The organism is Microbacterium sp. UBA1612, from assembly GCF_002321605.1.
Lineage (GTDB): Bacteria > Actinomycetota > Actinomycetes > Actinomycetales > Microbacteriaceae > Microbacterium > Microbacterium luteum.
This window is the reverse complement of the sequence record NZ_DCMW01000004.1, coordinates 1-57671: the sequence shown is the minus strand read 5'-3', so window position 1 is coordinate 57671 and position 57671 is coordinate 1. Positions and strand designations below refer to the sequence as shown.

48 protein-coding genes and 1 tRNA gene (1 of these 49 running past the window's edge) are annotated in these 57671 nt (G+C 71.2%); 24 read left to right on the top strand and 25 right to left on the bottom strand.

Translation table 11 applies throughout. The annotated features are described in order from the left end of the window. The 3 genes in view from B3S45_RS02235 to B3S45_RS02225 are tightly spaced (each overlapping or abutting the next) and all read right to left on the bottom strand, a layout consistent with a single transcriptional unit that may run on beyond the window. Positions 1–45, bottom strand: partial view of an Mrp/NBP35 family ATP-binding protein gene (locus tag B3S45_RS02235; RefSeq protein ID WP_071042930.1) — the 5' end (the start) only. 1107 nt of this gene lie to the left of the window's left edge; 45 of the gene's 1152 nt are visible here — the first part of the coding sequence; it begins with the start codon at positions 43–45; its stop codon lies off the left edge, out of view. Next, positions 42–578, bottom strand: a complete 537-nt coding sequence (locus B3S45_RS02230; RefSeq protein ID WP_071042931.1) for a DUF1003 domain-containing protein — start codon at positions 576–578, stop codon at positions 42–44. The genes B3S45_RS02235 and B3S45_RS02230 overlap by 4 nt, the downstream gene beginning before the upstream one ends. Then, complete coding sequence (locus B3S45_RS02225; RefSeq protein ID WP_194384978.1) at positions 578–1873, bottom strand: magnesium transporter MgtE N-terminal domain-containing protein; 1296 nt, start codon at positions 1871–1873, stop codon at positions 578–580. Before B3S45_RS02225 ends, B3S45_RS02230 begins: the two co-directional genes overlap by 1 nt. Before the next feature lie 38 nt (positions 1874–1911). Here B3S45_RS02225 and B3S45_RS02220 point away from each other — a divergent pair, with 38 nt between their 5' ends. After that, positions 1912–2574, top strand: a complete 663-nt coding sequence (locus B3S45_RS02220; RefSeq protein ID WP_286717149.1) for a general stress protein — start codon at positions 1912–1914, stop codon at positions 2572–2574. Next, positions 2571–3239: an alpha/beta family hydrolase gene (locus tag B3S45_RS02215; RefSeq protein ID WP_286717147.1), complete on the top strand. Its 669-nt coding sequence runs from the start codon at positions 2571–2573 to the stop codon at positions 3237–3239. Before B3S45_RS02220 ends, B3S45_RS02215 begins: the two co-directional genes overlap by 4 nt. An 8-nt stretch (positions 3240–3247) precedes the next feature. On the opposite strand, the gene B3S45_RS02210 is transcribed toward B3S45_RS02215, so the two are convergent. From B3S45_RS02210 to B3S45_RS02200, 3 genes are all read right to left on the bottom strand, one after another. After that, positions 3248–4981 carry a gamma-glutamyltransferase family protein gene (locus B3S45_RS02210; protein WP_414683061.1) on the bottom strand — a complete coding sequence of 578 codons (1734 nt, stop codon included), beginning with the start codon at positions 4979–4981 and terminating at the stop codon, positions 3248–3250. Positions 4982–5045: 64 nt separating this feature from the next. Further along, positions 5046–6467 (bottom strand): aminopeptidase P family protein, encoded by a 1422-nt coding sequence (locus B3S45_RS02205; RefSeq protein WP_071042936.1) that lies wholly within the window; start codon positions 6465–6467, stop codon positions 5046–5048. Between the two features lie 43 nt (positions 6468–6510). Beyond that, on the bottom strand, positions 6511–7536 hold the full coding sequence (locus B3S45_RS02200) for an endonuclease/exonuclease/phosphatase family protein (protein ID WP_071042937.1): 1026 nt from the start codon (positions 7534–7536) through the stop codon (positions 6511–6513). Positions 7537–7655: 119 nt separating this feature from the next. Between B3S45_RS02200 and B3S45_RS02195 the strand changes: the two genes are divergently transcribed. Next, a complete protein-coding gene (locus B3S45_RS02195; protein WP_194384981.1) occupies positions 7656–8519 on the top strand; it encodes a PHP domain-containing protein in 864 nt (287 codons plus the stop codon). 13 nt (positions 8520–8532) lie between these two features. Here the strand turns inward: B3S45_RS02195 and B3S45_RS02190 are convergent, their stop codons facing one another. Then, positions 8533–10002, bottom strand: coding sequence for a DEAD/DEAH box helicase (locus B3S45_RS02190; protein ID WP_071042939.1), 1470 nt, complete (start codon positions 10000–10002; stop codon positions 8533–8535). A 215-nt stretch (positions 10003–10217) separates the two neighbouring features. Between B3S45_RS02190 and B3S45_RS02185 the strand changes: the two genes are divergently transcribed. Beyond that, entirely contained in the window at positions 10218–10931 is a 714-nt protein-coding gene (locus B3S45_RS02185; RefSeq protein WP_071042940.1) for a ferritin-like fold-containing protein, read from the top strand. 30 nt (positions 10932–10961) lie between these two features. Here the strand turns inward: B3S45_RS02185 and B3S45_RS02180 are convergent, their stop codons facing one another. Both B3S45_RS02180 and B3S45_RS02175 read right to left on the bottom strand, forming a co-directional pair. Next, on the bottom strand, positions 10962–11252 hold the full coding sequence (locus B3S45_RS02180) for a hypothetical protein (RefSeq protein ID WP_071042941.1): 291 nt from the start codon (positions 11250–11252) through the stop codon (positions 10962–10964). 3 nt (positions 11253–11255) lie between these two features. Next, the gene (locus tag B3S45_RS02175; RefSeq protein WP_071042942.1) at positions 11256–11480 is read right to left on the bottom strand and encodes a DUF3107 domain-containing protein; all 225 of its coding nucleotides are present in this window, start codon (positions 11478–11480) and stop codon (positions 11256–11258) included. 174 nt (positions 11481–11654) lie between these two features. On the opposite strand from B3S45_RS02175, the gene B3S45_RS02170 reads away from it, so the two are divergent. Both B3S45_RS02170 and B3S45_RS02165 read left to right on the top strand, forming a co-directional pair. Further along, positions 11655–14828: an ATP-dependent DNA helicase gene (locus B3S45_RS02170; protein ID WP_194385472.1), complete on the top strand. Its 3174-nt coding sequence runs from the start codon at positions 11655–11657 to the stop codon at positions 14826–14828. After that, a complete protein-coding gene (locus tag B3S45_RS02165) occupies positions 14825–18130 on the top strand; it encodes an ATP-dependent DNA helicase (RefSeq protein ID WP_194384982.1) in 3306 nt (1101 codons plus the stop codon). The genes B3S45_RS02170 and B3S45_RS02165 overlap by 4 nt, the downstream gene beginning before the upstream one ends. An 18-nt stretch (positions 18131–18148) precedes the next feature. Here B3S45_RS02165 and B3S45_RS02160 read toward each other — a convergent pair whose 3' ends face one another. Next, a complete protein-coding gene (locus B3S45_RS02160) occupies positions 18149–19573 on the bottom strand; it encodes a phosphotransferase (RefSeq protein WP_286717141.1) in 1425 nt (474 codons plus the stop codon). A 77-nt stretch (positions 19574–19650) separates the two neighbouring features. On the opposite strand from B3S45_RS02160, the gene nudC reads away from it, so the two are divergent. Together nudC and B3S45_RS02150 are read left to right on the top strand one after the other, a co-directional pair. Next, entirely contained in the window at positions 19651–20556 is a 906-nt protein-coding gene (gene nudC / locus B3S45_RS02155; protein WP_071042945.1) for an NAD(+) diphosphatase, read from the top strand. After that, positions 20553–22313, top strand: a complete 1761-nt coding sequence (locus B3S45_RS02150) for an ATP-dependent helicase (RefSeq protein ID WP_194384984.1) — start codon at positions 20553–20555, stop codon at positions 22311–22313. The genes nudC and B3S45_RS02150 overlap by 4 nt, the downstream gene beginning before the upstream one ends. 725 nt (positions 22314–23038) lie before the next feature. Here B3S45_RS02150 and B3S45_RS02145 read toward each other — a convergent pair. After that, positions 23039–24496: a zinc-dependent metalloprotease gene (locus B3S45_RS02145; RefSeq protein WP_071042947.1), complete on the bottom strand. Its 1458-nt coding sequence runs from the start codon at positions 24494–24496 to the stop codon at positions 23039–23041. A 126-nt stretch (positions 24497–24622) separates the two neighbouring features. On the opposite strand from B3S45_RS02145, the gene B3S45_RS02140 reads away from it, so the two are divergent. Together B3S45_RS02140 and B3S45_RS02135 are read left to right on the top strand one after the other, a co-directional pair. Continuing rightward, on the top strand, positions 24623–25741 hold the full coding sequence (locus B3S45_RS02140; protein WP_071042948.1) for a YlbL family protein: 1119 nt from the start codon (positions 24623–24625) through the stop codon (positions 25739–25741). 110 nt (positions 25742–25851) lie between these two features. Continuing rightward, the gene (locus tag B3S45_RS02135; RefSeq protein WP_071042949.1) at positions 25852–28764 is read left to right on the top strand and encodes a UPF0182 family protein; all 2913 of its coding nucleotides are present in this window, start codon (positions 25852–25854) and stop codon (positions 28762–28764) included. Between the two features lie 10 nt (positions 28765–28774). Here B3S45_RS02135 and B3S45_RS02130 read toward each other — a convergent pair whose 3' ends face one another. The 7 genes from B3S45_RS02130 to B3S45_RS02100 all read right to left on the bottom strand — a co-directional run bounded on the left by B3S45_RS02130 (position 28775) and on the right by B3S45_RS02100 (position 34042). After that, complete coding sequence (locus tag B3S45_RS02130; RefSeq protein ID WP_194384988.1) at positions 28775–29668, bottom strand: prenyltransferase; 894 nt, start codon at positions 29666–29668, stop codon at positions 28775–28777. Next, positions 29665–29991 carry a lycopene cyclase domain-containing protein gene (locus B3S45_RS02125; RefSeq protein WP_071042951.1) on the bottom strand — a complete coding sequence of 109 codons (327 nt, stop codon included), beginning with the start codon at positions 29989–29991 and terminating at the stop codon, positions 29665–29667. Before B3S45_RS02125 ends, B3S45_RS02130 begins: the two co-directional genes overlap by 4 nt. Then, on the bottom strand, positions 29988–30341 hold the full coding sequence (locus tag B3S45_RS02120) for a lycopene cyclase domain-containing protein (protein ID WP_194384989.1): 354 nt from the start codon (positions 30339–30341) through the stop codon (positions 29988–29990). Before B3S45_RS02120 ends, B3S45_RS02125 begins: the two co-directional genes overlap by 4 nt. 2 nt (positions 30342–30343) lie before the next feature. Beyond that, positions 30344–31894, bottom strand: coding sequence for a phytoene desaturase family protein (gene crtI / locus B3S45_RS02115; RefSeq protein ID WP_194384990.1), 1551 nt, complete (start codon positions 31892–31894; stop codon positions 30344–30346). After that, positions 31891–32766 carry a phytoene/squalene synthase family protein gene (locus tag B3S45_RS02110; protein ID WP_194384991.1) on the bottom strand — a complete coding sequence of 292 codons (876 nt, stop codon included), beginning with the start codon at positions 32764–32766 and terminating at the stop codon, positions 31891–31893. Before B3S45_RS02110 ends, crtI begins: the two co-directional genes overlap by 4 nt. Then, positions 32763–33818, bottom strand: coding sequence for a polyprenyl synthetase family protein (locus B3S45_RS02105; RefSeq protein WP_194384992.1), 1056 nt, complete (start codon positions 33816–33818; stop codon positions 32763–32765). Before B3S45_RS02105 ends, B3S45_RS02110 begins: the two co-directional genes overlap by 4 nt. Positions 33819–33968: 150 nt before the next feature. Then, positions 33969–34042, bottom strand: a tRNA-Met gene (locus B3S45_RS02100). Positions 34043–34144: 102 nt separating this feature from the next. Here B3S45_RS02100 and B3S45_RS02095 point away from each other — a divergent pair. Both B3S45_RS02095 and B3S45_RS02090 read left to right on the top strand, forming a co-directional pair. Further along, the gene (locus tag B3S45_RS02095) at positions 34145–34663 is read left to right on the top strand and encodes a DUF6328 family protein (RefSeq protein ID WP_071042956.1); all 519 of its coding nucleotides are present in this window, start codon (positions 34145–34147) and stop codon (positions 34661–34663) included. Beyond that, positions 34660–35457 carry a carbon-nitrogen hydrolase family protein gene (locus tag B3S45_RS02090; RefSeq protein WP_194384993.1) on the top strand — a complete coding sequence of 266 codons (798 nt, stop codon included), beginning with the start codon at positions 34660–34662 and terminating at the stop codon, positions 35455–35457. Before B3S45_RS02095 ends, B3S45_RS02090 begins: the two co-directional genes overlap by 4 nt. Before the next feature lie 35 nt (positions 35458–35492). Here the strand turns inward: B3S45_RS02090 and B3S45_RS02085 are convergent, their stop codons facing one another. Next, complete coding sequence (locus B3S45_RS02085) at positions 35493–36692, bottom strand: aminotransferase class I/II-fold pyridoxal phosphate-dependent enzyme (RefSeq protein ID WP_286717134.1); 1200 nt, start codon at positions 36690–36692, stop codon at positions 35493–35495. Positions 36693–36790: 98 nt separating this feature from the next. On the opposite strand from B3S45_RS02085, the gene B3S45_RS02080 reads away from it, so the two are divergent. The 3 genes from B3S45_RS02080 to B3S45_RS02070 are packed head-to-tail and all read left to right on the top strand — an operon-like array spanning position 36791 to position 41047. After that, a complete protein-coding gene (locus B3S45_RS02080; protein WP_286717132.1) occupies positions 36791–38272 on the top strand; it encodes a S1C family serine protease in 1482 nt (493 codons plus the stop codon). 40 nt (positions 38273–38312) lie between these two features. Beyond that, positions 38313–39590 carry a CDP-glycerol glycerophosphotransferase family protein gene (locus B3S45_RS02075; protein WP_286717130.1) on the top strand — a complete coding sequence of 426 codons (1278 nt, stop codon included), beginning with the start codon at positions 38313–38315 and terminating at the stop codon, positions 39588–39590. Then, positions 39587–41047 carry a CDP-glycerol glycerophosphotransferase family protein gene (locus B3S45_RS02070; RefSeq protein ID WP_286717128.1) on the top strand — a complete coding sequence of 487 codons (1461 nt, stop codon included), beginning with the start codon at positions 39587–39589 and terminating at the stop codon, positions 41045–41047. Before B3S45_RS02075 ends, B3S45_RS02070 begins: the two co-directional genes overlap by 4 nt. A 30-nt stretch (positions 41048–41077) precedes the next feature. Here B3S45_RS02070 and B3S45_RS02065 read toward each other — a convergent pair whose 3' ends face one another. Continuing rightward, complete coding sequence (locus tag B3S45_RS02065; protein WP_286717208.1) at positions 41078–42103, bottom strand: glycosyltransferase family 2 protein; 1026 nt, start codon at positions 42101–42103, stop codon at positions 41078–41080. A gap of 109 nt (positions 42104–42212) precedes the next feature. On the opposite strand from B3S45_RS02065, the gene B3S45_RS02060 reads away from it, so the two are divergent. Further along, entirely contained in the window at positions 42213–43478 is a 1266-nt protein-coding gene (locus B3S45_RS02060) for a CDP-glycerol glycerophosphotransferase family protein (protein ID WP_286717126.1), read from the top strand. Positions 43479–43484: 6 nt separating this feature from the next. On the opposite strand, the gene B3S45_RS02055 is transcribed toward B3S45_RS02060, so the two are convergent. Beyond that, positions 43485–44414, bottom strand: a complete 930-nt coding sequence (locus tag B3S45_RS02055; protein WP_071042968.1) for a hypothetical protein — start codon at positions 44412–44414, stop codon at positions 43485–43487. A gap of 84 nt (positions 44415–44498) precedes the next feature. Beyond that, positions 44499–45191 (bottom strand): NTP transferase domain-containing protein, encoded by a 693-nt coding sequence (locus B3S45_RS02050; protein ID WP_286717124.1) that lies wholly within the window; start codon positions 45189–45191, stop codon positions 44499–44501. A 398-nt stretch (positions 45192–45589) separates the two neighbouring features. Between B3S45_RS02050 and B3S45_RS02045 the strand changes: the two genes are divergently transcribed. From B3S45_RS02045 to B3S45_RS02035, 3 genes are read left to right on the top strand one after another with little or no spacing between them, the layout of a single operon-like run. Next, a complete protein-coding gene (locus B3S45_RS02045) occupies positions 45590–46873 on the top strand; it encodes an ABC transporter ATP-binding protein (protein ID WP_286717123.1) in 1284 nt (427 codons plus the stop codon). A gap of 8 nt (positions 46874–46881) precedes the next feature. Further along, a complete protein-coding gene (locus B3S45_RS02040) occupies positions 46882–48414 on the top strand; it encodes a hypothetical protein (RefSeq protein ID WP_286717121.1) in 1533 nt (510 codons plus the stop codon). 51 nt (positions 48415–48465) lie between these two features. After that, entirely contained in the window at positions 48466–48732 is a 267-nt protein-coding gene (locus B3S45_RS02035) for a DUF3039 domain-containing protein (protein WP_071042973.1), read from the top strand. Between the two features lie 28 nt (positions 48733–48760). Here B3S45_RS02035 and B3S45_RS02030 read toward each other — a convergent pair whose 3' ends face one another. Next, positions 48761–50092, bottom strand: coding sequence for a nicotinate phosphoribosyltransferase (locus tag B3S45_RS02030; protein WP_286717119.1), 1332 nt, complete (start codon positions 50090–50092; stop codon positions 48761–48763). A 58-nt stretch (positions 50093–50150) separates the two neighbouring features. Between B3S45_RS02030 and murI the strand changes: the two genes are divergently transcribed. From murI to B3S45_RS02010, 4 genes are all read left to right on the top strand, one after another. Then, positions 50151–50969: a glutamate racemase gene (murI, locus tag B3S45_RS02025; RefSeq protein ID WP_071042977.1), complete on the top strand. Its 819-nt coding sequence runs from the start codon at positions 50151–50153 to the stop codon at positions 50967–50969. Positions 50970–50994: 25 nt separating this feature from the next. After that, entirely contained in the window at positions 50995–51744 is a 750-nt protein-coding gene (gene rph / locus B3S45_RS02020) for a ribonuclease PH (RefSeq protein WP_286717116.1), read from the top strand. A 13-nt stretch (positions 51745–51757) separates the two neighbouring features. Beyond that, positions 51758–52369 carry an RdgB/HAM1 family non-canonical purine NTP pyrophosphatase gene (gene rdgB, locus B3S45_RS02015; protein ID WP_286717113.1) on the top strand — a complete coding sequence of 204 codons (612 nt, stop codon included), beginning with the start codon at positions 51758–51760 and terminating at the stop codon, positions 52367–52369. Positions 52370–52459: 90 nt separating this feature from the next. Then, on the top strand, positions 52460–53368 hold the full coding sequence (locus B3S45_RS02010) for a cation diffusion facilitator family transporter (protein ID WP_286717111.1): 909 nt from the start codon (positions 52460–52462) through the stop codon (positions 53366–53368). A 7-nt stretch (positions 53369–53375) separates the two neighbouring features. Here B3S45_RS02010 and B3S45_RS02005 read toward each other — a convergent pair whose 3' ends face one another. After that, positions 53376–55919: an ATP-dependent DNA ligase gene (locus tag B3S45_RS02005; protein WP_286717109.1), complete on the bottom strand. Its 2544-nt coding sequence runs from the start codon at positions 55917–55919 to the stop codon at positions 53376–53378. Positions 55920–56011: 92 nt separating this feature from the next. Here B3S45_RS02005 and B3S45_RS02000 point away from each other — a divergent pair, with 92 nt between their 5' ends. After that, a complete protein-coding gene (locus B3S45_RS02000; protein ID WP_286717107.1) occupies positions 56012–56908 on the top strand; it encodes a Ku protein in 897 nt (298 codons plus the stop codon). A 30-nt stretch (positions 56909–56938) separates the two neighbouring features. Here B3S45_RS02000 and B3S45_RS01995 read toward each other — a convergent pair whose 3' ends face one another. Beyond that, positions 56939–57670, bottom strand: a complete 732-nt coding sequence (locus B3S45_RS01995) for a DedA family protein (protein WP_286717105.1) — start codon at positions 57668–57670, stop codon at positions 56939–56941. Between the last annotated feature and the right edge of the window lies 1 nt (position 57671).

Genomic DNA, 57671 nt, shown 5'->3' with positions numbered 1-57671 from the left:
GACCGAGCCGACGGCCGTGCGGACGCGGGATGCGAGGTCGCTCACGTGGTGGAGGACTCCTTCCGCGGGGCGTCATCGAGGTGCGTGAGCATCTTCTTCAACTCTCCGCGGAGCACGTCTTTGGTGAGCACATCGCCCTTCATGTCGTTGACCGCCATGCGGAGAGCGACGATCTCCCTCGCGAGGTACTCCGTGTCTGCCAGGTTCCGCTCGGCACGCTGTCGGTCCTGCTCGATCTGCACGCGGTCGCGGTCGTCCTGGCGGTTCTGGGCGAGCAGGATGAGCGGAGCAGCGTACGACGCCTGGAGCGAGAGCATGAGCGTCAGGGCGGTGAAGCCATTCGCCGCCGAGTCAAACCGGAGGTCGACCGGCATGAGGGTGTTCCACGCCAGCCACGCCGCGCAGAAACCGCTCAGGATCACCAGGAACGCCGGCGTGCCCATCGCACGTGCGATCCACTCGGTGAACCGCCCGAAGCGATCACGGGAGGGCTGCGGGGTGCGCCCGAGAACACCGGAGCGCCCGCGGGGCGCATCGAGGCCTCTGATGCGGGTGTTCTGCTTGCGCTCGCGAGCCATCATCGCCTCCTCGTGGGGATCGCGGCGGTCGTGGTCGGAACGGCGGGCACCTCGGGGCCCTCCGTCTCGACCGAACGCCAGTCGTCCGGCAGCAGGTGGTCGAGAACGTCGTCGATGGAGACGGCCCCCACCAGGCGTCGCGCGGGATCGACCACCGGTACCGATACCAGGTTGTAGCTGGCGAGCATGCGCGCGACCTCGGACGCCGCCGCCGTCGCGGGGATGGGGTCGACGGAGTCGTCGATGATGGCGCCGAGCCGCTCGTGCGGCGGGTAGCGCAGCATCCGCTGGAAGTGCACGGTGCCCAGGAGCCGGCCCGTGGGGGTCTCGTAGGGCGGGAGGGTGATGAACACCGAGGCCGCCAGCGCCGGATGCAGCTCGTGGCGCCGGATGAGGGCGAGAGCCTCGGCGACGGTCGACTCCGCCGACAGGACGATCGGCTCGTTCGTCATGAGGCCGCCGGCGGTGTCGGGGCCGTACTTCAGCAGGTCGCGCACATCTTGCGCCTCCTCGGGCTCCATGAGGCCGAGGAGCTGCTCCGATCGCACCTTGGGCAGCTGGCCGAGGAGATCGGCGGCGTCGTCGGGTTCCATCGCGTCGAGGATGTCGGCGGCGCGCTCATCGTCGAGCTGCTCGAGGATGTGCACCTGCTCGTCTTCGGGCATCTCTTCCAGCGCGTCGGCCAGGCGGTCGTCGGGAAGCTCCTCGGCCACTTCGATCAGGCGATCCTCGGGGAGATCGAGGAGGGTGTTGGCGAGGTCGGCGGGCTTGAGCTCGGAGAAGCTCGCCACCAGCTGCTCGGCCGATTGCGCTTCGCCCGGCTCCTGGTCTTCGCGCACCTGCGACCAGGTGGCGAAGGTCGTCGCGCCCTTCGAGAAGGGGGATCCTCCCGTCTTGGGTCGCCGCAGGAAGAGCTGGCCGATGTCCCAGTCCCCGAGGCGGCTGCGCTCGATGGCGACGTCCTCGATGACGGCGGTGCCGGATCCGTCGCGCAGGAAGACGCGACGACCGACGAGCTCGGCCATGACCCGCACCTCGCCGCCGCGCTGCTGGAAGCGGCGCACGTTGATCAGGCCGGTGGTGATGACCTGGCCCGGACGGATCGAGGTGACACGGCCGATCGAGAGGAACACGTGACGCCGACCGGGGATCTCCACGATCAGCCCGACGACCCGGGGCGGGTCATCGGCACGGAAGATGACGACCACGTCGCGCACCTTGCCCAGCCGGTCGCCCGCGGGGTCGAAGACGGCGCAGCCGGTCAGGCGGGCGATGAATACCCTCTGCGTGCTCACGATTCCAGCGTAGACCGGCGTCGTGGGAGGATGGAGGAATGAGCATGATCGGCGGACGCGGCTCCCAGGCCACCGGAGAGGTGGGTCCCACGGTCGCGTCGTTCCCGACGTACGAGGCCGCGCAGAAGGCGGTGTCGGAGCTGATCTCCGGGGAGATCCCGGCTCGTGAGATCGCGATCGTCGGCACGGGACTGCGCTCGGTCGAGCGGGTGACCGGCCGTCTCGGGTACGCGTCGGCCGCTCGGTCGGGAGCGATCAACGGGCTGCTCCTGGGGCTGTTGTTCAGCGCCGTGGTCGTACTCGGATCTCCGACGGTTCCCATCCAGGTCTTCGTCGGCGTGCTGTTCGTCGGCATCGCGATCGGGATGCTCTTCAGCATCGTGACCTACTCCCTCGTGCGCCGTCGGCGCGACTACGCCTCGGTGATGGCCGTCGTCGCGGACACCTACGAGGTGACCGTCACGGCCAACAGCCTTCATCGTGCCCGACAGGTGCTGGGCCCCCGGGCGAACGGGCCCGCCGGGACCGACCCCGCCGTGCCCGGCCCCGCCGTGCCCGGCCCTCCCGCACATCCTTCCGACCCGCCGGCTCGCCCGTCGTCCACCGACGCGCCCGACCGGCCGGTCGCGCCGCCGCAGTACGGCGAGCGCGTCGACCCGGATGCGCCGCGCCGCGCCGAGGACGACGTCCCCGGCTCGTGAGCGCCGACACCGTCGAGGTGGAGCTTCCCGCGGGCACGGTGCCGGTGAGTGCCGCCACCGCGGTCCCGGCCGAGCCGTGGGCGGTCCTGGCGGTGGCGCACGGTGCCGGCTCGCGGTTCGATCATCCCGGCGTGACCGGCTTCACCGACGCGCTGAACGCGTGCGGCGTCGCGACGGTGCGCTTCAACTTCCCGTACGCCGAGGCTGGTCGGCGCATGCCGGGCCCACCCGCGCACGCGATGACGGCATGGGAGGCGGTCGCCACGAAGGTGACGTCGGAGTTCCCGCATCTGCCGTTCTTCGCCGCGGGGCGCTCCTATGGCGGCCGGATGGCGTCGATGGCCGCCGCAGAAGGCCTCCTGCGCCCCCGGGGATTGATCTATCTCGGCTACCCGCTGCATCCGCCGGGCAAGCCGGAGAAGCCGCGTACGGAGCATCTTCCCGCGATCGTCGTGCCGCAGCTGTTCCTCTCGGGAACGCGCGACGCCTTCGTGCAGCCGCTCGAGCAGCTCGACGAGGCGGTCGCGGCGTGCCGGGACGCCACCCTCGTGACGATCGACGGGGCCGGGCACAGCTTCGAGGTCGCGGGGCGACGTCGATCAGCCGACGAGGCGGCCGCGCACCTCGCGCCGATCGTCGTGGACTGGATGCGCGCCCGGGTTTGAGCGTCTGGTCACCGCCCGGCGGCGTACCCCTGCATGCCGCGGGCGTTCGCGGCTGCCCACAGCACGCCGTCGTCATTCCGTCCCACCGCGGAGACCCTGCCGAGCGCCCACGCGCCCGCGCGCGTGATCCGATGCCCGCGCGCGGCGAGGGCGTCGATCACGTCGTCGCCCAGCCGGTCTTCCACGACCGCGCCCGCCGGGGTCCAGGTGCGCGGCCAGAACGAGTCGGCGAGGGCCGTGGTGTGCAGTGCGGGCGCGTCGATCGCAGCCTGCGGGGAGAAGCCGCCGACGAGGATGCGCAGCAGAGTGAGCAGCTGCCACTGGTCCTGCTGGTCGCCGCCGGGCGATCCGAGCGCCATCCGAGGGCGGCCGTCGCGCAGCACGAGCGTCGGGGTGAGCGTGGTGCGGGGGCGCCGTCCCGGCCGCAGAGCGGACGGTCGCCCCGGCTCGAGCCACGTCATCTGCAGTCGGGTCCCGAGGCAGAAGCCGAGCTCGGGTATCGTCGGCGATGACTGCAGCCAGCCGCCCGACGGCGTCGCGGCGACGACGTTGCCCCACCGGTCGATGACATCGATGTGGCAGGTGTCGCCCCGCGTGTGCCCGGTCCGGTCGACGGTCGGCTCCCCGGTGCCCGCAGCCGCGGCGGGCGAGCCGGTGCGCAGCGGCGGAACGAACGGCGTCGCGCCGCCGGGGGATCCGGGTCGGAAGTCCGCGGCGGCGGTGGGTCCGATGAGGTCGCGACGCGCCGCGAGATAGTCGGCCGACAGGAGCGCCTCGAGGTCGACCTCGTCGTCGCCGAACCAGGCGTCGCGGTCGGCGTAGGCCAGCTTCTGCGCCTCGAGGATGTGGTGGGCGCCCGCCTCCTGCGACGGATCGAGCAGATCGTCGGCGAGCGGCTCGAGCATCCCGAGCACCGCCAGCAGCGCGGGCCCCTGCGTCCACGCGCCGGCCTTGACGATCTCGTGGCCGCGGAAGGTCGCGCTGACCGGCTCCTCGTACCGGGCATCGAATCCCGCGATGTCCTCGGCGGTGAGGACGCCGGCATGGTCCCGGCCGTCGGAGTGACGGTGCGGCGTCGCCGCGAAAGCCGACGCCGCGCGGGCGACCTCGCCCGTCTTCCACTCCCGTCGAGCGGCGTCGACCCGCGCGGCGCGGCCCACGGGGCCGTCGTCGCGCACCGGGCACGTTGCCTGCACGAGGCTCTCCAGGACCTCCGCGTAAGCGGCGTTGCGGATCAGCTCGCCCGCCCGCGGAGCCGCTCCGCCGGGCAGCCACTGCGCCGCCGAGGTCGGCCACGACTCCCGGAACAGGCCCTCGACGCGGGCGATCGTGGCCGCCGCGCCCGCCACCAGCGGATGGCCATCGCGCGCGTAGCCGATGGCGTACGCGAGAACGTCGCGCAGCTCCCACGTGCCGTGGTCGCGCAGCAGGAGCAGCCACGCGTCCACGGCGCCGGGCACCGCGGCGGCGAGGGCGCCTGCCCCGGGCACGAGATCGAGACCCTCGGCCCGCAGATGCGCGATCGAGGCGCCGGCCGGCGCCGGGCCCTGGCCCATGAGCACGCGCGGCTGCTCGCCGGCGGGTTGGATGAGGCCGACGAGGTCACCACCCGGACCGTTCAGATGCGGTTCCACGACGTGCAGCACGAAAGCGCCCGCGACGGCCGCGTCGAAGGCGTTGCCACCGCGCTCGAGCACCGCCTGAGCGGTCGCGGTCGCCGTCCAGTGGGTCGAAGCCGACATGCCGAAGGTGCCGGTCAGCGTCGGCCGCGTCGTGAAGGCGGGCTCTTCGGTGTAGCTCACGGCGTCAGGATGTCGCCCGCGCGATCCAGGCCTCGACCTCGTCGGCGGTGCGGGGGATCGCCGCAGAGAGGTTCTCCACGCCGTCCTCGGTCACCAGCACGTCGTCCTCGATGCGCACACCGATGCCGCGGTATTCCTCCGGCACCGTCAGGTCGTCGATCTGGAAGTACAGTCCGGGCTCGATCGTGAACACCATGCCCGGCTCGAGCAGTCCGTCGTAGTACATCTCGCGGCGGGCCTGTGCGCAGTCGTGCACGTCGATGCCGAGGTGGTGACTCGTGCCGTGCACCATGTAGCGGCGGTGCTGCCCGCCGCGGTCGGCGTCGAGGGCCTCCTCCGCCGTCACCGGCAGGAGCCCCCACTCGGCGACCCGGGCGGCGATCACCTCCATGGCGGCCGCGTGGACGTCGCGGAACCTCACCCCGGGCCGGGCGACGGCGAACGCGGCGTCCGCCGCCTCGCGCACCGTCTCGTAGACACGCCGCTGGGTGTCGGTGAAGGAGCCGGAGACCGGGAGCGTGCGGGTGATGTCGGCGGTGTAGAGACTGTCGACCTCGACGCCGGCGTCGACGAGGATGAGATCCCCCGGCGCGACCGCCCCGTCGTTTCGCGTCCAGTGCAGGTAGCACGCGTGCGGCCCCGAGGCGGCGATGGTGTCGTAGCCCTCACCGTTGCCGTCGCTGCGGGCGCGCAGGTGGAAGACGCCCTCCACGACGCGCTCGCCGCGAGGGTGGGCGACGGCACGGTCGAGATGGCGCACGATGTCGTCGAAGCCGCGAGCGGTCGCATCCACCGCGAGGCGCATCTGGGCGATCTCGTAGTCGTCCTTGATCAATCGAAGCTCGGAGACGGCACGCGTGAGGTCCTCATCCTCGCCGAGGACGAGGTCGTCCTCGGCGCCGGCGAAGTCGTCGATGTGCGCGGTCGCGATGCCGAGGTCGACGGCGACGCCCTCCCGCGCGGGACGGGGGCCGATCCAGAACTCCCCGATCGACGCGTCGGCGTAGAACTCAGCGGTGGTGCGGTCGGCGCGCTCGCGGAAGTACAGCGTCGCCGTGTGACCGTCCGCGACCGGGTCGAGCACGAGAACGGAGTCCGGCTCGGAGTCGGAGGCCCAGCCGGTCAGGTGGGCGAAGGCCGAGTGGGCGCGGAAGAGGTAGTCGGTGTCGTTGCTCCGCTGCTTCAGCGAGCCCGCGGGGATCACCAGCCTTCTTCCGGGGAACGACGAAGACAGCTTCTTGCGCCGGGCTGCCGCGAAGGGGGCCTGGTCACGCTGCGGCGGTGCGGAATCCGGCCGCGGGGCCCACCCGGTGGAGATGGTGTCGAGGAAGCCCTGCGGAAAGGGCTGCCGACGATTGGTGCCGCTGTCGTGCGTGGTCTCCGCCGTCTCGGTCGCCGCGATCGTGTCGCTGTCGCCAGTGCTCATCTGTTCAGTCTCGCACTTGTGAGCCCGGGCGTCACCGGGCCGATCATCGGGGCTCGTACTGCACCACGAGAGGTCGGTGGTCGCTGCCCGAGCCGTCGGTCGACTGCAGCACGAGCGACCCGGTCGCCACCCATGACGGCGATGCGAGGATGTGGTCGATGGGTGCGCCCACGTGGGAGGGCAGCTGCGAAGGCCACGTGCCGACGGCGCCGTTGCCGGTCTCCGAGGCCGCGTCCAGGCATCGACCCAGCGTGCCGCCGTCGATTCCGTAGGCGGCAAGATGGTCGACCGTGGCGTTGAAGTCACCCGCCATGATGACGTTGTCCTCGGCGCACTGGTCGGCGAGCCACTGCAGGTCGCTGCGCCACTGCGCCATGTCGTCGACGCGCGGGGCGACCGCGTGGGCCGCGACGACGGTCGGACCGTCGCCGGAGGTCGGCATCACGACCGCGCTCGGGACGGTCGAGGTGTTGCTCGAGCCGTCCTGCGAGGATTCGATGACGGCGTAGTCCCCGAGGTCGGGGGAGATGAGGATCGTCGTCGAGAGGGCATCCCATCCGGCGTCCTGGCTGCCGAACGTGGCGTGGTGCACCCACATGGGGCGCCCATAGTCCCGCATCGCGATCGCGACCTGCTCACCTGTCTCCGCGCTCGTCTCGGGCAGGGTGACGATGTCGGCCTGCATCGCCACGGCGATCTCGGCTATCGACGCCGCCGACGTGTTCCCGCTCCCGGCGGTGTTCCAGGTCATCACCCGGATGCTCTCCTCGGTCGACGCGGGGAGGGCCTCGGTGCCCCACCCGCGCCCGTACAGGATCGCGCCGTTGCCGGCCGCGGCCAGCAGGCACACGATCGCGAGGGTCGTGGCGAACGCCCGGAGCGGTCGGATCAGCGCGACCAGCAGCGCCAGCAGGGCGAGCACCACGAAGGCGGCTGCGACGAGGCCTCGGAAGGAGACGATCTGCGCGATGGGGAATCGGTCCTGGACGCGGAACACGTCGGGTACCGTCACGATCGCCGCCGCGAGCGCGAACGCCGCAGCGGCGACGAACCCGAACACGCGCAACACGACACGAACCCTATTCGCGCAGACTGAAAGAAGCGTCAAGGTCGGCACGGTGCGCCCTGGATCGCCCTTCCGGCCGGGCATCGGACGCCAGGGCGCTGGCGGACGCTACCCTCGGAAGAATGCAGCGGTCGGGTCGATGTGAGGGGCCGGGCGATCTGCATCTGCACTCGACGCACTCCGACGGGACCGAGCCGCCCGCGCAGGTCATGGCCGCAGCCCACGCGCACGGCATGCGCACCGTGGCGCTCACCGATCACGACACGACCTCCGGGTGGGCGGAGGCGGCAGACGCCGCGACGTCGCTGGGCATGACGTTCGTGCCCGGCATGGAGATGTCCTCGCAGCACGAGTGGCGCAGCATCCACGTGCTCGCCTACCTGTTCGACCCGGACGAGCCGCGCCTGCGCGCGATGACCGACCGCGTGCGTCGCTCGCGGCTGCAGCGAGCTCGGATCATGGCCGACCGCATCGCGCGCGACTACGACATCACGTGGGAGGACATCGTCGCCCAGACGAGCACCGGCGCGACCGTCGGACGCCCGCACATCGCCGACGCCCTCATCGCCCGCGGCGTCGTCGCCGACCGCGGCGAGGCGTTCTCGACGATCCTCGCAACGGGCGGCGACTACTACGTGTCGCTGTTCTCGCCCGACCCGGTCGAGGCGGTCGAGCTCATCGTGGGCGCCGGGGGAGTGGCGATCATCGCGCATCCGGCCGGCCGGGCCGGGATCCCGCCCAAGCGCCTGCTGACACGCATGCTGGATGCGGGACTTGCCGGCTTCGAGCTCGGTCACCGCGAGAACCTCCCGGCCGCGGTGGCGACACTGCGCGCGCTCGCCGACGAGCGGGATCTGATCGTCACCGGATCCAGCGACTACCACGGGCTCGGAAAACCCAATCAGCCGGGAGAGCACACCACGAGCGAGGCGATGCTCGAGCGACTGATCGACCGCGGGACGGGCTGCGCGCCGGTCTTACCGTGAGCGGTGATGCCGCTCAGGCGGTGCCGGCCGCGCCCTCGCGCGGGCCGCGCGGTCCTCGCCGGCGACGGCGGCGCGGCGCGGGGCGTCCGTCGTGGTGCTCCTTGCCCTGACCGTCGTGCGTGCCGGCCCCGTCGCTCTCGCGGTCGGATGCGTCCGCGCCGCGCGCGGCTTCGCCCTCAGCCGGGCGGGGTCCGCCGTCGGATCCGGTGCTGCGGCGGCGGCGACGGCGTCGCGGCGACCCGTCGCCGCCGTCACCGGCTTCGCGTCGGGGTCCGTCGGCCTTCTGGGCCTTCGGAGCGGTCGCCATGCGCCCCTTCGTGCCCGCCGGGATGTCGAGGTCCGTGTACAGGTGCGGGCTCGACGAGTAGGTCTCGGTCGGCTCGGGCTGGCCGAACTCCAGCGCTCGGTTGATGAGCGCCCACTTGTGCAGGTCGTCCCAGTCGACGAAGGTCACCGCGATGCCCGTGCGCCCGGCCCGGCCGGTGCGGCCCGCGCGGTGCAGGTAGGTCTTCTCGTCGTCGGGGATGGTGTGGTTGATCACGTGTGTGACGTCGTTGACGTCGATGCCGCGCGCAGCGACGTCGGTGGCGATCAGGACATCCTTCTTGCCCGCCTTGAACGAGGCCATCGAGCGTTCCCGCGCCTCCTGGCTCATGTCGCCGTGCACAGCGGCGGCGTTGAAGCCCCGGTCGCCCAGTTCGTCGACGAGCTTCTGCGCGGCCCGCTTGGTGCGCGTGAAGATCACCGTCTTGCCGCGGCCTTCGGCCTGCAGGATGCGCGCGATGACCTCGTCCTTGTCGAGCGAGTGGGCGCGGTAGACGAGATGGCGGATGTTCGCCTGGGTGAGACCCTCGTCGGGGTCGTTCGCCCGCATGTGGATCGGGTTGGACATGAAACGCCGGGCGAGGGTGACGATCGGCCCCGGCATGGTCGCGGAGAACAGCTGCGTGTGGCGCACGGCCGGCACCTTCTGGAAGATCTTCTCGATGTCGGCGAGGAAGCCGAGGTCGAGCATCTTGTCGGCCTCGTCCAGCACGACCTCGGTGGCGTTGGAGAGATCGAGCAGACGCTGATTGTTGAGGTCGATCAGGCGTCCGGGCGTGCCGACGACGATCTGTGCTCCGGCCTTCAGCTGGTCGATCTGACCCTCGTAGGCCTTGCCGCCGTAGATCGCCACCACCGAGGTGGAGCGGTTCGAGGTCAGCATGTCCATGTCTTCGTAGACCTGCACCGCGAGCTCACGCGTGGGCACGACGATGAGCGCCTTCACCCCCGGCTCGGGGTTGTGGCCAAGACGCTGGACGACGGGGATGCCGAACCCGAACGTCTTGCCGGTGCCGGTCTTGGCCTGCCCGATGATGTCCTGCCCCGGCAGGCCCAGCGGGATCGTCTGCTCCTGGATGGGGAACGCGTCGACGATTCCTCGTGCGGCGAGGGCGTCGACGATGTCCTGGTCGACGCCGAGTTCGGCGAAGGTGGTCACGGTGTGGGAACCCGTCCGGCAGTGAGACGCTGCCTGTGGTCGGCCCCGGGCGCATCCGTGGCGCACGCTGGGGCGAAAGTGTGTCCACGCCCTTCTCTCAACCACGGGCGCGGTGCCCCGATCCGACGCCGGGGACCGAACCAGGATAGCCGAGGGCGCCGCGCACGCCGCGCGGCGGGCCGCGCGGACCCGCGTGGCGGCCTAAGGTGGAGGCCGTGGTGACCTGGTTCTGGCAGCGGCGTCCGCAGGGGCGCCTGCTTCAGCTTCGCTCCCGCGGCGAGCTCGGCGACGCGATGCGGGTGGACTTCGAGGAACTCGCCCCGGAGATCGCCACCTACCTCGGCCAGGCCGCCTATCTTCAGCTGGGGTTCTTCGAGACGCTAAGCGAGCTCATCCAGACCACGCCGGAGCTCGCGCAGAAGGAGGCCGTGTCGCGCGCCGCGGGTGCCGCGCTGACCAAGCACGAGGAGCTGGTGGCGCTCATCCGCGATCGCGGTGAGGACCCCACCAATCTGATGCTGCCGTTCCGCGAGCCGCTCGATGCCTTCCGGCGGGCGACGCACGGTCGACGGCCGCAGGAGACGATGCTCTCCGTGCACATCACCGCGGGGCTGCTCGATGACTTCTACCTCGCCCTCTCGGCCAGCTACGGCGAGGCCGGCCGCCGCGTGGCTCGTGTGCTTCGCGCCGACAACGACCGCCAGGCGATCGTCGACATCGTCGCCGAGACGATCGCCAGCGACCCCGAGTGGAAGGCGCTCCTTGCCATGTGGGGGAGACGCCTGGTGGGCGACACCCTTCTGATCGCCCGATCGGCTCTTCGCCCGACCGCGCTCGACGCCGACGACGAGGAGAAGGTCGAGCCGGTCTTCACCGAGCTCATGGCAGCTCATTCACGACGCATGGACGCGATGGGCCTGGCTGCCTGAGGGCCCGGCCGGGTGTTCCGGCTACGACCGTCAGTCGATTCCGAGCGCTGCCCTCTCGCGGGCATCGTGCGTCAGGCGAACCCTCGCCAGCAGAAGCGCCGCCGGCCAGCACACCACCGCCGGCACGACGAACGCCGACAGCCACGGCCACAGCGAGTCGATGCCGATGCCGGCCCAGGTCAGGGCGAGCCACGCCACCCCGGCGGCGATGGTGCCGAGAACCGGGATGACCGCCGCCCCGCGCGTCTGGCGATGGGGCACCTGGAGGTGAGCGGCGATCCCGATCGCCGCGCCGATGATGAGGGCGATGAGGATCTGCATCGATCAGGCGACGAAGCCGACGCGGCGGGATTCCTCGCTGCCGAGCTCGACGTAGGCGAGCGCCGCGGTGGGCACCAGGTAGGAGTTGCCCTTCGCGTCGGCGAACTCGATGTGCGCGGCGCCGGAGTCCAGAGCCGTCGCGACGGAGCTCTTCACGTCGGCGGCCGACTCGTTCGTGTCGAAGTTCAGCTCACGTCCGGTGTTCGCGATGCCGATGCGGATCTCCACGTCACATACCTCCTGGCGACTCGGGCCGGTACGGCCCGCACCCGCGGGGTTCTGCGGGTGCACGGCCAGCCTACGGCACCCGCACGCCCGGCTCCCGGGCCTCGCGCACGCTCTGGGCGAACGCGCGCGGGCCGGGACCGGGATGTCGGCGGCGGCGGCTAGCGTCGTGGCGTGATGACTTCCGTCGCGAGCGCCTTCCCCGCGTCCGCCGCCGACGCCGCGTCCGGCCCAGGGGTGCGCGCGGAGAACCTCGACGATGCGCAGCGCGCGGTCGTGGCGTCGGCGATCGGGGCATCCGGAGTCGTCGTCGGCGCACCGGGCACGGGCAAGACCACCGCCGTCGTCGCCCGCGTCGTGGCGCTCGTCGAACGCGGGGTCGACCCGGACGAGATCGTCGTGCTCACGCCCTCCCGGCAGACCGCGACGGCGTTGCGGGACCGCCTGGCCGTCGCGGTCGGCACGGCGACGTCGGGGCCGCTCGCGCGGTCGGTGGCCTCCTTCGCGTTCGCGATCGTGCGATCGTGCGCCGTCGCGGCGGGCGCCGAGCCGCCCCAGCTCCTCACCGGCGGCGACGAGGACCAGATCATCCACGACATGCTCGACGGCGACGCAGAGGACGAAGCGCTGCCGGGGGCGGTGAGCCGATGGCCGTCCGGGCTCGGGGCCGGCATCCGTGACACCACGGGTTTCCGATCCGAGGTGCGCGCCTTCCTCGCCGAATGCGCGACGCTCGGGCTGGACCCTGTGCGGCTGGACGCTCTCGCAGCCGACCACGACGTCGCGGAGTGGCGCGCGATGGCGTCGTTCCAGCGCGAGTACGTGCGCGTGCGCGCCGGGATGCGCGGCGCCCATCGCGATGCCGCGGGCCTGGTCCGCGAGGCGGTCAGCCTGGTCGCAGCGGGAGCGGTGGGGGTGGAATCGATCGCGCGCATCCGTCATCTGCTCGTGGACGACGCCCAGGAGATGACGGCCGGGGCCGTCGATCTCCTCGACGCCTGCCGTGCGCGCGGCATGAGCGTGCTCGCGTTCGGTGACCCCGATGTCGGTTCCGGAGCGTTCCGCGGCGCGACGCCGCAGAACTTCGCCCGCCTGGCGCGCGTCCTCGGGTCGGTCGCTGTGCTCGGCGCCGCGCACCGGGGCACAGCGCACTCGACCGACGTCGTTCGCCGGGTCACCCAGCGGATCGGAGCCGCGGGGGTCGTCGCGCACCGATCCGCGCCGGGGGATACCGTGCCCGACGGATCTGTGCGCGCCGTGACGGTCCGCTCCGCCGCCGAGGAGTACGACGTCATCGCCCGGATGCTGCGGGAGCGACACGTGCACGACGGCGTTCCGTGGCGCGAGCTCGCCGTGATCGCCCACGACACCCGTCAGGTGACCGGTCTGCAGGCCGAACTGTCTGCGCGTGACGTGCCCGCCCTCTCGCCCGGTTCCGCCCAGGCCCTCGGACAGATCGCACCCGTGCGCGATCTGCTGCGCCTGATCGAGATGGCCGCCGCCGACCGGTGGAGCGCGGATGAAGTCACGGACGCGCTCCTCGGCGTGACCGGGCGACTCGACCCGATCGAGCTGCGCCGGCTGCGGTCCGCCCTCCGGCACGCCGAGGTGGCCGCCGGCGGCGAGCGTGCGGGTCGGGAGCTCCTGCTGGCCGCGATGCGCAGCCCCGTCGAGTTCGACATCATCGATGCGCGCGAGGCGCGACGCGCCGCCGCGCTCGCGCGGACCCTGGCTCATCTCCGCGACGAGCTGGAGCGGGGTGCGAGCGCCCACGAGCTGCTGTGGGCGGCGTGGGAGCGGTCCGGCCTGCAGAAGCCGTGGGCGCGGACCGCAGCGGGTCACGGTCCGATCGCGGATCAGGCCGGGCGGGACCTCGACGCCGTCGTCGCGCTCTTCCAGGCGGCGAAGCGGTTCGGTGAGCGCTCCGTCGACGCCGACCCGCGTGTCTTCGTGCGCAGCGTGCTCGATGCGCGTGTCGCCGAGGACCGACTCGATCCGCCTCCGCACGACGACGTCGTGCGCGTGCTCACTCCGGCGGCGTCGCTCGGGCTCGAGTTCGACACCGTCGTCGTCGCCGGCGTTCAGGAGGGGGTGTGGCCGAACACCCGCCTGCGCGGAGGACTGCTGCACACCTGGCGCCTGGCCGACGCTCTCTCGCGCGATGACGAGCATGCCCCGTCGACCCTGGACCGACGTCGCGCCGCGATGCACGACGAGCTGCGGCTGCTGGTGCGGGCGCTCAGCCGCTCCCGGGCGCGCACCGTCGTGACCGCGGTGGACGACGACGACACCGGCCCGAGCGTTTTCTTCGAGTTCCTCCCGCCCGCCGAGTCGGTCGCCGTCGAGCATCCGCTGTCGCTGCGCGGCCTCGTCGCCGCCCATCGGCGCACGCTCACGACGACGCGCGCGATCCTCGACCCCGGCGCGGCGGCGGCCGCTCGCGCGCACGCGGCCGCACAGCTGGCCCTGCTCGCCGACGCGGAGGTGCCCGGGGCGGACCCGACGCACTGGTACGGCGTTGCCGGACCGACCTCCACCGGCCCGCTGCGCGACCTCGAGCGCGAGCACATCCGCGTGTCCCCCTCACGCCTCCACGCGCTGGAGGAGTGCGAGCTCAACTGGGTGATCGCCGACCTCGGTGGAGACCCGGGCGGCGTCACGGCGGGGCTCGGCACGATCGTCCACGCGGCGCTCGAGCATGCCGTCGAGACGTCGGAAGAGGCGCTGTGGGCCGTCGTCGAGGCGCGCTGGGGCGAGCTCGCCTTCGAAGCCGGCTGGCGTGAGCGCGCCGAGAAGGCGCGTGCGCGCGACCTCATCCGGCGCCTGCACGCCTATCTGCGCCGCTTCGACGGCGACGGGGGTCGCCTGATCGGCGCGGAACCGCACTTCGAGGTCCCCCTCGCCGTCGTCGGTGCCGAGGACGCACCTCACGGCATCGTGCTCTCGGGATACATCGACCGCGTCGAGCTCACGCCGGAGGGCACTGTCGTGATCGTCGACCTCAAGACCGGGAAGCGGGAACCGCAGACGGACGCGAAGGTGGCCGACAACCCGCAGCTGGCCGCGTACCAGCTCGCGTTCGAGTCCGGTGCCATTCCCGAGGCGGTGGGGCATCCCCCGGGCGGCGCGCAGCTGCTCGTGCTGCGACCCACGTCGAAGGCGGACTACGTCACGCCACGCCAGCCGCCGTTCGACGAGGAACGCCGCGCGGCGTTCCACGCCCGCATCCAGGAGGCCGTCGCCGTCATGCGGGCGACGTCCTTCGCCGCACCCTACGAGGAGCACTGCCGCGACGAGCACGCCTACGGGCTGTGCCGCATCCACACCATCGGGGCGGTGAGCGCGTCGTGACCGTTCCCGCCGTCGTCCTCGCCGCGGCGCTCGGTCAGTACCCTCCGACGCCGGAGCAGACCGCCGTCATCGAAGCCCCGCTCGCTCCGGCGCTCGTGGTCGCGGGAGCCGGGAGCGGCAAGACCGAGACGATGTCGGGACGGGTGGTGTGGCTCGTCGCGAATCGACTCGTGCGCCGGGACGAGGTACTCGGTCTCACCTTCACGCGCAAGGCCGCCGGTGAACTCGCCGACCGCATCCAGAGGCGGCTGGCGCGGCTGGCCGAGTTCGACGCGCGAGGTCTGCTGCCGCACCTCGAGCGCCTTCACGCCGAGGGGCGGCTCGAGGTGTTCGCACGCATCGAGCGCGCGGGGGGTCCGGCCCTCGCGCGACGTGCGGCGATGGAGGAGCTCGCCGTCGCCGTCGGCGCCACGCCGCGCGCGGCCGGAGAGCTCGACGACGAGTTGCTGCACCGGCCGACCGTGTCGACGTACAACGCGTTCGCCGACCAGATCGTGCGCGAACACGCCGTGCGTATCGGCCGCGACGCCGAAGCCGCGGTGCTGAGCGAGTCGGCGGCGTGGCTGCTCATGCGGCGCGTCGTCTTCGCGTCCGACGATGAGCGCCTCGAGGAGCGGGGCGAGGCGGTGCGATCCATCGTCGATGCGGCGCTGCGCATCGCACGCGACGCGGTGGACAATCTCGTCGACCCCGAGGAGCTCGCGGCGTTCCCCGAGCGCTTCTCGGGTGTGCTCGAGCGGCCCTCCACCACCAAGCGCACCGTCGTCTACAGAGACGTCGAGGTCGCCGAGAACAACGTGCGCGCGCTGACGCTGCTGTCCGACCTCGCGCGCGAGTACGCGGCGCAGAAGCGACGCCTCGGCGTCATCGACTTCTCCGATCAGGTCGCCGGCGCCCTCGAGGTGGTCGCGGCGCATCCGCCGGCGGCCGACGAACTGCGCGACCGCTATCGGGTCGTGCTGCTGGATGAGTACCAGGACACCTCCGTCGCCCAGACCGATCTGCTTGCGTCTCTGTTCGCCGGAACGGCGGTGATGGCCGTCGGGGATCCGCATCAGGCGATCTACGGCTGGCGGGGGGCGAGTGCCGGCAACCTCGGCGGATTCGTCGACGCATTCGCTTCGGAGCAGACCTGCGCGCGCTTCGCGCTCCTGACGAGCTGGCGAAACGGCATCGGCGTCCTCGACGCCGCGAACGCGGTGCTCGCGCCGCTCGCCACCTCCTCGCCGGTCGCCGTCGCCGAGCTCCGGCCGCGACCGGATGCACCGGCTGGGGAGGTCGAGATCGGCTTCGACGACGCGCTGGACGCCGAGACCGATCGGGTGGCACGGTGGTTCACCCGGGTCCGCGCGGAGCGTTCCGCGCGAGGACGTGCGACCACCGGTGCGATCCTGTTCCGATCCAAGAAGCACATGGTGCGCTTCGGCGACGCCCTCGCGCGGCACGGCATCCCGCATCGCATCCTGGGCCTCGGCGGCCTGCTGTCGACCCCCGAGGTCGTCGATGTCGTGAGCGCACTCCGGGTGATCAGCGACCCGTCGGCGGGCTCGGCCCTCATCCGACTCCTGGCCGGTCCGCGCTGGAGCATCGGGCTGCCGGACCTGCGCGAGCTGTCGGCGCTGTCTCGACGTATCGCGTCGCACGACGAGGCGCTGCGGCCCCTTCCGGCAGAGGTCGTGGCGACGATCCGCGGAAGCGCCGCGGACGATGCCGGGTCGTTGTCGGACGCTCTCGACTTCGTCGTGCGCCACGGCCCAGACCACGGCTGGCTCTCGGGGTTCACCCGCGAAGCGGTGACGCGCCTCACCGAGGCGGGCGCGGTCTTCGCGGGACTCCGTCGTGCCGTCGGCATGCCCCTACCCGAGCTCGTGCGCCTCATCGAGAGCGAGCTGCGCCTGGACATCGAGCTCGCCGCCAACGAGTCTCGCGGACCCGCGCGCATCGCCTCGGCCCAGCTGCGCGCATTCGTCGACGAGCTGCACGCCTTCCTCGCCGCCGACGAGACCGGTTCGATCGCGAGCCTCCTCGCGTGGCTCGATCACGCCGAGCAGCTCGACGAGTTCGCGCCGCGCACCGAGCCGCCCGAGGACGACGTCGTGCAGCTGCTCACGATCCACGGGTCCAAGGGGCTGGAATGGGACGCCGTGGCCGTGGTGCGGCTCGTGAAGGACGAACTGCCCAGCGCCCCGCGCGACACGAAGGGCTGGCTCGGCTTCGGCGTGCTCCCTTACGCTTTCCGCGGCGACGCCGCCTGGCTTCCGGACTTCCGGTGGCGCGCGGACCTCGCCGAGACCCAGCAGGACCTCAAGACGAATCTCGACGCCTTCGTGGCCGAGAACCGTGCCCGTCAATTCGACGAGGACCGGCGGCTCGCCTACGTCGCGGTCACACGCGCGCGGGATCACCTGCTCCTGACCGGCTCGACGTGGTCCGGCACCAAGCGTCCTCGCGAACGGAGCGTCTTCCTCGAAGAGGTCGCTCGCGCGATCGGCACGGAGCTCCCCGCGGACGAGGTCGGCGAGAACCCGTATCTCGGCGAACGACGCGTGCTGCACTGGCCTCTCGATCCGCTCGGGGAGCGACGCGAGCTGGTCCTGTCCGCCGCGGGCGCGGTCGGTGACGCGATCAGCGCGCCGCGCACCCGGCCCGACGACGATCTGGCCCTGCTCCTGGCCGAACGCGAAGCTCGCGCGCGACCCCGTTCGGGCGGTGCGCCCACGCGCATCGCGGCATCCCGCTACAAGGACTTCGTGTCGGACTACGACGGCACCGTCGCGCGGCTGTCACGGCCGTTGCCGGAACGACCGTACCGGCAGACCCGGCTCGGGACGCTGTTCCATGCGTGGGTCGAGCACCGGTCGGGCCTCGTGGGCGCGGGAGGATCCCTCGACGACGCCCTGTGGGAGTCGGACGACGAGTCGGCCGACGCTCCGGCTGCCGGCGACGCCGATGCGGATGCGCTCGGCGCGCTGCGGCGCACGTTCGAGCGCAGCGAGTGGGCACCGCTGCAGCCTCTCGAGGTCGAATCCGAGATCGACTTCACCATCGCCGACCTCGACGGCGCCACGCACGTGGTCATCTGCAAGCTCGACGCGGTCTACCGCCGCGACGACCGCGACGGACGGATCGAGATCGTCGACTGGAAGACCGGCGCGCCGCCGCGGAACGACGCCGAACGCGCCGAGCGCATGCTGCAGCTGGAGCTCTACCGTCGGGCCTACCACCACAAGCACGGTGTTCCGCTCGCAGAGATCGACGTGGCGCTGTACTACGTCGCCGACGATCTCGTGCTGCGCGCCTGACCCGGCCGGAGGGGTGCTTCAGTCGGCGAGCCAGCGGCGGAGCGCGGCGTCGGATGCTCGCTGCGCTTCGGCCGCATCGTCGGGCTCTTCGGGGTCATCGGCGGTGCGGGTGGCGGCGCGGCGGGCCGTGTCGGACCCGGTGGCGGTGACCAGGGGTCGCGGCACGTCGCGCTCGGTGATCGGGGCGCGTGAGACGGGTGCGGGCAGGTCTTCGTCGGCCAGCGGCGCGGTCTCGGCGAAGGTGATATCCGACCAGATCGGCTCGGGAGCCTTCACCTCCGGCGCATCATCATCCACCGGCTGCTCATCGAGGAGGGGTCCGGTCGCCGATCGCGCCCGCTCGACGGCACCGGCCAGATCGGTCGTCGACTGAGCATCGTCATCCGAGAGCCACGTCGACAGCTCCTCGGGATCGTACGTGTCGGTGTGCATCGACGTGTCCACGCCCGCGGCGGGAGCCTCGGGCGTGCGGTCCAGGAGCGCCAGGGCCTCGTCGACGCTCGAGCCCGCCCGGGGCACCACATCGTCGTGCCCGACCCCCTCGGCGAGCGACTCCAGCAGTTCCACGGCGTCGTGGACGATGTCTTCGCGCCCCGATTCGTCGCCGTGGACGAGCCAGCGTGCGAATTCCAGCTCGGCGTACATGCGGGCACGCTCGCGCACCAGGCCGTCCGGTGCGCGCCCGCTCGCCGCGCCGTAGGCGTCGAGGACGTCGTCGGCGGCGTCGGGCGCCCCCGCGAGCCATTGCAGATCGACAGCCGGGTCTCCGACCTGGAGCCCCTGCCACTCCAGCAGACCCACGACGGCGGGTGCATCGTCCACCTCATCGAAGAGGAACGAGGCCGCGGTCGCTCCGCCGAGCGTCACCGCCGACTCGAAGCGCCAGAGCTGCTCCGACGACACCGCGCGGCGCCATCTCGCCAAGAGCGGAGCGGGGACCCGACGCGTCGCCTCAGCGCGATCGAGCAGGTGCGTGACGTCGTCTCGTACCTGCGAGGGGGTGCGCACCGGCAATCCCTCGGCGCGGACGATCGACGGGGGCAGGCCGTGCAGTGCGGCGAGGGCTTCACCCAGTGAGGTGGCCACACCGCGCCCGGCGGGGATGTGAGCGGCATCCACCCGGTACCCCTCGAGGAGGTCGACCACCAGCACGCGGTGCGCGTCGAGCGACGTCTCGCCCAGAAGCTCGGGCGCGCGGTACGGCAGCAGACTGCGCACGCCCGGCGTGAGCGCCCGCAGCGCCCGGGCCTCGGCGGCCAGGTCGGCCGAGCCTGCGGCGTCCACGGGCACGCGGACCACCACGCGTCGTCCGTCGTCGAGCTCGGCGACAGCCGCGTCGTACCGGCCGGCCGCTCCCTCGGTCAACGCTCTCACCGCGACCACGACGGCCTGCGGAAGAGCCGATGTCACCGTCGCGGCTAGAGTGAGAGGTGAGCGTGCCATGAGCCCAGGGTAGGTCGGTGACCCCCGCGCCCGGCCGCGCCACGCCCGGCTCCGCGACCAATGCAGGAAGGTCCTCGATGACGGCGCAATCGCATCCTCCCGTCGCCATCGGGCTGGCGGTCGACCGGTCGGCCGAGGAACGAACGCTCGACGGACTCATCGATGCGGCCGTGGCCGACAAGGACACGGTCGTGCTCGCGCTCGCTCGCGATGCGGCTCCGCTGGCCGCCCGCGACGCGCTGGCCTGGATGTCGCCCTGCGAGGTGCCCGCGCCCGATGAGTGGGCATTCCTCGGCCGTCGCCCCGACGGCCGTGCCGTGCTCGCCGCCGTCTACGTCGACGATGAGCCGCCGTTCGACGCTCCCGGCGGGTGGGGCGGGCTGCGGGTGGTGGGGGCCGACCTCGACCCCGCCGAGGCAAGCGTGTTCACCGAAGCGCTCAGCCTCGCCCGCTGGCTGCGCGATTCCCCCTTCTGCCCCGCGTGCGGTACGCGCACCGACGTGCGCATGTCCGGGTGGTCCCGACACTGCGCGTCCTGCGGGCGCGAGCACTTCCCCCGGACCGACCCCGCGGTGATCGTCGCGGTCACCCACCCGCACGATCCCGACCTGCTGCTGCTCGGCTCGAACGTGCTGTGGGGCGAGGACCGATTCTCCTGCTTCGCCGGGTTCAACGAGGCCGGGGAGTCCCTCGAGGACACCGTCGCGCGAGAGCTGTACGAAGAAGCGGGCGTCGCGTTGACGGATGTGCGCTACCGCGGGTCCCAGTCCTGGCCGTATCCCCGTTCGCTCATGGTCGGCTTCCTCGCCACGGCGGTCGACGCTCACGCGGTGCGCCCGGACGGCGAGGAGATCGTGGCGGTGCGGTGGTTCCACCGCGATGAGATCGGTGCCGCTCTGTCGGGCCGCGGCCCGGTGCAGCTCCCCGGGCCCGCTTCGATCTCGCGCCGCCTCATCGAAGGCTGGCACGGCGGGGTCGCGTGAGCGCGCTCGACGGACTGGACGACCGCCAGCGAGAAGCCGCACGCGCCCTGCGCGGGCCGGTCGCGGTGCTCGCGGGCGCGGGCACCGGCAAGACCCGGGTGATCACCCATCGCATTGCGCACGGCGTGGAGACGGGAGCTTTCACGCCGAATCGCGTGATGGCGGTCACCTTCACGGCGAAGGCGGCCGGCGAGATGCGCGGGCGGTTGCGGGCGCTCGGCGTCGGCGGGGTGAGCGCACGCACCTTCCATGCCGCGGCGCTGTCCCAGCTGAACTACTTCTGGCCCACGCTCGCCGGCGACAGCGCCCCGGCCGTCGTCGACAACAAAGTGCGGCTGCTCGCGCATGCCGCCGACACGGTGGGGATGGACCCGGACACCGGGACGCTTCGTGACATCGCGTCGGCGATCGAGTGGCGCAAGGTCACGATGCGTTCGATCGAGGATTATGCGACGGCGCGTCCCGACGGCGTCGGGCGCTACGACATCTCGCGCATCGTCGACCTGCAGCGGGCCTACGAGAAGCTCAAGGACGAACGGCGCCAACTCGACTTCGAGGACGTGCTTCTGGCGTGCGCGGGCATGCTCGAGACCGAACCGGCGGTCGCGCATGCCGTGCACGAGCAGTACCGCCACTTCACCGTCGACGAGTTCCAGGACGTCTCACCTCTGCAGCATCGGCTGCTCGAGCTCTGGCTCGGCGACCGCCGGGATCTGTGCGTGGTGGGGGACGCCAGTCAGACGATCTACTCCTTCGCCGGCGCCGACGCGCGGTATCTCCTGGAATTCGCCCATCGGCACGCGGACGCGACGGTCGTGCGTCTCGAAACGAGCTATCGGTCGGATGCGGGCATCCTGCACGCGGCCAACGAGCTCATGCGCGGTCGCCCCGGCGCGCTCCGGCTGGAGCCCTCGCGCGTCCCCGCGTCCGACGGGGCGGCCCGGGAGCCGGAGGCGACCGCCTACGAGGACGAAGCGGCCGAAGCCCGTGGAATCGCCGCGGCCGTCGCGCGGCGATTGAGCTCCGGCGCCGATCCCGCCTCGATCGCCGTGCTCTACCGCGCGCACGCGCAGTCGGCGGAGATCTCCGCCGCGCTGTCGGATGCGGGGGTGCCCACCACGGTGCTCGGCGGGCGGCGATTCTTCGACATGCCGGAGGTGCGACAGGCGGTGCTCGCCCTCCGCGGGGCATCGGTCGCGCCGATCGACGGCGACTTCGTCGACGCGGTGCGCGACGTGCTGCGCTCCCTCGGGTTCACCGCCGAGGCGCCTCCGGCCGGCGGCGCCCTCCGCGACGCCTGGGAGGCACGGGCTGCTCTGCTGCGCCTGGCCGAGGAGGCCCCCGAGGGCACGACCCTGCGTGCGTTCACCGATGAGCTCACCACCCGTGCCAAGACGCAGGACGAACCCGCGCTGCGCACGGTCACGCTGGCGACACTCCATGCGGCGAAGGGCCTCGAGTGGGACCACGTGCACCTGGCCGGTCTGGCCGAGGGACAGCTGCCCATCTCGTACGCGCAGTCCTTCGAGCAGATCGACGAGGAGCGTCGACTCGCCTACGTCGGGATCACGCGGGCACGGCGAACGCTGTCGCTGTCCTGGGCGCGGGGGGTGCGAGATCGGGATCCGTCGCGGTTCCTGCAGGAGATCGGCATCCGCAGCGCTCGGCCGGCCGGTGCATCCGCCGGGCCGGCGACGCGTCGGGGCGCAGCGCCCACGAGACCGTCCCAGCGACCGGGGGATGCGGCGCCTCGGTGAGCAGCCGAGCCGCGAACAGGCCGGCCTCGCCGGCGACGAGGGCGGCGGGGGTGAGCCGAGGAGCTGCGCCGCCACGGCCGGCCACCACGGCTCGCGCTCCGTTCGAACGGTCGCGACGCACGTGAGGCATGCCGTCTTCCCCGGGAGGACGAGGGGGCCGACCTCGGCGCCGGAGCAGGTCGCCACGATCGGGAGGTGCCGGCGGTCATCCGCCATCAGCCGCGCCGTCACGCGCGGATCCAGCACGTGGGAGGCCACGACGATCAGGGGCGCGTGATCGTGGTCGACGATCCGAACGCCCGCGGCGACGAGACCGTCGTGGACGCCCGCGTAGACGCACGGGTCGACGGCTCCGCTCACGCGGAGCATCACCTGTTCGCCCGCCGGAGCGTCGTCGTCGCGCAGCGCCGGCGCGATCGCGGCGAGGAATTCCGCCGCCTCCGCTGCGGGTGCGCCCATGGCGCCCGCGACCCGGACGGCGTGTTCGGCGGGCAGTCCCTCCTCGAGCACGGCCAGCAGGCGGGTGTGCCAGGGCTGGTCGGCCTCGACCACCGCGACGGCGTCGGCTCCGAACTGCACCGCCGTCGGGGTGCGCCACAGCGGCGGGTGTCGGGGGTCCAGGCGCAACGGCATGCGCCGATCCTGCACGAGGAGGCGGAACGGCACCGATCGCTGTCCACAAGGCTTCCCACCCGCGTCGCTGCGAGGCGGGTGGGGAGGAGAGGTCAGACGGGGCGCGCGGGCCCGTGCGCGTCGCCGTCGGACTCGTCGCCGTCGGACTCATCACCGGGTGCGGCGTCGTCGCCCGGCGTCGTTCCCTCGGCCGTGGGACCTGGCGACGCCTCGTCGCCGGACTGAGCATCGGCGAGGAGCCTGGCGAGGGCGTCGTCCATCTCGTCGGTCGCCGGCTCCTCGCCGCGTGCGCGCGCTTCGAGACGCGCGATGAGCGCGGCGGGGTCGTCGATGTCATCGGATGTCGGCATGAGGTCGGGATAGTCCCACAGGGAATCCCGCGCCGCGGTGCCGACGGCATCGCTCACCGACCGCCACATCGCAGCCGCCTCCCGCATCCGTCGCGGGCGGAGCTCGAGTCCGACGAGCGAGCTCAGCGCCTGTTCGGCCGGCCCGCCGACCGCGCGCCGTCGCCGCACGGCCTCGGCGATGCGACCCGCGGCGGGCAGGCGCGTGACGGCGTCCTCGGTGACGACTTCGACCCATCCCTCGATCGTGGCCAGCAGACTCTCCAGGCGAGCGAGGGTCGCGTTCTGCGCGTCGGTGCGCTGGGGGAGCAGGGCCCCGCTCTCCAGCGCTCGCCGCAGCTCGTCGGGCTCGGACGGATCGAAGCGGGATGCGAGATCCTCCAGCGCGTCGGTGTCGACGTGCACGCCGCGCGCGAAGTCGGTCACCTGCGAGATCACATGCAGACGCAGCCAGCGCGCGTGACGGAACAGGCGCGCGTGCGCGAGTTCGCGCGTGGCGATGTAGAGGGCGAGCTGATCGTCCGGAACCTCCAGGCCTTCGCCGAACGCGGCGAAGTTCTGCGGCAGGATGCCGGCCTGGCCGGCCGGCATGAGCGGGATGCCCACGTCACCGCCGCTGACGACCTCCTTGGAGAGGTTGCCGACCACGGCGCCCAGCTGGGTGGCGAACAGCGAACCGCCGATGGTGCGCATGAGCTTTCCGGCACCCTGCACCAGCTGCTGCATGTCGTCGGGTGTCTGCTCCTGCAGAGCCTGCGTGAGCGCGTCGGCGATGCTCGTGGCCACCGGGGCGGCCAGCTCCTGCCACACCGGGAGGGTCGCCTCGACCCAGCCGCCGCGCGTGATCGCGCGGGGTGCGTCGGACAGTTCGGAGATGGTCGTCGCCTCGCTCAGCCACAGACCCGCCAGAGTGAATGCCTGGTCGAGGTCGGTGCGCTGCCCGGCGGTGACGCCGCGGTCGTCCTGGTTCGCGATGTGCAGGGCCTGACGCTCGGCAGCCTCCCACGAGATCGGCTGGTCGTCGCTCGCGCTGAAGGCGTCCTGGAGATGACGCATGACCGTCTGCATCATCGCCGGGTCGATGTTCATCCCGGCCATCCGCGACAGCTGCTCGGGGTCGATCCCCGCCCCGGTGCCGCCGAACAGCTGCTTGAGCAGCTCCTGGAACTCCTCTTCGGGAGTGCGGTCGTCGTCCTCTGCCACTTCAGCCGCCTTTCAGACAGGTCTGCGGGTGTTGGTCCTAGGCTAGTCAGCCGGATCATCGCTCTCCCCGGCCGGGACCCGATCGCCTTACGCCGGTCGCGAACGACCTGCACGGAAAGGCCCCTCTTGGCTCTGTTCGACGAGAACGTCACCCTCACGCCCGCCCCGCGACGCCGCGTCGCTCGCCGCACCCTGGTCGGCATCTGGGCGCTGGTCGTCGCGCTCGCCGCGCTGCTGGTCCTCACCTTCCTCCCCACCGCGTACGTGATCCAGCAGCCCGGCCCGGTCTACAACACGCTCGGGACCGCGGAGACCGCCGAGGGCGAGGAGGTGCCCCTCATCAGCGTCGAAGGAGCGCAGACCTATCCGACCGACGGCGCGCTGGACCTCCTCACCGTGCAGGTGGTGGGCAACCGCGAGCGCACCCCGTCGTGGTTCGAGCTCGCGGTGGCCTGGTTGGACGCGAGCCGTGCGGTGCTGCCGATCGATTCCGTCTACCCCGAGGGCGTATCCACCGAACAGCGCAGCGAACAGAGCGCCGCCCTCATGGTCGACTCCCAGCAGGAGGCGACCGCGGCGGCCCTCGTCGAGCTGGGCTACGACGTGAACCCCGAGTTGACCGTCGTCGAGGTGGGGGAGGATGCCGCCGCGGCGGGCCTCGTCCAGTCCGGCGACGTCGTCGTCGCCGCCGACGGGCGTGAGGTGAGGGATGTCGCGGAGCTCCGCGACGTCGTCGCCGAAGCCGAGGGCGATGCGGTCGAGCTCACGCTGCGCCGTGACGGCGAGGAGGTCGTCGAGACCGTCACGCCCGAGGCGGTCGAGGCCGACGGCGAGACGACGTGGCTGCTCGGCATCGTGCTCTCCACGTCGTTCGACTTCCCGATCGACGTGACGATCCAGCTCAACAACGTCGGCGGCCCGAGCGCCGGGATGATGTTCGCGCTCGGGATCATCGACACCCTCACCGAGGGGGAGCTCAACGGCGGTGAGAACGTGGCCGGCACGGGGACGATCACCGCCGACGGCACCGTGGGCCCCATCGGCGGCATCCGTCAGAAGCTGTACGGTGCGGCCGAGGCCGACGCGGAGTGGTTCCTGGCGCCGGATGCGAACTGCGACGAGGTGGTGGGCCACATCCCCGACGGCCTCGAGGTGTTCGCGGTGCAGGACCTCGACGACGCACTCGAGGCGCTCGCGGCGATCAGCGCCGGCGACGACACGGCGGACCTTGCGACCTGCTCGTGATCGCGCCCTGAGCTGACACAGGTCACTCTGCGGTCACGGCGCGCTGGGAGTGTCTTGAGGACCGTCGCCCGCCGGGCGTCGGCGTCGTCCGCCGTGCCTAGGATGGACAGGTGACCACGACCTCAGCGCCGAACCCGGCCACGCCTTCCCGATCCCGCCGCATCATCGGCATCACCCTCGCGATCATCGCCGCGCTCGTCGTGGCCTTCTTCGTCTTCGCGGGGCTCTACGCGGACTGGCTGTGGTTCGCCCAGCTGGGCTTCGAGGAGGTGCTGGTCACCCAGTGGGTCGCGCGCACCGTGATGTTCGTCGTGGGCTTCCTCGGAATGGCGATCCCGGTGTGGGTCACCATCCAGCTGGCATACCGACTGCGCCCGGTCTATGCGCGACTGAGCTCGCAGCTGGACCGCTATCAGGAGGTCGTCGAGCCGCTGCGCCGCCTGGCGATGTGGGGGATCCCGGTCTTCTTCGGCTTCTTCGCCGGCTTCGCCGCATCCGCGCAGTGGGAGACCACGTGGCTGTGGTTCAACGGGGTGGCCACCACGACCGTCGATCCCGAGTTCGGCCTGGACACCGGCTTCTACCTGTTCGCCCTGCCGTTCTACTCGACGCTGGTGGGGTACATCTCCGCTGTTCTCCTGATCTGCCTGCTCGTGACGGGACTGGTGTCCTACCTCTACGGATCGGTGCGGGTCGGGCAGCGCGAGCTGCGCATCTCCAAGTCGGCGCGCATCATGATCGCCGTGCTCGCGGGTCTGTACCTGCTGGTCCAGGGAGTGAGTCTCTACCTCGACCGCTTCGCGACGCTCGTCGAGCCGGGGGAGCGCATCACCGGTCCCGGGTATGTGGGCGTCAACGCCACGATCCCCGGGCTCACGATCCTCGCGATCGTCGCGGCGATCGTCGCCATCCTCTTCTTCGTCACCGCCGTCATCGGCCGCTGGCGCTTCCCGCTCATCGGAACCGCGCTCCTGGTCGTCTCGGCGATCGTCGTCGGCGTCGGCATCCCGTGGGTGGTCAACACGTTCCAGGTGCAGCCCAACCAGCTGGCGCTCGAGCGCGAGTTCTACCAGCGCAACGTCGACATGACCAAGGAGGCGTACGGCATCGACACGGTCGAGAAGACCCAGTTCGAGGCCGAGACCACCGCCGAGGCCGGACAGCTGCGCGACGACGCCGCGACCACCGCTCAGATCCGCATCATGGACCCGAGCATCATCGGCCCCACCATCCGTCAGCTCGAGCAGTACCGGGCGTTCTACCAGTTCCAGGATCCGCTGGATGTGGACCGCTACGACATCGAGGGCACGTCGCAGGACACGATCATGTCGATCCGCGAGCTGAACATCGATCAGCTCGGGGCCGCGACGTCGTGGGAGAACACCACACTGACCTACACCCACGGTTACGGACTGGTCGCGGCGGCCGGAAACGAGCGGACGCCCGACGGCGACCCGGTGTTCCTGGAGCGCGGCATCCCCGCGCAGGGCTTCCTCTCGGCGCAGGAGGACTACCAGCCGCGCGTGTACTTCGGCGAGTACTCGCCGGACTACTCGATCGTCGGCGCGCCGGAGGGTGCCGACCCGATCGAGCTGGACTATCCCACCGGCGCCGACGGGGCGTCCGAGACGCGCACGACCTTCGAAGGCGACGGCGGGCCGAGCGTGGGGAACGCCTTCAACCGGCTCATCTACGCGATGAAGTTCCAGGCCGAGCAGATCCTCTTCTCGGACGCGATCAACGAGGACTCGCAGATCCTGTACGACCGCGACCCGTCGGTGCGGGTCCAGAAGGTCGCCCCCTACCTCGAGCTCGACAGCGACCCGTACCCGACCGTCGTCGACGGACGCATCGTGTGGGTCATCGACGGCTACACGCTGAGCGCGAACTACCCGTACTCGTCGACGGTGAGCCTGTCGTCGGCGATCTCGGACTCGACCAACCCGACGCCGCGCTTCGCGCTGGATGACATCAACTACATCCGCAACTCGGTCAAGGCCACCGTCGACGCCTACGACGGTTCGGTGACCCTCTACGCGTGGGACGAGGAGGATCCGCTGCTGCAGGCGTGGCAGAAGGTGTATCCGTCGACGCTGAAGTCCTACGAGGACATGTCGGCCGAGCTGATGGCGCACGTGCGGTATCCGACGGATCTGTTCAAGGTGCAGCGCGCGATGCTGCAGGTCTACCACGTGGACACCGCGCAGTCCTTCTACCAGCGCGACAACGCGTGGGCGGTGCCGGAAGACCCGCAGAGCGACGCCGAGCTGCAGCCGCCCTACTACCTGACGATGCAGATGCCCGATCAGGAGGAGCCGTCGTACTCGATGTTCACGACGTTCATCCCGAACTCCGAGGGCGGTGCGAGCCGAAACGTGCTGATGGGCTACCTCGCGGTCGACTCGAACGCCGGTGATGAGGCGGGAAGCATCCGCGACGGCTACGGCACCCTCAGGCTGCTGGAGATCTCGGCGGACACGACCGTGCCCGGTCCAGGCCAGGTGCAGAACACGTTCGACTCCGACACTGCGGTGTCGTCGCAGATCAATCTGCTGCGCCAGGGCCAGTCCGAGGTGCTCAACGGCAACCTGCTCACCCTCCCGGTCGGTGGTGGCCTGCTCTACGTGCAGCCGGTGTTCGTGCAGGCGTCCCAGGGCACGCAGCTGCCGCAGCTGCGGAAGGTCCTCGTCGCGTTCGGTGACGACATCGCCTTCGAGGACACGCTCGACGAGGCTCTCGACGCACTGTTCGGCGGTGACTCGGGCGCGAGCGCGGGTGACGGTGACGTCGACCCGACGGATGTGCCGACGCCCGACCCGAGCGACACGGGGGACACGGGTGACACCGGAGACACCGGCGGTTCCACCCCGACGCTCGAGTACGAGGCGGCGCTGGTCGAGGCCCAGCAGGCGATGCTCGACCGCGATGCCGCGCTGCAGGCGGGCGACTGGACGGCCTACGGTGAGGCGGATGAGCGCCTCACCGCGGCCGTCGACCGGCTGATCGAGCTCGGCGGCGAGTGAGCCGACGCGGTCAGGGCGTCAGCAGCGCATACCAGATGAGCAGCAGGGTGGTCATGAAGCCACTCAGCTGGTTGATCCACAGGAAGCGGTCCCAGCCGCGGGTGGCGGTGTGCGCGGCCTCGTCGGTGGTGTTCCGATAGGGCCAGACGGCCACGAGGTACGGCACGGCGATGACGGCGCCGAGGGGGCCGGGCCACGCGGTCGCGAGCATGAGCAGGCCCGAGGCGGCGTAGCACGCGAGGGAGAAGCGCACCGTCCACCGCGCCCCGCGGACGGTGGCGATCGACGCGATGTCCGCCTCGCGGTCGGCGACGACGTCCTGCACGGCGCCGAAGGCGTGTGAGGCGACGCCCCACAGCGCGAAGGCGGCCACGATCGCCCCCAGCGGCCACGTCCACGTCGCCCCGGCGAGGACGAGGCCGTAGACGGCGGGGGAGAAGAAGTGGATGCTGCTGGTCACCGAATCGGCGAACGGCCGCTCCTTCAACCGCAGCGGCGGGGCGCTGTAGAAGACGACGAAGAACATGCTCGCCGCGAGCACGAGCGTCGCCGGCCACGAACCCACGAGCACCAGATAGACGAGGAAGGGCAGGCACGACAGCGCGGCCGCCCACAGGGTGACCCGGTGCAGCCGACGGTCGAGGATGGCTCCGTGAGCGCCCCCCTTGCGGGGGTTGCGCAGGTCGGACTCGTAGTCGAAGACGTCGTTCACCCCGTACATCGCGAGGTTGTACGGCACGAGGAAGAACAGCGTGCCGACGACGAACGTGAGATCGATCTGCCGCGCCGTGAGCAGGTAGGCGGCCGCGAACGGGTAGGCCGTGTTGATCCAGCTGACCGGTCGTGACGAGACGAACAGCTGTGCGAGCACGGTCGCGGGACGAAGCGGCGCAGGGGTGGTCATTCGGCTGCCTCCGTGGGGCGTCGGGCGGTGCGGGCCTGGAGCATCGTCCACACGGCGGGAACACCGAATGCGGCGCACAGCGGGTAGGAGAAGTCTTCCAGGGGAGCAAGCCCCACGCGAAGGCCGCTCAGATGCTCGTCGGGGTAGGTGAACAGCCCGGAGCCGATCATGATGTTGTCGAACACGGCCGTGAGCAGGCACAGCGCCACGGCGGCCAGCGCAGACGCGACCATGCGCCGCCGGAACCGGGGCAGTCGCACGGTCGCGAGGGTCACGAGAACAGTCGCCAGCGCGAAGGGCAGGACCAGCAGGGCATAGGTCACGACGGATCCGGTTCCGTCGTGGTCTCGCCGCGGCCGTCGCGTCGGCCCTGCAGCCGCAGGGCGGCGTTCCAGCACACCAGCGTCAGATAGCTGAGGAACATGAGGAACGCCACCTCCTCGAGCGGAAGATGGGGGGCGAGCTCGATTCCGACATACAGCGGACTGTCGCCCTGCACGAAGACGCCCGCGGCGATGCCGGCGAGATCCCACGCCAGGAAGAAGACGGTCCCGGCGACGGTGGCGAGGAGGGTGCGACCCGGGTGGGGTCGCAACGCCAGCCGGAACCGCACGTCGACCAGGGCGATGCCGAGGAGCGAGAAGAGGATCGCGCCCAGGTAGATCCCCGGCACTCCTAGAGCTCCACCGGCGCCGGCTCGGGAAGGGGGCCGGCGGTGCGGTCGCCGCGCAGGCGCTTGAGTACGAGCTCCGCGGAGATCAGGCACATCGGCAATCCGATCCCGGGTAGGGCCGACGTGCCGGCGTAGGCCAGGTTCGCGACTCGGCGCGACATGTTGCGGGGCCGGAACATCGCGCTCTGCCCGAGGGTGTGCGCCAGGCCCAGCGAGTTGCCGCGCCACGAGTGCAGGTCGCGGGCGAAGTCGCCCGGAGAGATGGTCCGGCGCACGACGATGCGGTCGGCGAGATCCGGGATGCCCGCCCACGAGGCGATCTGATCGATGACGCGATCGGCGGCCGCCTCGATGCGGGGGTCGCCGTCGCCCTCGGTGCCGCCGTGCCCGAGGCTCGGGTCGGCGGGGATCGGTACCAGCACGAAGAGGTTCTCGTGCCCGGCGGGGGCGACGGTGTCATCCGTCGCGCTCGGTCGGCACACGTAGATCGAGGCAGGATCGGGGATGCGCGGGCGATCGCCGAAGATGTCGTCGAAGTTCGTGCGCCAGTCATCGGTGAACAGCAGGGTGTGGTGCGCGAGCTCGGGGATCTGGCCCTCCACGCCGAGGAGCAGCAGCAGCGCTCCGGGGCTCGGGGTGCGCTTGCTCCACCAGGACTCCGGGTAGCTCTGCAGGTGGCGGGGGAGCAGCTGGGTCTCTGTGTGGTGGAGATCGGCGGTGGACACCACGAGATCGGCGGCGATCTCGCGGCCGTCGTCGAGCCGCACGCCCCGCGCGCGGGTGTCCTCGGTGACGATCGACGCGACGGGGCATCCGGTTCGGATCTCGACCCCGCGTTCGCGTGCGAGCCGCTCGATCGCCCCGATCACCGTCGTGAAGCCGCCGCGGGGGTAGAGCACGCCCTCGTCGAGGTCGAGGTGGCTCATGAGGTGATACAGGCTCGGTACAGCGTACGGGGAACCGCCGAGGAAGACGGCGGGGTAGCCGAGGATCTGCCGCAGCATCGGGTCGTCGAACCGCTTGTCGATGTGCTGCGACAGCGACCGGGTCAGGAGCGGGGCCAGCTGCGGAACGCGGCGCAGCAGGGCAGGGTCGCGCAGCCCGGCGGTCGTCTCGTAGGTGTCGTAGAGGAATCGACCGACCGCGAGGTCGTACGCGTCGCCGGCGGAATCGAGGTACGCGGCCAGGCGCTCGCCTGCTCCGGGCTCGACGCCTTCGAAGAGGGCGACGGCGGCCTCGCGACCCGATCTCACATCGATCGACGAGGTGCCGGGCGGGCCGTACACGCGGTAGGCGGGCTCGAGGGGCACGAGGTCGAGCTCGGCATCCGCTGTGGTGCCGAGCAGACGGAAGAAGTGGTCGAAGACCTCGGGCATGAGGTACCAGCTGGGGCCGGTGTCGAAGCGGAATCCGCCCTGCTCCCACGACCCGGCACGGCCGCCGAGTTCGTCTCGCGCTTCGAGGAGGATGACGTCGTGGCCCTCCTCGGCGAGGAGCGCGGCCGTCGCGAGCCCGGCGATTCCTCCGCCGATGACGATCGTGCGCTGCGTCATGACGTTCGTGCTCCTCTCGGTGCGAACCCGAGCCAGGCGCGGGCCGCCAGTCGGGCCTTCACGGGATCGGGGACGCGCACACGGGAGTGCGTGTCATCACCGGCACGCCGGAGCCGCAGCGACAGCTCGCCGAACAGATCGTGCGCGGCGGTGACGGCGCGGCGACAGTCCGACGGCAGCTTCGGCACGACCGCCGCGGCCGCAGCGAGGTCGCCGTCGATGCGGTCGAGAACCGTCGTGCGCGTCGCGGTGCCGGCGTCGATTCCGAGGTAGTCGCGACCGAGCGCATCCTCGTCGAAGTCGAGGTCGCGCAGGAAGTTGACGTCCTGGAACGCTGCGCCGAGCCGCCTGGCGCCGTCGACGAGGTCCGCGGGGGCAGGCTCGGGATGCGGCTTGCCCGCGTTGACGAAGACCTGGAGGCACATCAGGCCCACGACCTCTGCGGACCCGTACACGTAGCTGTCGTGGGACGAGGCATCGTGCTCGCGCGTGGTGATGTCCACGCGCATCGACTGGAAGAACGGCTCGATCAGATCGCGGCCGATCCCGCACTCGCGTGCGGTTCGCGCGAACGCGTGCACGATGAGATTCGAGCTGAAGCCCCTGCCGATAGCGGTGCAGGTCTCGGTCTCCAGATCATCCAGGATGCGCCGCTGGGCTCCGGCGTCGAGGCCGGCGCTCTCGCCGGGGCCGTCGACGATCTCGTCGGCCACCCGCACCAGCGCGTAGATGTTGCGCACGTGGGGCCGCGGTCGCGGCCCGAGCAGCCGACATGCCAGGGCGAACGAGGTCGAGTAGCGGGAGATCACAGCGGCGGCGGCCGCCTCGGCGGTGCGGTCGTAGAGCGCGAGGCCGGTGGGGGCGGTGCTCACGGGATCCGACCCGTCACCTGTTCGGCGAGGTCTCCGAGGAGGTTCCTCGCGGCCGGGGGAAGCACGGGATCGCCGGCTTGGCGGAGAGCGTCGGCGAGGGTGTCGTCGATGACCGTGCGAAGGCGCGAGCGTGCTCCGCTGCGCTCGAGCAGACGCTGCGCCTGTCGGACGGCAACCGGACCGGTGTGGGCGACGGCGACCGCCGCGTCGACCCGCGCCCATTCCGCGCTCTCGCGCGCGTAGGCGATGAGCGGCGTGCGCTTGGCCTCCCGCAGGTCGACGCCCTCGTCCCTGCCGGCGGCCTGGGCGGTGCCGAAGGCGCCGATCAGGTCGTCGACGAGCTGGAACGCGAGCCCGACGCGCCCACCCGCCGCGCCGATGCGGTCCACGGCGAGCGGGGACGCGTCGGCGAGCAGGGCGCCGGCGCGCAGCGGTGCGGAGAACGAGTAGACCGCGGTCTTGTTGTAGGCCGCGGCGAAGATCGAGGCGCTGTCGGCCACGTCGGCGGCGACGGCGTTGCCGACGTCGGCGAGCTCCCCGGCTGCCGAGACGTAGACCGCATCGTCGAACTGGTCCAACAGCGCGCGCCTCACCGGCTCCGGGGTGGGCGAGAGGGCGATGATCCGCTGGGCCTCGTGGAGCAGCAGGTCACCGGCGAGAATGCCCGCCGCATCGCCGAGGAGTGCGGCGCCGCCGGCGTCGGCCCCGGTGTCGAGAGCGCGCGCGCGGAACTCGCCGCCGATGTTGGGGATGCCTCGGCGCACCGTGTCGTGGTCGATGACGTCGTCATGGGCGACGAAGGCGGTGTGGAGCAGCTCGTAGGCCGCGGCGACGTCGTAGACGCCGAGCGCGTCGGCATCCGCACCGCCGAAGGCGCGGAACGAGGCGACGACCAGCGCGGGACGGAATCTCTTGCCCCCGCCGGCGGCGCGCTCGATGGCCGCCCCCAGCGCCTCCATGTCCCCGCCGAGTCCCGATGCGCGGCGCCGCACGCGGGCGAGGCTGCGGGCGATGGCGTCATCGGTCTCCGCCCGAGCGTCGGTGTCGATCATCGGCGCCTTTCCACATTGCTAGTTTGCCTAGCAATACCTCTTGAAGACCGATGCTACCGGGCGCCGAGGGCGGTGTCCACGCGGCTGTTCCGTGCGCGCCGAAGGTATGACGAAGGCCCCGAATCCAAAGGGATCCGGGGCCTTCTCTCGTTGCGGGGACAGGATTTGAACCTGCGACCTCTGGGTTATGAGCCCAGCGAGCTACCGAACTGCTCCACCCCGCGGCACAAGAGAAAAGCCTAGCACGGCCGTGAAGGGGTGTCGAATCAGCACCGACGATGCGTGCGCGCGTTGCCTCGCCGCGATGCTGTCGAGAGGATGGCGGCATGCCCGATCCTTCCGCCCCCGTGGACCGCGACGACCGTCGCGACGGCCGTGACGAGACGCCGTACGAGCGTGCCGACCGCAATTGGAACGAGATGCTCCAGGAGCTGCGGGTGTTGCAGACCGGGGCGCAGATCCTGGCGGGTTTTCTGCTGGCGCTGGCGTTCCAACCCGCCTTCCCGGACCTCACGGCGGGGCAGCGCGTGCTCTACCTGTGTCTGGTCGTGCTCGCCGGAGTGACGTCGATCACCGCCCTTGCGCCCGTCGCACTGCATCGGCTGCTCTTCCAGCAGCGCGCGAAGGTCGAGGTGGTGACGCTCGGACACATCGCGGTGATCGTCGCGCTCGGTCTGGTGGCGGCGCTCATCGTCGGGGTGGTCGCTTTCGTCTTCGACGTCGTGCTCGGCGGTTCGGCCGCGTGGATCATCCTCGGCGCGCTCGGTACGCTCGTGATCGTCACCTGGATCGCTGCGCCGTTCGTGGTGCGAGCGCGTCGTCGCACGCGGGAGGAGAGCACATGAGTGTCGCCGTCGGCGTCGCGCAGTTCGCTCCTGCGGCCGATACCGCCCGGAATGTCGGCGAGATCGGCGAGCTCGCCGCCGTCGCCGCCGAGCGCGGAGCGCGGGTGGTCGTCTTTCCGGAGTACTCCAGCTACTTCATCGACCCGTTCGACGCCTCGCTCCGCGATCACGCGGAGCCGGTGGACGGCCCGTTCACCGCGGCACTGCGCGACATCGCCGCGGCGGAAGGGGTGACGATCGTCGCCGGTCTCCTCGAAGCCGGCGACGGCGACCGTGTGCGAAACACCGTCGTCGCCGTCGATGAAACGGGAGTCGTCGCGTCGTACCGGAAGCTCCACCTCTACGACGCCTTCGGTCAGCGCGAATCGGACTGGGTGGAGCCGGGTGAGATCGCCGAGCCGCCGGTCTTCGCCGTCGACGGACTCCGCTTCGGAATCATGACCTGCTATGACCTCCGCTTCCCCGAGGTGACGCGCCTGCTCGCCGACGCCGGTGTCGAGGCGGTGCTCGTCGCGGCCGAGTGGGTGCGGGGTCCGCTCAAGGAGCACCACTGGCGCACCCTGCTGCACGCTCGCGCCATCGAGAACACGGTCTTCGTCGCGGCGTCGGATCACCCCCCGCCGCTCGGCGTGGGCCACTCGACGGTCGTCGACCCGCAGGGCGTGGAGATCGCCGCGGTCGGCACGGGCACGGGGGTCGCCGTGGCGCACCTCGAACCGGAGGCGATCTCGCGGGTCCGAAGGGTCAACCCGGCTCTGGCGCTGCGCCGGTTCACCGTCGTGCCCCGCGGCTGAGTCGCCGGGAGGACGCGACGCAGAGGCGCGCGGGCTCAGCCCATCGCCGCCAGGCGCGCCCCGGCGTCGCGGATGACGTCTTCGCGCTTGCACGCCGCGAAGCGCACGAGCGTGGCATAGTCCGCGCGTCGTTCCGCTGTCACGAAAGCCGTGATCGGCACCGCGACGACGCCGGCCCTGTCGGGGAGGCTACGGCAGAATGCGTCGGCGTCAGTGGCGCCGACCGGCGCCGCGTCGGCGACGGTGAAGTAGGAGCCGGCCGGGGGTGAGACCGCGAGACCCGCCGCGGTGAGTCCCGCCCCCAGCAGATCGCGCTTGCGACGCAGGGTGTCCGCGATCCCCGTGAAGAAGGCGTCAGGCAGGCGCAGGCCGACGGCGATCGCCGGCTGGAACGGCGCGCCGTTGACATAGGTGAGGTACTGCTTGACGGTCATCGCGGCATCGATGAGGTCGGCCGGCCCGGTGGCCCATCCGATCTTCCACCCGGTGGCGGCGAAGGTCTTGCCCGCCGACGAGATCGCGACCGTCCGATCTCTTGCGCCCGGAAGCGAGTGGACGGGCGTGCGCCGGCCGTCGAGGACCAGGTGCTCGTACACCTCGTCGGTGACGATGATCGCGTCGTGCCGCTCCGCGAGAGCGACGACGTGCTCCAGCACGGTGCGGTCGAAGACGGTGCCGGTGGGGTTGTGCGGGTCGTTGATCAGGATGATGCGGGTGCGGTCGGTCACCGTGGCCGTCAGCTCGTCGACGTCCGGCTGGAAGTGCGGCCACCGCAGCGGGACCGTCACCAAGCGTGCTCCGGCGAGCGCGACCAGCGCGGCGTAGGCGTCGTAGTAGGGCTCGAAGACGACGACCTCGTCGTCGGGGGAGTCGATGAGGGCCAGCAGCGTCGCCGCCAATCCCTCGGTCGCCCCGGCGGTCGCGATGACCTCGGTCGCCGGGTCGAACGCGACACCGTCGAACCTGCTGCGGTGCTCGGAGACAGCGGCAAGGAAGTCGGGAAAACCCCGCCCCGGCGGATACTGATTCACTCCGTCGGCGATCGCCTGCCTCGCCGCCTCGCGCACGGCAGCGGGCCCGTCCTCGTCGGGGAAGCCCTGCCCGAGGTTGATCGCGCCCGATTCGGCCGCCAGCACCGACATCTCGGCGAAGATGGTGGGGGAGGCGACGCCGTCCGCGCTCATGAGACCGGCGCCTCGAGCGGTGCGGCGCCACGCGCCGGGAATCTCTCGCATCGGGCCCACGCTACTCGCATAGAGGCATCCCATCTCCGCCATAGGCAACCCACAGACTCGCTCGGCATGGTTGTCAGCGCTAGGCAGAAGGAGCAGCAATGACCGAGAACCAGGGCGAGCGCCCCGAAGACCGCACCCCCGAGGAGCCGCAGGTCGGCGGCGAAGCCGTCTGGCAGCCGCCGCGTCCGACGACGCCGGCGAGCGAGGGCTACCCGCAGCCCGCTCGGCCTGCCGCCGGGCCTCAGGCGCCGGCACCGCAGGCGCAGATGCCGCAGACGAGCATCCCGCCGCGCCCCCAGGCGCCGTACGGACAGTACGCGTTCGGGCCGGCCGCGCCCACCGGCACGCAGCAGACGGTGCCGCTCGGGGATTCGGCCGCACCTGCCGGCCGGCAGAAGGTCGGCGCGGGCAAGGTCGTCGGCATCATGGTCGCCGCGGCGATCGTCGGAGGCGCGGCTGGTCTCGGCGGCGCATACGCCGGCGCCTCACTCTTCTCCACCTCGAGCGCGACCACGGTGGCGGGGCCGTCGACGGTGACCGTCAACGACACCGACGCGGTGAATCAGACCACCGGCATCGCGGCGAAGGTGGTGCCGAGCGTCGTGACGATCTCGGCGAGCAACGGCAGCACCGGGGGGACCGGTTCCGGTGTCGTGCTCAGCGAAGACGGCTACGTCGTGACGAACACGCACGTCGTGACCCTCGACGGTGCGACCGCGGACGCCACCATCACCGTCAGCACATCCGATGGTCGCGTATTCGACGCCGAGATCGTCGGAACCGACCCGATCTACGACCTCGCCGTGATCAAGCTCACCGACGCCGAAGGCCTCACCCCCATCGACTTCGCGTCGTCGGCCGACCTCAACGTCGGTGACACGACCGTCGCAGTCGGTGCACCGCTCGGCCTGTCGAACACGGTCACCACCGGCATCGTCAGCGCGCTCAACCGATCGATCCAGATCGCCTCGTCCGCGGCGCCGGAGACGACCGAGGACGATACGCAGGACGACGGCAACGACCGCACTCCGCCCTTCTACTTCGACTTCGGCGACGAAGGGCAGCAGACCACGGCGACCGAGACGATCTCCATCGCCGTCATCCAGACCGACGCCGCGATCAACCCGGGGAACTCCGGTGGCGCGCTCGTCGACGACGAGGGGGCGCTCATCGGGATCAACGTCGCGATCGCCTCGGCCGGCAGCTCCGCCGAGGCCGGATCGATCGGCGTGGGCTTCTCCATCCCGTCCGACGTCGTGCAGCGCGTCACCGACGAGATCATCGCCGACGGGACCGCCACCCACGGCCTGCTCGGCGCGAGCGTGACGCCCGCCGCGTCGGTGGAAGGTGCGACGATCTCGGGTGCCTACCTCGCGGACATCTCCGCCGGCGGCGCCGCGGAGGGCGTCGGGCTGCAGGTCGGCGACATCGTCACCGCCTTCAACGGCGTGCCGATCACCGATGCCACCGATCTGACCGCGCAGGTGCGCGCCGCCGCCGGCGGCAGCGACGCGACGATCACCTTCGTGCGCGACGGGGAGACCCGCACGGTCGATGTGACCCTGGGCGAGCTCGGCTGAGCTCGCCGCACCGAGGACGCCGCCCCGCTAGGCTCGCGGGGTGGCGTCCTTCTCGTTCGGCGCGGGGAATGCGCGCAAGATCCTCAGCATCCCCCTCTATGTCCTTGGTTGCCTCGCCACCGCGGTGATCCCGCGAACCGCGGACCAGTGGGTCTTCGGATGCGCCGTCGGCGTCGCCGACGGCGCGTGGGCGCTGTGGAACGCGGCCGGTGGCGATCTGCAGGGTCGCGCGACGTGGCTGGTCGCCGACGACGTCGAGGCGGCGGAGGCGACCCGACGGGGGATCCCGTGGGTGCGCAAGAACTCGCCGACCGGCTTCTGGCGCACCGCGCGAGCCCGCGTCGTCGTGATCACCCACGGCTTCGGCGACGTCCAGCGTTACGCCGTGTCCGGAGCTTTCGTCGTCCAGCTGTGGCACGGCATCCCGCTCAAGCGCATCGGTCTGGATTCCCCGGTCACCACGCGCAGCCGCATCCTGCCCGGCTCGCGACTCGTGCGGGGGATGCTCGCGCGCATGTATCGGAGTGCGACCCGCCGCATCCGGATCCTCCCGGCCGCCTCCCACCGCGTGCGGGGCCGGCTCGAATCGGCGTTCGGGCTGCCGGATGAGCGTGTGCCGGTGACCGGGGAGCCCCGGGTGGACGTGCTGTCGGCAGGGCGACCCGACGACCGTCGACGGCAGGCCCGGGCCGCGCTCGCCGCCGTGAGCGGGCACGAGGTGGCCCGACACCGGGTGCTGTATGCGCCGACGTGGCGCGACGGTGACCCCGACCCGGCGGTGCCCGACGAGGGGGAGTGGCACCTCATCGCCGAAGTGCTGGAGCGTCATGACGCCGTGCTCTACGTGCGATCGCATCCCCTGGGCGCAGGCGACTACGTTCCGCCCCCCGGCGCTGCCGGCCGGCGCGTGCGCCCGCTCGGTGCCGACCTCGTACGCGACGTGACGCCGCTTCTGGCGGGGTTCGACACCCTGGTCACCGACTACTCCTCGCTCGTGTTCGACTCCTCGCTCGTTCCGCTGCCCGTCGTCTTTCTCGCGCCCGACGTGGATCGATACGCTGCGGAGCGTGGTTTCTACGGCTCCTACCGCGACGTCGCGGGGGATGACGTCGCCGGCACATGGGAGCAGGCCGTCGCACAGATCGACGCCGTTCTCGGTGATCCGGCCGAACGCGCCCGACGCATCGAGTGTGCCAGGCAGATCGACGTGCGGGTGCACGCGTTCCGAGACGGCGGGAACGCCGCGCGGGTGTACCGTGCCATTCTGACCGCCCTCGCCGACGAGCCGCCTTCCGGATCGAGAAAAGGACCCCGATGACCCAGGCCCGCTTCGACACCGGCGAGCGTCCCGCTCTCGTGCTGACAGGGACGGGAGCGCGCCCGCGCTCCGTCGATCTCGTGGGCAGTCGCGCCCGCACGAGCGCGCGGCTCACCGGTCGTGGCACGACGTGGCGCGCCGTCGTGCCGCTCACCGCCGCACGGTGGGGCGGCCCGGATCTCCCGCTTCCCTCCGGCGAGTACCGCCTGACGATCGCGCCCGCCGAGCCCGAGTCGAGCCAGGAGCGGACGCCGCTCGAGGACCTCCCGGTCACGCAGCTCGGCGGTCTTCGCGCGCAGCTCGTGCAGGACATCGTGACCGTGGGCCCGCCGATCGATCCGGCGTACGACTCCGGTGAAGGGCAGGACGCGCTCGAGCGCCGGTACGCGACGCGCCCGGGGGGCCTGGAGAACGCGGTGTTCTTCGAGAGCTTCTATGGCCGCAACGCCGGCTGCAATCCGCTCGCCATCGATCGTGAGCTCGCCCGCCGAGCGCCCGGTGTCACCCGCTACTGGAGCGTCGTGGACCTGTCGGTGCGCGTGCCGGACGGCGCCATCCCGGTCGTCGAGGGCAGTCCCGAGTGGTGGCGAGCACGCGGGCACAGCCGGCTGCTCGTGATCAACGACTGGCTGCGCCGACGATTCGTGCGCGAGCGCGGCCAGGTCGTGCTGCAGACCTGGCACGGCACGCCGTTGAAGCGCCTCGCGCTGCACCGCCCGGGCTTCGATCCGCGGCGGATGGCGGCGGTGTTCAAGGAGTCGCGGCGCTGGAACGTGCTGCTCGCCCAGAACCCCTACGCCGCGAAGGTGCTCGGCAAGGCCTACGCCTTCCTCACCCGTCCGCTCTGGGTGGAGGGGTATCCGCGCAACGACGTCCTCGTGCACGGAGACGACGGGCGCACGCGCGCCGCTCTCGGGATCGGTACCGAGGAGCGAGTGCTCCTCTACGCGCCCACCTGGCGCGACGACCGCCGCGAGATCGTCGACTTCATCGATCCCGTCGCGCTCGCCGCCGACACCGACGCGGTCGTGCTCGTGCGCGGCCACTCCCGCACGCTTCAGCCGGGACGCGATGCGGAGGGCCCGCGCGTGATCGACGTGACGGGATACCCGGACACCTCCGGGCTGCTGTCGGCGGCGGACGCGCTCATCACCGACTACTCCTCCGTCATGTTCGACTTCAGCGTCACCGGAAAGCCCATGTACTTCCTCGTGCCCGACCTCGAGCGATATCGCGGCGAGCTGCGCGGCTTCTACTTCGACCTGGCCGAGCGCGCGCCCGGTCCGCTCGTGCGGTCGCAGGACGACCTGGTCACGGCTCTGCTGCGCGACGACATCCAGGAGTTCGCCGAGCGCTACGCGGTGTGGCAGCAGACGTTCAATGCGCGGGACGACGGCCACGCGGCCGAGCGCGTGGTCGACCGCATCCTCGACCAGGGGTTCGTCGAGGTCGCCTGAGACACCCGGATCAGGCCTGAGGCACCCGGCTCAGGGAAGAGGCGTGTTGCGCCCGCCGAGCCGCGAGGTGTCGACCGTGTCGTCGGCGCCACGCGCCGTGCCGACGAGGAACCCCGCACCCCACGCGATGTGCATCGTGGGGATCACCGCGAGGGTCCACAGCTTGTCCCGCCAGCCGTCGCCCCCGCCGCGGCCGGCGGCGACGACGGCGATGAGACCCGCGTACGCGAGCACGGGCAGGTACACGACCGCCGCGACCCAGGCCCAGATGCCGGTGAGGATGCGCGTGAGCTGCAGCACGCCGACGAGGACGGCGCCCGCCAGCGTGGCCACCAGGGCGGGCGGTGCGAAGAAGCGCAGCGAATTGGTCCGCCCGTAACGACGCACGAGCTCACCGCGCCAGCGACCGGTCGCGAAGAACTGACGCACCAGCCGCGGCCAGCTGTCGCGCGGCCAGTACGTCACGGCCAGTTCCGGGTCGAACCAGACGCGGTGGCCGGCGCGTCTGATGCGCAGGTTCAGCTCCCAGTCCTCGCCTCGGCGAATGGACTCGTCGAACAGGCCGACCTCCTCGAGCACGTCGCGACGCATGACACCGAGGTAGGCGGACTCCGCCTCTCCCTCCCGGGCTCCGCCGTGATACGCGCCGCCGCCGAGGCCGATGGGGGAGTTGTACGCACGCGCGACGGCGCGCTGGAACGGCGTGCGCCCGTCCGCGCGCATGACCCCGCCGACATTGGCGGCACCGACCCGCCTGAGGGTGGCGAGCGCGCGCACGGTGTATCCCGGCTCCAGCTCCGAATGCGCGTCGACGCGAACGATGATCGGGTGCGAGCCGGCACGGATCGCGAGATTCAGGCCCACGGGGATGTCGGCATCCGGATTGTGCACGATGCGCACCCGCGGATCCTCCGCCGCGAGCTCCGCCGCGACCTGCTCGGTCCCGTCGGAGGAGGGGGCGAGGGCCAGGATGAGCTCCACGGGACCGGGGACCTCCTGTGCCAGCACCGAAACGACGGCCCGCCGCAGGTAGGCGCGCTCGTTGAGGACCGGCATGACGAAGGTCACGCCGCCGGTGTCGGACACCTGCGGCGCATCCTCGCGCCCGGGCCGGTGGACATGCACCCGACGATCATGTCATGCGCCGCGTGGGTAGGCTGGAGGAGTGAGTGTGGTGACGGACGCGCGCAAGGCGATCGCTCTCCTCCGCAAGGCCGTCGCTCAGCGGCGCGCCGTGCGCGATGTGCGTCGGCGTGTGGCGGCGTCTGCGCCGCATCCTCCTCACCACTACCGCGTGGCCGTCTACTTCGCAGACGGCGACGTGAACATGTATCAGATGCGCCAGTGGTACAAGCCGCTGGCCGACCTGGCCGCGACGTGGCCGGTCGTCGTGCTGAGCCGTGCCGTCACCGGCGCATCGGCACTGCTGGCCGATGGCGCCCTGCCGGTCGCCTTCGTGCCGACGGTGCGTGATCTCGAGGCGTTCATCGCCGACCAGGACATCCGCGTCGTGCTGTACGTGAACCAGAACACCCGCAACTTCCAGATGTTCCGCTACGGGCGCCGCTGGCACGTGTTCATCAATCACGGCGAGTCCGACAAGATGTACATGACGACCAATCAGTTCAAGGCATACGATTACGCGCTGGTCGCGGGGGACGCGGCGCGGGAACGCCTGTCGCGCGTGCTGTGGGACTACGACCTCGATTGGCGCACCATCGAGATCGGCCGCCCGCAGGCCGACCACTACTCCGGAGACACCCCGTACGTCCCGGATGACCGCACGGTCGTGCTGTACGCGCCGACGTGGGAGGGCGACCGCCCTTCGGCGCACTACGGCTCCGTGCTCACGCACGGGGAGGCCCTCGTGACGGCGCTGCTGCGCACCGGCCGTCACCGCGTCATCTACCGTCCGCATCCGCGCTCGGGTGTCGTCGACCCCGACTACGGCGCCGCGAACCGTCGCATCATCGCCGCACTCGCCGAGGCCAATGAGGCCGACCGCGCGGCGGCGCACGTCTTCGACGACGGTCCGGACCTCGGCTGGCAGCTCGCTGCGGCCGACGTCGCCGTCGTCGACATCTCGGCGATGGTCTACGACCGGCTCGCGGCCGACAAGCCGCTGCTGGTGACGCGGCCCGTCGATCCCCAGGCCGCGGTCGACTCCCACGGCTACCTTTCGGCATGCGAGTGGCTCGATGCGCCGCGTGCCTCGCACATCGTCGAGCAGACCGATCGGGTGCTCGCCGACCCGGAGGCCGTCGCCCGGCTCGAGCACTGGGTGCGCCACTACTTCGGCGACACGGCGCCCGGGGCCGCGACGGCGCGGTTCCACGCCGCGATCGCTCAGCTGATGGACCGGTGGAGCCGGTGGGACAGCGAAGCGGCTCCCGAGGAGCCGGACACCGACGAGGCGGACCTCGACGACTGATCGAGATCAGACCGGCTCAGCCGTGTCCTCCTCGCCGGAGTCGAGCTCACGGGATCCCTTGCCGCGGGTGAGGGCTCCACGCACGGCGGAGGCGCCGCGTGCCGTTCCCCCGGTGATCGCGTCGCTCACACGGCGGATGCGGCGGCCCGCCTGATACTCCAGGCGCGTCGCGCCGGGGAGGGGCTCGAGCTGGGGCGGCAGCGTGAACGGCGCATCCGGAAACGCGCGACGCGCGTTCGTGAGCACGCGTCTGCCGAGGATGTTGTTCCCGGCGCCGCCGACGGCTGCGCCGATGCCGAAGGGCAGGGCCTTGCCGATCCAGGAGGCTCCGCCCCGGGCGGCGAACTGGCGCACGAACGTGGACTTCAGGCGATCGACGAGTGGACCGACGGCGGCGCGTGGCAGCGTCTGCGTGATCATCTGCCCCCAGTAGCGATCCCGCGCCGGCCCCTTGCCGGCCGCCTGGTTCGCCAGCTGGGCGACGAGGTCGACGCCCTCCTGGCCCAGCATGAGCGTCAACACGAGAGCTCGCGCCCTATCGGGGTCGGACACCGGGATGCCGTGCACCTCGGCCACCGACTGCGCGAACAGGGCGGTCGCCTCGAGGAAACCGACCGTCTCGACCCCGCTGAGCGCGAGCGTCACCCCGGTCCCGATGCCGGGGATGACGGCCGTTGCTCCGACGGCCGCGCCGCCGGTGGTCACCGCAGCGAGGTAGCGGCGCTCGAGCATCCGGATGATGTGATCGGGGGGCGCATCCGGGTGGCGCAGCCGAATGCTGCGCAGGTGCGCCAGGACCGCCGGACGCTGGATGGCGAGCACCCGGTCCAGCGCGCGGATCGTGTGCGGGTGCTCGTCGGAGCCCACGGGTGGCAGCCCGCCGTCCCAGGGGGCTTCCTCGGACAGTGAGTGGATGCGGTGCACCTTGTCGGACATCACCGCGATCCTAGATCGACGGGCTGAGTCCGAGCCGGAAACGTCCCGGCCGGGCCGAAACCCGGTCGGGACGGGCATCGGCGATCAGACGAAGAGATTCGCCCGCTCGAGGTCCTCGGCGAAGTCGATCTCCACCGCATACAGATCGGAGATGTCCAGCGGCGCCACGCGCACGCCGTCCTCGGCGATCGCGAGTTCGAAGCCGCGCTCGAAGTAGTCCTGATCGTCCACGCGCTGCAGCTGGCGCATGAACGCCTTCTTGTCGTGCGAGGAGATGTAGTTGATCCCGACGGCCTCGCCGATACCTCCGCGCACCGTCTTGGACAGCTCGTCGATGTGGCCGTCGGCGGCGACGGTGTACTTGACCTCTTCGTCGCTCACCTTGGAGGTGTTGACGGTGACGAACGAGCGGTCGGCCTCGATCAGAGCGACCGCGCGGCCGAGCACGCGGGGGTCGAAGACGACGTCGCCGTTCATCCACAGCACACCCGAGCGGCCGGTTTTGCCGAGGCCGCGCAGCAGGCTCTTGGACGTGTTCGTCTGGTCGTAACTGTCGTTGTAGACGTAGTCGGCCTCGGGGAAGGCCTCCACGATGCTCTCGGCGCGGTAGCCGACCACCGTGGTCACGCGCGCGTCGGATCCGAACGCGGCGCGGATGTTGTCGTGCTGCTGCCGCATGATGGAGCGTCCGTCGGACAGCTGCGTCAGCGGCTTGGGCAGGCTGCGGCCGAGCCGCGAGCCCATTCCGGCCGCGAGGATCACGATCTGAGTCGTCACGATTGAGTCTCCTGGAGTGTTGGTTCACCGTCGGTTCACCGACGCGACACCCCGTTGTGCCTTGAGCATGGTAGCGAGATCGCCTGAGAACGCGCAGAATCCCTGGCCACCGTGTCCTATTCGTGAAATACCACATCGATGGCGGCGCGCGACGGTGCGAATCGTCTGAACGTGTCGCTCGCGGGGCCGGTGGCGCGCGGCGGGGTTGATACCTTTGATCGGTGACAGCATCGCTGCCCATGCCGGGGGAATCCAATACGCCGCACAACGGCGTTCGAGGTGCGGGCGCTCGCGACAGTGGTGCACTCATCTCCCTCCCGCCCAAACCTCCGCTTCCGCCGGTGGGTCCCCGGACCGATCCGGGTCCGCCGCCGCCGTTGCCGCCGGACCTTCGGGATGTGTCCACTCCCGCCCCGGAGACGGACGCTCTGATCATCCCGCCGCGCCCGCCGATGCCGACGGCGCCGATGGACGACACGGTCGAGGCCGGGAAGGATCTTGCCGTCCCCGAGGCCGATCCGGTCGTCGACGAGGACGACATCGACGACCTCCTCGACGAGGACGACATCGACGAGGACGGGACCGAGCTCCTTGATGATCCCGTGGCCGGGGAGCACACTCTGGTGGATGACGAGCCGGCACCGCTCGACGACATCGAAGACGGGTCGGACGACGAGGAATCGGTCGCAGACGAGTCGGACGACGACACTGATGTCGAGGGCTCGGCGAGCGCCGAAGACCTGCTCGTCGACGACGAAGACGACGTCGCGACCGACGACGCCGATCCGGACGTCGTGGATTCGGATCCGGCCGCGGCGGATCTCATCGATCCGGACCCTGTCGAGGCTGACGCACCGGCCACCGGCATCGCCGCTGTCACCGACATCGTGTCCTCGGTCATGGCGGAGGACGAGCCCGCCTCGGACGCGGCGCTCGCTCTGCGGGGAGTCACCAAGGTGTTCGGTCAGACGCGTGCCGTCGACGGGATCGATCTGACCGTCCCCGCGGGAACGTTCTACGGCCTCGTCGGGCCCAACGGCGCCGGCAAGACGACCACGTTGTCGATGATCGCGGGCCTCCTGCGGCCCGACCGCGGCGAGATCAGCGTGAACGGCGTCGACGCCGTCACCGATGCCGTGCGAGCCAAGAGCATGATGGGCGTCCTCCCCGATCGACTCCGCACCTTCGACCGTCTCACCGGTCGTCAGCTGCTGTACTACTACGGCGTGCTGCGCGGGCTGTCGCCGTCGGTCGTCGAGTCGCGCACCGCCGATCTCGCGCGCGCGTTCGACCTCACCGACGCACTCGGCCGCGTCGTGTCCGACTATTCCGTGGGCATGTCGAAGAAGGTCATGCTCGCCGGCGCGCTCATCCACTCGCCGCGCGTGCTGGTGCTGGACGAGCCCTTCGAGTCGGTCGATCCCGTCTCGAGCTCGGTCATCCTCGACATCCTCGGCACCTACGTCGATCACGGCGGCACCGTCATCCTCTCCAGCCACGGCATGGACCTCGTGGAGCGCGTCTGCAGCCGGGTCGCGGTGATCGTGGCCGGACAGGTGCTCGCCGAAGGGACCATCGACGAGGTGCGCGGCGAATTGACGCTCGAGCAGCGCTTCGTCGAACTCGCCGGCGGGCTCAGCGACGTGGAAGGCCTCGAGTGGCTGCACACCTTCTCCGACTGAGGCTCGCGATGATGCTCGGCGCTCTGCGCGGCGAGCCCCGCCACATCGTCCGCATGACGGCCGGCCTGCTCGTGCTCACGGCGGCCGTGGTCGCCGCGTGCTGGGCCCTGACGACGATCGAGGATGCGACCCCCGAGGCGTTCGCAGCCGTGGCCGTCATGGGTGGCGCGGCGATCACGCTCGGCTTCGCCCTGGCTCCGGTCGTGACCGGTTCGCCGGACCCGCTCGACCCGCGCCGGTTCGGGGTGCTGGGACTGTCGCCTCGCCGTCTTGCCGGTGTGCTCGCGGTGCTGGGGGCGGTGTCCGTCCCCGTGTTCGCGGTGCTGGCGCTGGCGACGACGACGGCGACGGTGTGGGAATCTCTCGGCGCACCCGTCTGGGCCGGCATCCTCTCGGTCGTGCTGATCATCGCCACGTGCGTGATGCTCGCCCGCGTGGCGATGGCGCTGACGTCGATGTTCCTCCGCGAGCGGCGGTCGCGCGAGCTGTCGAGCGTGCTCGTCGTCGGGATCCTCGTCGTGGTCGTCCCGGTCGTCGTCTTCCTCGCCTCACTGGAATGGCAGGGAAGCGTGCCGGTGCAGCTCACCGAAGCGGTGCGTGTGCTGGCTCTCACCCCGGTCGGCGCCGCGTGGGCGCTTCCGGGGGCCGTGGTCGCCGGCGAGAGCGTCGCACTCACGGTGGTCGTGGCGGTCGCGACGCCCGTCCTGCTCGGTGCGGCATGGCTGGGTCTGGTCACCCGCATCCTCACCACGACCGAGCGGCCGGTCTCGGTCAAGGAGCGCGGGGGTCTGGGTTGGTTCACCGTCGCCCCGGGCACCCCCACCGGCGCCGTCGCCGCCCGGAGCCTGGTCTACTGGCTGCGGGACCCGCGCCATATCGTCAACGTGATCGTCATCCCGGTCGCGGCCGCGATCCTCATCGTTCCGCTGCTCCTCGCGGGCGTGCCGGCTCATCTCGTCGCGCTCGTGCCGGTGCCGATCGTCGCGCTGTTCCTCGGCTGGCTCCCTCACAACGACCTCGCCTACGACTCGACCGCCGTGTGGATGCACATCGCCAGCGGCATTCACGGTGCCGCCGATCGCATCGGCCGGCTCGTGCCGGTGGTGCTCCTGGGGGTGCCGCTGCTGGCGATCGGTATCCCGGTCGCAGTGTCGCTGCACGGGCGCTGGGCGATCCTGCCGGCGATGGTGGGCGTGTGCGCGTCGCTGTTCCTCTGCGGGCTCGGTCTGTCGAGCATCGCCTCGGTGCTCGGCCCCTACCCCGTCTCCCGACCCGGCGACAGCCCGTTCCAGCAGCCGCAGCGCACCGGGCCGAGCGGCGTGCTGTCGCAGTCCCTCGTGATGCTCGGGTCGATCGGGCTCAGCGCGCCCGTGCTGTGGTGGTCGTGGCTGGCTCTCGGCGGTGACCTCGCCTCGGCCGAGCTGGCCCTGTGGTGGGGCGTCGGAATCGGCGTGGGCGTGCTGGTGATCGGCGTGGCCGTCGGCGGCGGGGTCTTCCGCCGCCGCGGCAGCCGGATCATGGAGTTCGCCGAGGCGAGCTGAGTCGGTTCCGACCCGGCCGCAGCGGGCGGCGCGGCGGTACACTGGCTCACCATGAGCACCCCTCTCGACAGTCCCGACCAGGGCGGTCTGGCGACACTCGACCGCGAGCTCGAAGAGCTCATCCGCGAGGAGAGCGTCGAGCCGGGCGATCATGAGCGGTTCTCGCACTACGTCAAGAAGGACAAGATCCTCGAATCGGCGCTCACCGGCAAGCCGGTGCGTGCCCTGTGCGGCAAGAAGTGGACACCGGGCCGCGACCCGGAGAAGTTCCCGGTCTGCCCGCAGTGCAAGGAGATCTACGAGGGCCTCAACGGCTGACGCCTCGCGGCCGGGCCGGCGCGCTCGGTCAGTCCGCGTCGACGTAGACCGTGGGAATCGCCGGATCGGACCGGCTGAGGGCCAGTGCGGCCTGCGGCAATTCCGCACGCGCGCGCAGGTGATGCTCCCGTGCCGCGGACACGCCTTCAGCGCCGAGCGCCGCGTGATCCGGCTGGCCGTGGTCGATGAGCGTCGCCTGGAGCGTGCGTGATCCCGGGTGCTCGGCACCCGTGTCGAGCTCGTCGAACCCGTCGCTCACGGCGATGAGCTCGGCGCTGGCGACTTCGTGCTCGAGGGTGCGGAAGGCCGCCTTGCGGCCGCCTTGCGACCCTTTCGCGGATGAGGTCTTCGCCACCGGGACCCACCCGCCCGCAGCGTCCTGCCGCGCCACGAGCTTGTAGACCATTCCCGCCGTCGGAGTACCGGAGCCGGTGACCACCGACGTGCCCACGCCGTAGGCGTCGACGGGACTGGCCGCGAGCGCCGCGATGGCGAACTCGTCGAGGTCGCTGGTGACGGTGATGCGCGTGTTCGTCGCGCCCAGCTCATCGAGGTGACGACGCACCTGCGCAGCCATGTCGGGAAGGTCGCCGGAATCGATGCGGACCCCGCCGAGCCCGGTGCCGGCCACGCGGACGGCCGTCTCGACCCCTGTCCGGATGTCGTACGTGTCGATGAGCAGGGTCGTGCCGGTGCCGAGTGCGGCGATCTGCGCGCGGAAGGCGTCCTCCTCGCTGTCGTGCAGGAGCGTCCACGAGTGTGCCGCGGTGCCCATCGTCGGGACACCCCACCCGCGCCCGGCCTGCAGATTGCTCGTGGCCCCGAACCCGGCGATGTGCGCGGCACGTGCGGCCGCCACCGCCGACTGCTCCCCGGCGCGGCGCGATCCCATCTCAGCGAGGGGTCGCGACCCGGCGGCGATGCTCATGCGCGCGGCGGCCGTGGCCACTGCCGAGTCGTGGTTGAGCACGGAGAGGGCGAGGGTCTCGAGGATGACCGCCTCGGCGAACGAGCCCTCGACGGTGAGCACGGGCGAGCCCGGGAAGTACAGCTCGCCCTCTCGGTATCCGGTCACGGTGCCGGAGAACGTGTAGTCCTCGAGCCACCGGACGGTCGAGGCATCCACGATGTGCTCATCGCGCAGGTACCGCAGCTCGTCGTCGCCGAAGCGGAAGTCTCGGATGAGGTCGAGCAGGCGGCCGGTGCCGGCGACGACCCCGAACCGGCGCCCCGCGGACAGTCGCCGGCTGAACACCTCGAACACGCAGCGGCGGTGGGCGGTGCCGTCGCGGAGGGCGGCATCGAGCATCGTCAGCTCGTAGCGGTCGGTGAGCAGGGCGGTGCTGTCGCGGGCGCGCATGATCGCCAGCCTAGCCACGCCGCGGCGGGCCGGCCGTCGGCGGGTAGGCTGGTCGATCGTGGACGACGCGCCGATCGGGATCTTCGACTCCGGAGTGGGCGGACTGACCGTCGCCCGGGCGGTCTCGGCGCTGCTGCCGCGGGAGTCGATCCTCTACATCGGCGACACCGCGCGCTCGCCGTACGGCCCGAAGCCCATCGCCGACGTGCGCCGCTACGCCCTGGAGATCCTCGACACCCTCGTCGAGCAGGGGGTGAAGATGCTCGTCATCGCGTGCAACACCGCGTCGGCGGCGATGCTCCGCGATGCGCGCGAGCGCTACGACGTTCCCGTGGTGGAGGTGATCGGTCCCGCGGTGCGCACGGCGATGTCGACCTCGCGAAACGGCCGCATCGGCGTGATCGGAACCGCCGGCACGATCGCCTCCGGCGCCTATCAGGACATGCTCGAGGTCAATGAGCGGCTCACGGTGTTCGCGCAGGCGTGTCCGCGCTTCGTGGAGTTCGTCGAGCGGGGGGTGACGGACACCCCGGAGGTGCTCGCTGTCGCCGAGCAGTACCTTTCGCCACTGCGTCACGCGGGCGTGGACACCCTCGTGCTGGGCTGCACGCACTATCCGTTCCTCGAGGGCGCCATCAGCTACGTGATGGGGCCCGACGTCTCGCTGGTCTCGAGCGACACCGAGACCGCCAAGGACGTCTATCGCCAACTCGTCGGCCGCGATCTGCTGGCCGGCCCCGACGCGGTCGCCCGTCACCTGTACGAGGCGACCGGATCATCCGCCGACGACTTCGTCGATCTCGCGCACCGTCTCATGGGTCGCGAGGTGCGAGACGTGCGTCTCGTGCAGACCGGCGCCATCGATCTGCCCCGCTGAAGACCAACCGCATCCGAGGAGGAACATGACCGACATGACCCGTGCCGACGGCCGCACCGTCGACCAGCTGCGCCCGATCACCATCGAACGCGGATGGTCGACACAGGCCGAGGGGTCCGCTCTCATCTCGTTCGGGGGGACCAAGGTGCTGTGCACCGCGTCGTTCACCAACGGCGTGCCGCGCTGGCTGACGGGCAAGGGCAAGGGGTGGGTCACCGCCGAGTACGCGATGCTGCCGCGCGCGACCAACGAGCGGAACAGCCGCGAGAGCGTGAAGGGGAAGATCGGGGGGCGCACCCACGAGATCTCGCGCCTGATCGGCCGCGCCCTTCGCGCCGTGGTCGACACCAAGGCGCTGGGCGAGAACACCATCGTGATCGACTGCGACGTGCTGCAGGCCGACGGCGGCACCCGCACCGCCGCGATCACCGGCGCCTACGTGGCACTGGCGGATGCGATCGAGTGGGGCCGTGAGAAGAAGTTCGTCGCCCAGCGCTCGAACGTGCTGTTCGACTCGGTGTCGGCGGTGTCGGTCGGCATCATCGACGGCACGCCCATGCTCGACCTGGCGTACGTCGAAGACGTGCGCGCCGAGACCGACATGAACGTCGTCGTCACCGGGCGAGGTCTCTTCGTCGAGGTGCAGGGCACCGCGGAGGGGGCGCCGTTCGACAAGCGCGAGCTCGACCAGCTCCTCGAGCTGGGACTCGCCGGATGCGCCGAGCTGCGCGACCAGCAGGTGTCGGTGCTCGACGGCGCCGGACAGCCGCGCTGAGCGGGCGCCGGGCATGACAGCGCCGAGCGCCGGCCGCATCGTGCTGGCCACGCACAACCCGCACAAGGTCGAGGAGTTCCAGGCGATCGTCGCCGAGGCGCGGCCGGATCTCGAGGTCGTCGCGTACGACGGACCCGAGCCGGTCGAAGACGGCGTCACGTTCGCCGAGAACGCGCTGATCAAGGCGCGTGCGGCGAGCATCCACACCGGGCTCCCGGCCCTCGCCGACGACAGCGGCATCTGCGTCGACGTGCTGGGCGGTTCACCGGGGGTGTTCTCGGCCTACTGGGCGGGGCACGCGAAGGATGCCGGAGCGAACCTGGCGCTGCTGCTGGACCAGCTCTCCGACGTCGCGGATCCGCATCGCGCGGCGCAGTTCGTCTCGACCATCGCGCTGGTCATCCCCAGCGGTTCGGAACAGACCGTCGCCGGCGTCTGGCCCGGGCGCCTCGCGACCGAAGCGGCCGGCGTGGGGGGATTCGGATACGATCCGGTCTTCATCCCCGATGGGCAGGACCGCTCGGCCGAGCGGACGGTTGCGGAGTGGTCGACCGCGGAGAAGAACGCGGTATCGCACCGTGCGCGCGCGTTCGCGGCCCTCCTGCCGCTGCTCGTCGCCGTCTGATCGGTCCGGGGGTAGGAATGAGAACCGGCATCGTTCCCGACTTCAGGTGGATGCGTGTCGGCGGCGAGGGCGCGTCCTAGCCTGGGATGCATGCACGATCATGCCCCCGGGCTCCGGGGCGCGAGCAATCGCCGCCTGCTGACCCTGTCGCTGATCATCACCGCGTCGGTGATGATCGTGCAGATCGTCGGCGCCGCGCTCACCGGCTCCCTCGCGCTCCTCGCCGACGCGGGGCACATGTTCGCCGACACCGCGGCCCTCGTCATCGCTCTCCTGGCGAGCATCGTCGCCGCGCGGCCGGCCAACGATCGACGAACCTTCGGCTATCAGCGGGCCGAGGTGCTCGGGGCCCTCATCAACGGCGTGATCCTCATCGCGCTGTCGGCATGGATCGCCGTCGAGGCGGCGACGCGCCTCGTGGGCTCGGACGATCACGAGGTCGCCGGTGGGCTGATGCTCGTCGTGGCGGTCGTCGGCCTCATCGCCAACGCGATCGCGATGTGGCTCCTGAGTGCGGCGCAGCGCCACAGCATCAACGTGAGGGGCGCCTACCTCGAGGTGCTCGGCGACCTCATCGGATCGGCGATGGTCATCGTCGCCGCGATCGTCATCGTCACCACGGGCTGGACCGGCGCCGACGCCCTCGCCTCCCTCGCGATCGCCGCCCTCATCATCCCGCGCGCGATCGGGCTGCTGCGCGAAGTCGCCTCGGTGCTGAGCGAGGCGGCGCCGGCCGACATCCATGTCGCCGAGATCCGGGAGCACATCCTGCGCACACCGGGCGTGACCGCCGTGCACGATGTGCACGTGTGGCAGCTCACCCGCGGCGCACCCGTGTTCAGCGCGCACGTGGTGGTCGACGACGTCTGCCTTCGCGACGGTCGTGGCCCGGCCATCCTCGCCTCGCTCCAGACCTGCCTCGCCGACCACTTCGACGTCGAGCACTCCACGTTCCAGCTCGAGCCCGCCGATCACGTCGAGCACGACGCGCACGCCTGACCCGGTCTCAGGAGTCCTCGCGCCGCACCTCGGCCGGCGACTTGTCAGGGCGCAGGCCGCGCCAGCGCGCGTGGCGGAGGATCCCCCCGGGAGTGAACTCGGCGAACTCCACCTCGCCGACCACGTGCGGCGACACCCATTGCGCGTCGCGGGCGTCAGCGGCCGGGACGCCCACGAACGGATCGGCGTCGGTGCGCCGGGGGAGGAGCTCTTTCTCCAGTCGCGCCAGCGTCGCGTCGGAGAACCCGGATCCGACGCGGCCCGCGTAGCGCAGACCGTCGTCGCCGGGGATGCCGACCAGGAGCGACCCGATGCGGCCGCTCCGACCGCCCCTGCCCGGCCGGATGCCGCCGATGACGACCTCCTGCGTGCGGGTGAGCTTCACCTTCAGCCACGACTCGCTGCGCGCGCCGCGGCGGTAGCGGGAGGCCGGATCCTTCACGACCACCCCCTCCAGGCCGAATCGCTCTGCGGCGGCGAGAGCCGCATCCACGTCGTCGAAGACCGGCGGCACGCGCAGCGGCGACGCCGCGTCGCCGGCGATGCTCTCCAGCAGCTCCCGCCGAGCCGACAGCGGCAGGTCGGACACGTCGCGATCATCGAGGGAGAGCAGGTCGTAGAGATACCACTGCACCGGCGTGCGCGCCGCCTCCCGGGCGATCTCGCGCCGGTCGGTGAGGTTGATGCGACTCTGCAGCAACGGGAAGCTCGGTCGTCCGGATTCGTCCAGCGCGACGACCTCGCCGTCGATGATCGCCGGCACCGGCCCGAGGTCGGGCGGTGCCGCCGTGAGCTCCGGGTAGGTCGCCGTGATGTCGGCGCCGCTGCGTGCACGCAGCAGGAGGGAACGGCCGTCCCAGATGCCGAGTGCGCGCACGCCGTCCCACTTCAGTTCCGCCCACGCGGAGCCCCCCGGGTCGGCCCAGCGTCGCGCAGCCTGCCGAGCGATGGCGGGCGTTGCGTTGACGGCGAGCATCGGTCGCAGGGCGCTCGAGTCCGGCGCGGCGCCCGACCTCTTGTCCGCATGTCCCGCTTTCCGTCCTTTCGCCGTGGTCTTCGCCGCAGTTTTCGGGACATGCTCGGCGGGGGTGGGGCCTTCCGCGTCGGCGATCAGGTGCGCGTGGTCGGCTGGCTCGACGGGTGCACCCTCGGCCTGCGGTCGGCCGACGGCATCCGTCTTCATGCGGTGCAGCAGCCAGGTGGACTTCTCACCCTCACCGTCCGTGCGGATCAGAGCCAGGCGCACGTCACCGAGGGGGCCGTCATCGCGGCCGCGGGCGGTGAAGATGACCTCGTCGTCGCGCCACTTCTCCAGCTCGTAGTGACCGGTGTCCCACACCGTCATCGTGCCGGCACCGTATTCGCCCTTCGGAATGACGCCGCGGAAGTCGAGGTACGACAGCGGGTGGTCCTCGGTCATCACCGCGAGGTTGTTGCGTGCGTGGGTGTGGGGAACTCCGCGCGGCACCGCCCAGCTCACGAGCACGCCGTCGCGTTCGAGGCGGAGATCCCAGTGCAGCCGGGACGCGTGGTGCTCCTGGATGACGAATCGAGGCTGCGCGCGCGGATCGGACGGCTCCCCGGCGGGATGCTCGGGCACGGGCTCCGGTGTGCGTGACGCGGAACGCTTGGCGATATAGGCCGTGAGCGGCGCGCGGGACGGACGCGGATCGAGGGCGGCGAGGGGATCGCCCAGCCGGTCCACGCGACGAAGCACCTCGTCGAAGGTCAGATGCGAGAGCTTCGGATCGTCGAGTTCCTCCCACGTGCGAGGCGCGGCGACCGTCGGGTGAGCACGTCCCCGAAGCGAGTAGGGTGCGATGGTCGTCTTCGCGGCGTTGTTCTGGCTCCAGTCGATGAACACGCGACCCGCACGCTCCGCCTTCGCCATCTGGCTGACGACGAGGTCGGGGTGGTCCGCCTCGATCGCCCGGGCGAGTTCCCGAGCCACGCCGGAGACCTGCTCGCTCGACCAGGCGCCGTCCAGGTGCGCGTAGAGGTGGATGCCCTTACTGCCGCTTGTCACCGGGAAGGCCTCGAGCCCCATGCCATCGAGGATGTGCCGCGCGTGCCGAGCGACCTCAGCACACTCGGCGAGACCAACGCCCGGACCGGGGTCGAGGTCGAGAACGATGCGGTCGGGAGTGCCGCGCTGGCCGTCGGCGTCGAAGCGCCACTGGGGCACGTGGAGCTCCAGGCTCGCGACCTGGGCGAGGTAGACGAGGGTCGGCACGTCGGCGATGAGCGGATAGTCCTTCGGGCCGCCCGAGTGGGCGATGGGCAGGCGCCGCACCCACGCGGGGGCGCCCGGTTCGAGGTCCTTCGCGAAGAACGAGGCCCCGGGGTGGGCCTCGGTGCCGACGCCGTCCGGCCAGCGCTTGCGGGTGACCGGGCGTCCGGCCACGTGCGGCAGGAGCACGTCAGCCACGCGCGTGTAGTAGTCGATCACCTCGCCCTTGGTGGTGCCGGTGGCGGGATACAGCACTTTGTCGAGGTTCGTCATTCGCAGACGGCGGCCGTCGATGCGCACCAGCTGTTCCGCCCCGGCCATGGCCTCAGGTTAGTGCGGGAAGTCCTCCGCACGGCCCGCCCGCCGTCCGCAAGGGGTGGCAGCGAGCCCTGTGACGGGTGTGTACTGGTGTGGTGAGAGCCATCTGGAAGGGCGCGCTGACCTTCGGCCTGGTCAATGTTCCGGTCAAGGTCTACTCGGCGACCGAAGACCACGACGTGCCGCTGCATCAGGTGCACAACGCCGACGGCGGACGCATCCGCTACCAGCGCATCTGCGAGATCGACGGCGAGGTCGTGCCGTACGCCGACATCGACCGCGCCTACAACGACGGCGAGAAGACCGTGATCCTCACCAAGGCGGACTTCGATGCGCTGCCGAGCGAGCGCAGTCGAGAGATCGACGTGGTCGAGTTCGTGCCGAGCGAGCAGGTCGACCTGCTGACGCTCGACAAGGCGTACTACCTCGAACCGGACTCGGCCTCGCCGAAGGCGTACGTGCTGCTGCGGAAGACCCTCGAGCAGACCGACCGCACCGCGATCGTGCGTTTCTCGCTGCGGCAGAAGACGCGCCTGGCGGCGCTCCGTGTGCGCGGTGAGGTGCTGGTGCTCCAGACGCTGCTGTGGGCGGACGAAGTGCGGGAGGCGTCCTTCCCGGCGCTCGACGAATCCGTCAGGATCTCGGCGAAGGAGCTGGAGATGTCCGCCGCTCTCGTCGACAGCTTCGCGAGCGATTTCGACCCGGAGGAGTTCGAAGACGAGTATCAGGCCGAGTTGCGCACGCTCATCGATGCGAAGCTCGAGCAGGGCGACGCCGTCGACACCGCGCAGACCTTCGGTGAACGCGACGACGACGCTTCCGGCGGCGAGGTGATCGACCTCATGGAGGCCCTTCGGGCGAGCGTGGAGAAGTCGCGCGCCGCGCGGTCGGCGACCACGGCGGGTACGAAGGCATCGAAGGAGTCGGACGGCGAGGGGTCGGCTGCGCCGCCGAAGAAGAAGCCCGCGAAGAAGTCGGCCAAGGCGTCGTAGCCGCCATCCCCGCGGCTCCCGCGCGTGGGTTCAGCGTGCGGGGGCGTCGGGATCGTCGTGGTCGTGACGGCGGGCGCTCTCGCCGTAGCGGTCCGGGTGGTCGAAGACGTCGTGCTCGAGCACGAGGTGGCGGGCTTCGTCTTCGTCGGTGACGACGTCCTCTCCTGCCTCGGCAGCTCGGCGCGCCTTCCGGCGCTGCTGCACGTAGTGGGTCGCGACGAAGGCGACGGTGCCGAGCACGGCGACGAGCAGGATGACGTCGATGTAGTCCGCGACGATCTTGCCGACTCCGGGGATGAGACTGATGCCGTATCCGAAGACGGTGAGCCCGAAGCCCCACAGCACCGCGCCGATGAGGTTGTAGAGCGTGTAGGTCCACTTGTTCATGTGCCCCACACCCGCGGCCACCGGCGCGAAGGTGCGGACGATGGGCACGAAGCGCGCGAGGATGATCGTGAGCCCGCCGAACCGCTCGAAGAACGCGTTCGTGCGCTCGACGTTCTTGACGCTGAAGAAGCCGGATTCCTTGCGCTCGAAGATGCGCGGGCCGGCCTTGTGCCCGATGAGATAGCCGACCTCGCCGCCGAGGAACGCCGCCAGGCCGATGAGGAGTCCGACGAGCCAGACGTTCACGCCGAAGACACCGTGGGGCGGATGCGCGGTGGGATTCGACAGCAGGCCGGCCATGATGAGCAGCGTGTCGCCGGGGAGGAGGAACCCGACGAGCAGGCCGGTCTCGGCGAACACGATCCCGCACACCACG

Coding starts and splice junctions, on each gene's coding strand:
- B3S45_RS02230 (WP_071042931.1), bottom strand. CDS start 578: ATGGCTCGCGAGCGCAAGCAGAACACCCGCATCAGAGGCCTCGATGCG.
- B3S45_RS02220 (WP_286717149.1), top strand. CDS start 1,912: ATGAGCATGATCGGCGGACGCGGCTCCCAGGCCACCGGAGAGGTGGGT.
- B3S45_RS02210 (WP_414683061.1), bottom strand. CDS start 4,981: ATGTCGGCTTCGACCCACTGGACGGCGACCGCGACCGCTCAGGCGGTG.
- B3S45_RS02205 (WP_071042936.1), bottom strand. CDS start 6,467: ATGAGCACTGGCGACAGCGACACGATCGCGGCGACCGAGACGGCGGAG.
- B3S45_RS02195 (WP_194384981.1), top strand. CDS start 7,656: ATGCAGCGGTCGGGTCGATGTGAGGGGCCGGGCGATCTGCATCTGCAC.
- B3S45_RS02180 (WP_071042941.1), bottom strand. CDS start 11,252: ATGCAGATCCTCATCGCCCTCATCATCGGCGCGGCGATCGGGATCGCC.
- B3S45_RS02170 (WP_194385472.1), top strand. CDS start 11,655: ATGACTTCCGTCGCGAGCGCCTTCCCCGCGTCCGCCGCCGACGCCGCG.
- B3S45_RS02160 (WP_286717141.1), bottom strand. CDS start 19,573: ATGGCACGCTCACCTCTCACTCTAGCCGCGACGGTGACATCGGCTCTT.
- nudC (WP_071042945.1), top strand. CDS start 19,651: ATGACGGCGCAATCGCATCCTCCCGTCGCCATCGGGCTGGCGGTCGAC.
- B3S45_RS02130 (WP_194384988.1), bottom strand. CDS start 29,668: ATGACCACCCCTGCGCCGCTTCGTCCCGCGACCGTGCTCGCACAGCTG.
- crtI (WP_194384990.1), bottom strand. CDS start 31,894: ATGACGCAGCGCACGATCGTCATCGGCGGAGGAATCGCCGGGCTCGCG.
- B3S45_RS02105 (WP_194384992.1), bottom strand. CDS start 33,818: ATGATCGACACCGACGCTCGGGCGGAGACCGATGACGCCATCGCCCGC.
- B3S45_RS02095 (WP_071042956.1), top strand. CDS start 34,145: ATGCCCGATCCTTCCGCCCCCGTGGACCGCGACGACCGTCGCGACGGC.
- B3S45_RS02090 (WP_194384993.1), top strand. CDS start 34,660: ATGAGTGTCGCCGTCGGCGTCGCGCAGTTCGCTCCTGCGGCCGATACC.
- B3S45_RS02085 (WP_286717134.1), bottom strand. CDS start 36,692: ATGCGAGAGATTCCCGGCGCGTGGCGCCGCACCGCTCGAGGCGCCGGT.
- B3S45_RS02080 (WP_286717132.1), top strand. CDS start 36,791: ATGACCGAGAACCAGGGCGAGCGCCCCGAAGACCGCACCCCCGAGGAG.
- B3S45_RS02070 (WP_286717128.1), top strand. CDS start 39,587: ATGACCCAGGCCCGCTTCGACACCGGCGAGCGTCCCGCTCTCGTGCTG.
- B3S45_RS02065 (WP_286717208.1), bottom strand. CDS start 42,103: ATGCCGGTCCTCAACGAGCGCGCCTACCTGCGGCGGGCCGTCGTTTCG.
- B3S45_RS02055 (WP_071042968.1), bottom strand. CDS start 44,414: ATGTCCGACAAGGTGCACCGCATCCACTCACTGTCCGAGGAAGCCCCC.
- B3S45_RS02040 (WP_286717121.1), top strand. CDS start 46,882: ATGATGCTCGGCGCTCTGCGCGGCGAGCCCCGCCACATCGTCCGCATG.
- B3S45_RS02035 (WP_071042973.1), top strand. CDS start 48,466: ATGAGCACCCCTCTCGACAGTCCCGACCAGGGCGGTCTGGCGACACTC.
- B3S45_RS02030 (WP_286717119.1), bottom strand. CDS start 50,092: ATGCGCGCCCGCGACAGCACCGCCCTGCTCACCGACCGCTACGAGCTG.
- rph (WP_286717116.1), top strand. CDS start 50,995: ATGACCGACATGACCCGTGCCGACGGCCGCACCGTCGACCAGCTGCGC.
- rdgB (WP_286717113.1), top strand. CDS start 51,758: ATGACAGCGCCGAGCGCCGGCCGCATCGTGCTGGCCACGCACAACCCG.
- B3S45_RS02010 (WP_286717111.1), top strand. CDS start 52,460: ATGCACGATCATGCCCCCGGGCTCCGGGGCGCGAGCAATCGCCGCCTG.
- B3S45_RS02005 (WP_286717109.1), bottom strand. CDS start 55,919: ATGGCCGGGGCGGAACAGCTGGTGCGCATCGACGGCCGCCGTCTGCGA.